Below are 57,671 nucleotides of genomic sequence, written 5' to 3' on the forward strand. Positions count from 1 at the left end.
TCCCGCCGCCGGGACCGGAGCGCACACCGCCGAGAGTGAAAGCGAACTCAAAAACAGGGGGAGGAGGAACCTACGCAAATGCTCACCTCGCTCGAGGAGTTGCCCCGGAGGGGAGCAGCGAGGTTACAGGCCGCCGGCGGCGGTGAACATCGGCGGTTGACCACAACCGGCGCGCGATTACGAACCTACGGCCACCGGATACCGGCCCGAGGCGAGTTAAGGCCTTCCCCCGGACCGGGCCCGGCGATTCACCGCACCGTAAGCAGAACGGTCGTCTTGAACACCGCGCCGGTCGAGTCCCAGGCCTGCACCACCACCCGGTGCGAGCCCTTGCTCATCGTGACGGGCGTGTCGAGACTGGCGGCTTTCAGGGTGTAGACGCTCGCGTTGTCGAGATAAATGCGGATCGTGGTGATGGGATTCGCCGAGCAGGCGGTGGCGGCCACGCGGACCGGCGAGGTCACCGTCGCGCCCGAGAGCGGCGTGGCCACGCTGACGCCCGATGCGGTCACGACTTTGGTCGCCGAAGACGACCCGCCCGCGTTGTCTGTGACCGTGGCCTTCACTGTGTATTTGCCGGCGCCGCTGTAGGTGTGGCTGACCGCGGTGCCGCTCACAATTACGCCGTCGCCGAAGTCGATTTTCGATGCGACGATCTGCCCGTCACGATCGAGCGATGCGGCGGTCGAAGCCACCACCGGAAGTGGCGCGGGCCCCGATGCGGGCGTCACGCTTAGCGCTGCGGCCGGCGGCTGGTTGGGCGCGATCACCGAAACCGACGCGGTCGCCGTCGCGGTTGCGCCGAAGTTGTCCACCACCGTTGCCTTCACCGTGTAAACACCGGGAACGGCGTACGTGTGTGCCGCGACCGGGCCGGCGGTGACTGTGCCATCGCCAAACTCGATGCTCGAAGACGCGATGCTCCCATCAGGATCGGCCGACGACGCCGTCGAGGCGGTCACCATTAGCGGCGAAAGGCCGGTCAACGGTGTGAGCGCCAGAGCGGCGACCGGAGGCTGGTTGATTGCACTCACTGCAGCGGTGGCGCTTGCCGTGGCGCCCAGATCATCGGTGACGGTCGCGCTCACCGTGTAGGCGCCAGGTTGCGTGTAGGTGTGCGTCGCCACCGGGCCGGGCAGCACCGTGCCGTCGCCAAAATCAATGCTCGATGAAGCGATGGCGCCGTCCGCATCGCTCGAGGTTGTCGTTGAGGCGGTCACGGCCAGCGGCGCCGATCCGGAAGCGGGCGTCACGGTCAGCGCCGCCAGAGGTGGCTGGTTAGGAACGCTGTAGCTCACGCCGCCGGACATTTTGTTCACGATGCTCGGCTTGCCCACAGCTTTCACATAGAGCGTGTAGCTGCCGGGCGCCAGCGCGAATGAGCTCAGCTCCAGCGACGCGTTGCCGGTGGCGACGTCGGCGAGCGGCATCAGGTTTTGGCCGTCGCGCGACACAAAGACGGTGTAGTGGTCGAGCGTGTTCTCGTTCCCAGTGATGGTCCAGCCGAGGCTCGTTCCGCTCAGCGAGGCCGAGATGGCGACGCAGTTGTCGACGCCGGTTTCAATTTCGCTGCCCTCTTCGTAGTCGTTCCAGGTGACGAGCTGGAACATGGGGAGCTGCCGCGAGGCGCTGTAGTACTTCCCTGCCTCGGCGATGCTGGCGAGCCAGGTCTGGCCGCAATTCTGGTTCATGATGCGCCTGGAACCCCATGCGGCCAATGTGTCATTGAACCCCTTGTAGGAGGCCCCAAAGGGCGTCTCGCCCGGATTCTTCAGCGCGGTGGCGTAGAAATTGTCGAGATAGCCGAGGCCGATGTCGTTCGGATTGCCAGTATTGAGGTTGACCCAGGCGAAACCACCGTCGCTTTGCGCTTTGGAGAAGGCGCCGGAGTTGCGGAAAATGAACATCGGGTTGCCGTTTACGCCTGCCCGCGCGCGGTTCCAGTCAATGGCGTACTTCTCCACGCCGAAAAAGAAGACCACCGGGCGTCCGTTGACGCGCATGTACGCTGGCGAGCCTTCGAAATTCACCCAGGCGTAGTTGAGGTCGTCGATGAGCCGCTGCGTGACGTCGCAGCCGGCGGTGGCGGCACAGGCGTTCAGCGCGCCCACGTCTTCGGTGACGGCGAACTCGAAGGCGCCGCCGCGGGTCTCGGCCTCGCGCATCACCAGGAATGTGGTGGCATTGGGGCGCGTGTTGTTCGGCCCGTACCAGTCGATGATCGCGCCCGCCAGGCCGCGGCTCATCATGTCGTCCACCTGCCGCCGCACCTGCACGGCATCGTCGGAGCGATAGCCGACGTTCATGTGGTTCGTCCCGCCGAACCACGGCATGAAGTGGGCGTAGATCTTCGTCGTCGCTCCCAGGTACAGCAGCGACGACGTGGGCGCCTTGCTTACGTTGGCGGCCGCGATGTTGCCGTTGGTTTGCGCTACGAAAGAAGAAGCGGCGCTGGTGTTGTTGCCGGTTTCGGCGGCCAGGGTCGTCGTCGGATGGAAGTCCAGGTTGGCGGCGAACGCCACGCTTCCGGCGAAAACAATCGTTGTCGCAAGGGTGAATGCAGTGATCGCGCGCACCGATCTCCTCCGGGCGTTCTCGTGAAACGGGGGAAACGCTCCGGCGTTACAAAATGTGGCGTGGATTCTAAGAACAGTGGAACGCCCTAGTACTCAGGCGAATGACGTAATCCCTTCAGGGAATTGCCTTAGTGAAAGCAGTCAGCAGTCAGCAGTCAGCAGTCAGCACTCAGCAGTCAGCACTCATCCGCAAACGGTTGATTGGTCCGAGCGGCCCGGGTGCTCATGGGGCTACCGCGTGTTCGTTTGCTGAAGCGATGCCGTGCAAGGGCTGAGTGCTGACTGCCGCTTCACTGCACCGTCAGCCTCACCGCCGTCGTGCGTTGCAACGAGCCCGCAGTCGCGGTCACGGTGATCGTGTACGTTCCCGGCGGCGTTGTGCTGGCGCTCACCGTGCCTCCGCCGGTGGTTTGCGTCGTCTGCATGGCGCCCCCGCATCCGGCAAGACAAAGCAGCGCGACCATAGCCAGCACGATCCAGAGCATGCGGCGGCGCCGGCGCTTTCCGCCTGCGAACACCAATCCGGCCAAGCCGAACCCAGGCGATGCGCTCAACCAGATCGCAAGTACCGGGTCGCGGCGCTCATGAAGAGGGTGATCGCGCAATTCGGAATGGGCGCCGGCGGAAGTCACGGCGGTGGTGATCACCAGCGCCGAGGTCGCGGCAACAGCTGCGGGCGTCACCGACGCGGGAGAGAACGAGCAGGCCGCCATCGGCGGAAGGTTCAAGCACGTGAGCGTGACCGCGCTGCTGAAGCCGCCCGATGGCGCCACGCTCACATTGACGCTGGCCGGCTGGCCGGACGCCACGACCACCGCCGCGGGCGAAGCAGCAACGCTCACATCAGGCGGCGGCTGAACCACAGGCGGAGGAGGCGGTGGTGGCGGCGGAGGCGGTGGCGGGGCCACGGTGTACGTCACCTGGCCTGACATCTGGTTCATCATCGTGGGGCGGCCAATCGCCTTCACGAAGAACGTGTACGTGCCCGGATCGAGCGCTAGCGTGCTCAGGTCCATCGAGCGCGCGCCGGCCGGCAGGTCGGGGAGCGGCATCAGATTCGTGCCGTCGGTGGAAATGAAAACGCCGAAGTGGTCAACGGTGCTGGGATCGCCGGTGAGCGTCCAGGTGAGCTGGCCATTGCTCACCGCGGCGGTGATGGACACGCAGTTGTCGATGCCGCTCTCGATCTCGGTTCCCTCTTCGTAGTCGTTCCAGGTGACCAGTTGCAGCGACTCCAGCGGCGAGCTCGCGTTGTAGTGGTTGCCGACTTCGGCGAACGTCGAAAGCCACACCTTGCCGCATTGCTGGCTCATGATGCGCGGCGGCGTGGGCGCCCACGACGCGAGCGAGTCGTTGAAGCCCTTGTAGGTGGAGCCGAAGGTCTTCAGCGCCGGCTGCTTGAGCGCAGCGTTGTAAAAGTTCGCCAGGTATCCCAGACCCATGTCGAGCTGATTGGAGCTGGGCGCGACCCAGGAGAATCCTCCGTTGGTCTGCGGCCGGGTGAACGCCCCCGAATTGCGAAAGATGAACAGCGGGTTGCCGGGGACACCGCCGCGTATGACCGTCCAGTCAAGCGTGTAAGCCTCGAGCCCGAAGAAAAACACGACCGGCCGTCCGTCCATGCGCATGTAGCTGGGCGAACTCTGGTAGGTGTTGAAGACGTAAGTCAGGTCACTGATCACCTTCTGATTGAGGTCGCAACCAATGGTGGCCGCGCAGGACCGCAGCGAACCGGCGTCTTCCATGATCGCCAGTTCGAAGTTCCCCCGCGCCTCGGCCTCGGCCTTCATGAGCAGCGACGTGCGGTCTTCGCGATTGCCCGGGCCGTACCAGTCGATGATCACGCCCTGGATGCCGCGGCTGATCATGTCGTCAACCTGGCGCTTCACCTGGGCAGCGTCGTCGGAGCGGTAGCCTACATTCATGTGGTTCGTGCCGCCGAACCAGGCCATGAAGTGGGCGTAGATGCGCGTCTGCGCGCCCGGATACAGCAGCGAGCCGAGGGGCGCCTTGCTGATGTTGCCGGCGCCGGCATTGCCGTTGGTCTGCGCCACAAAGACGTCGGCGGCGCTGGTGTTGTTGCCGGTCTCCGCCGCAAGCGTCGTGGTGGGCGTGATGGCCAGGTTGGCGGCGCGGGCTGTCCCGCTCAGCCATGTGACGACCAGCAGCGCGACGGCAAAGCGCGCAACGGCACGGCGCACGTCTCCTCCAGCGTCTTGGGGGAAACGCGTGTGGGGGCCGGCGCAAAACACCTGCCGGCGCTGCTTTTTTTAGTGGCGCGATTGCCCCGAGTTTAGGGCGAGAGGGTTAAGTGTGGATTAAGCAAGAAGTTCTAGGCCGCCGGGCGATTTTGCCTTAGTACGGCACACGCGGTCCCACCCTGGGTTGAGGCCGCAAAGCGCTGAACAGAAACCGTTTCGGCCGCACAACGTTCTCAAGCGAATACGCGTCGAATGCGTTGTTAGCCTTTGTCCCCTCGATCTGCACTTGACCCGGCCCCGCGGTAGGCTTTAGAGAAGCTTGGCAGGAGCTCGAGCGAATGGCTCAACCAGGAATGGAACCGGCCTCCAAGATCGCCCCGGAGTTGAACACCAAACTCCGTTCACTCGCCCACGACCTGAGCAACTCGCTGGAAACCATCATGCAGGCCTCTTACCTGCTTGGCCAGGCGCAGCTCGACGACAACGCGCGCAAGTGGGCTTCCCTGATCGACAATGCCGTGCGCGACGCCGCCAAGATCAACCGCGAGATTCGCGACATATTGAGAAGTCAGAGCTGACTGTCATTGCCCAATTGCGCAATTGCCGAACTGCCGAAGTGAAAACCAACGCAGCGCGGCGAATTTGCAGTTCGGCGATTCCGCACTTTGGCAGTTCGGCAATTTTCTACGCTGCCTCGTCCATCCTGGTACCCGCTGCATTCCGCAAAAAGTCCTGTGCAGCGCGGTATCCCGCCAGCGTGCCCACGTCCATGTAGATTTCCCCGGAATGTACGGCCTGCACGGCGTTGCCGGCGGCGATGTACGCGTTCAGCAGGTGGCCGAGGTATTCATCCTTGCGATGCCGCGCCTCCCATAGCAGCTTGAGCGCGTGAAAAGCGGCGCCGCTGGCGGTGACCGCGCCCCAGACCCAGCAGGAATGCGCGTCCGCCTGCTTTACCTCGACGCGCCGCACGCTGCCGGTTTCCTCGGTCAGGACGGCGTCGAATACCTCCGGATTCGTGACCGGAAACAGCACTAGGTTGACGCCGGCGCCGCGCTCGATGGCGGGACGGTAGGCGTTCTCGGGAAACCAGATGGTGTCGGGCAGCCCGATGAGCACGTGATCGTGGCCGCGCGTGAACGGCTCGGCGCGGAAAAGCGCGTCACACAGCCCCTGCGGCTGGCGCTGCACCACGTAGAAAATGTCGGCCGCGTAATCGCGCCCGGCGAAGTAGCGCACAATGTCGCTCTTCTCGGCCGAGATCACCATGCAGATCTGCTCCGCCCCGGCGGCGATCATGCGCTCCACCAGGTACTCGGCCACCGCCTTGGGCCGCTCGCCGCCGCGCTCGCCGCGTGACCCGACGGGCAGCAATTCCTTGGAACAGCCCAGCGGCTGGATGCGCTGTCCGGCGCCGGCGGCCGGCACAATGCCGATCACGGGGCCTCCATTGAATATCGGGTCATCGGATCATGGATCATTGGGCCCCTTGGTTCACGGCAATCGGTTCAATGGCACGATGGCCCGACGACCCGATATTCACTTCCTCGCAGTACGCCACCAACTGCTGGGCACGACGCGCTCCGGTGTGCTCATCGAGCGTGCGCTGGCGGGCGCGAGCGGCCATGGGCGCCAGGTCCTCATCGTTGCGGCACAACACGCTCACCACGTCGGCGGTCCCTTCGGCAACCATGATTTCCTCCCCCGGTTCGAAAAAAGTCTCAAGTCCCGGAAACGCGTCGCTCACAATCGGCGTTCCGCAGGCCGCCGCTTCGAAGAAGCGCCCCGAGGGGCACCAGCCGCTGCGCGCCATCCCGCCCCGCGTGATGTTCAGCGTGATGCGCGAGGATGAATACAGCGCCGCGTGGTCCTGTGGCGCCACGTGCTCTATGCGGCGCACGTTCCCGGGCCACGCCCACTGCCGCGGATAGAGCGGGCCGGCGAGCAGGAATTGGAGCTGGGGCAGGCGCCGCGCCGGCTCGAGGAAAAGCGATTCGAGCTTCTGCTGCCGGTCGGCGGCGTATGTGCCCATGTAGCTGAGCTCGGAGTCGAACTCATGGCGCGGCGCTGTGCGCGCGTGCACGTCAGGATCGACGCAGCCGTAGAGCGGGCGCGCGTGCCGCGCTCCCCAGCGCGTCTCCAGTTCGCGCAGCACATCGCCGCCGGTGAACGACAGGTAGAGATCGAAACCGGGGATCTGCCCTGCGCGCAGATAGCCGGGGCCGTCGCCGTCGAGTTGCGACAGCGTGATGGGCGTGTCCAGGTCGTAGAAGACGCGGAGCGGACCTTCGACGGTCGCGGCGTCGTCCACGATGTGGGCGCCGCAGGGACAGTAGCTGGTGTGGATCACCACGTCGGAGTCGCGCACGTCGGCGAGAGCGCGATCGCGCACGTCGTCCCACTCCCCGTAGAGCTCCAGCCGGCAGTACTCGGGACGCCGCAGGTCGCGGCGCTGGGCGTAGAAGGGCGCGTCCTTTTCGTAAAAGACCGCCGTGTGCCCCATCGCGTGGAGCGCCCGAACGATGGCGCGGCAAGGGGTGGCGTGTCCATTGCCCCACGATGAGGAAAGAGTCAGGCCAAAAAACGTGATCTTCACCGCGACAGCGCTCCACGCGGAAAAATGCGTGCTCACCATGAGGATGAATCGGCGTACACGCGAGTTGTCCTCGGGAGCTGGGCCGCGGCGCGTGGCGCGTGACCGCTGCCGCAGGTACACTGATGGTTCGGTCGCTATGGTCCTGGTTCTCGACAACTACGATTCCTTCACCTACAACCTCGTCCAGTACCTGGGCGAGTTGGGGCGCCAGGTCGAGGTGCGGCGCAACGACCAGATCACCGCGGCCGAGGTGGAGCGCATGCGCCCGGAGCGGATCGTGATCTCACCCGGACCGTGCACACCGCACGAGGCGGGCATCAGCGTCGAGCTCATACGCCGCATGGCCGGCAAAGCGCCCATCCTGGGCGTCTGCCTGGGACACCAGGCGATCGGCGCGGCCTTCGGCGGCGAGATTGTTCGCGCGAAGCACGTCATGCACGGCAAGACCAGCAGCGTGGAGCATGACGGCAAGACCGTGTTTCGCGGGCTTTCCAGCCCGATGACCGCCACGCGCTATCACTCCCTGATCGTCGAGGAAGAAACCCTGCCCAAAGAGCTCCAGGTCTCCGCCTGGACGACCGAGCCCGACGGCGCCCGCGTCATCATGGGCCTGCGCCACAGGAACTTTGCGGTCGAGGGCGTGCAGTTCCATCCCGAGAGCGTGCTCACCGAAGACGGCAAGGGCCTCATCCGCAATTTCCTGGGGCTCTAGAACCGCTTGTTGACTGGCCGGCGCGCGGCTATCCTGCATCTGAATTTGTTAAGGACGGGCGGTGGAGCAGGTTTTTGCCGTTTCCCTGCCTGGCGTCGGCCGAAGCGCAACGGCAGACAGGCCGCGCACGCTGCCCGCCCAATCTTCCACGTGGAGCAGCAGCCACCACCTCCGAAGCAGAACGAGCGCCGCGCCGCAGCGGTGGACGCCTCGCAGGTCTGTCCCAATTGCTCCACCCGCCTTCAGGACAAGGGCTGCAAAATGAACTGTCCCAAGTGCGGCTTCTTCCTGAGCTGTTCGGATTTCTACTGAGAAAGTGGTTAGTGGCTCGTGGTTAAGGAAAGGCCTTTGTGGCCTCGTAAACCATTGCGACGAGATCAATGGACTTCTGCCATGCGATCAAATCTTGGCAGGACTTCACTGGTTTACTGCTCACGCCTCACCCCCACACTGCGAATCTCGGGCCCCTGGGGCTTTGCTAGCCGCTCACCACTGGCCACCAGCCCCTGATCCTAGCCACCACGTGCGATTGCTACCGCCCGCACGAGCGCCTGCGCCTTGTTCGCACACTCCTGATGCTCGCTGGCGGGATCGGAGTCGGCCACGATTCCCGCGCCCGCTTGCAGGTAAGCGTGGGTTGCGCCGCTGCCCGGTTTCTTCCGCATGGCCTTGTCTGCTGAAACGCCTTTGGGCAGCGTCAGCATGGTGCGGATCGCGATGCACGAATCCAGGTTCCCCGCGAAATCGGCGTAGAGCACCGATCCGCCATAAACGCCGCGGCGCACCGGCTCCAGCTCCTCAATGATCTCCATGGCGCGCACTTTCGGCGCGCCGCTGAGAGTGCCGGCGGGAAAGCACGACGCGAGCGCGTCGAAGGCGTCCAGCTCTGGCCGCAGCCTGCCTTCGATGGCCGAGACCAGGTGCATTACGTGCGAGTAGCGTTCAACGTACATCAGGTCGCGCACCTTGACCGAGCCGTATTCGCTTACGCGGCCGATGTCGTTGCGGCCCAGGTCCACCAGCATCACGTGCTCGGCGCGCTCTTTCGCGTCGCAGCGCAAGTGCTGCTCGAGCTGCTGATCGTCGGCTTCATTGCGGCCGCGCGGCATCGTGCCGGCGATGGGCCGGTATTCGAGGTGGCGGCCGTTGACCTTCACCAGCATCTCGGGCGAGGAGCCCAGCACGTGCATGCCGCCCATGCGCAGCAGATACATGTAGGGCGAAGGGTTCACCCGGCGCAGCGCGCGGTAAATGGCCAGCGGCTCGGCCTTGGGCTCCAGGTCGAAGCGCTGCGAGAGCACGACCTGGAAGGCGTCCCCGGCGGCGATGTACTCCTTCGCGCGCTTCACGGCGGCGATGAAGTCGTCGCGCCGCGTGCGCGAGTTCAGCTTCACCGGGCCGCGCACCGGCTTGGGCGGACGCAGGTCGCGCGCCGGCGGCCCGGCCAGCAGCTTGCGCTCGATGGCCGCGATGTCGCGCAGCGCGCGCGCATGGGCCCGCCGCGGCGGTTCGCGCTTCACGTTGGCTGCGGCCATGATGTGCAACTCGTGGCGCAGATGGTCGAACGCCAGCAGCCGGTCGAAAAACATGAAGACGCCGTCGGGGACGCCGAGGTCGTCTTTGGCTCTTTCCGGGATGCGCTCCAGCTGGCGCACGGCGTCGTAGGAGAGGAAGCCGACAGCGCCGGCCGTGAACGGCGGCAGGCCTTCGACCTGGGCCGGCTTGTGCTGTCGCAGCAAATCGCGCAGAACACGGAAGACGTGGGCATCGCTGGGGCGCTGGAGCGGACCCGCGCGCGCCGCGTCCGCGGAAATCACTTCCGCCTGGCGCCGGTTGCCGGGATACTCGATCCGCACCTCCTCCCCGCGCGCCGTCACGATCATGTAAGGCCGCGCGCCCAGGAAGGTGTATCGCCCGATCTTTTCGCCGCCCTCCACCGACTCCAGCAGAAAAGCATGCGGCTCGCCCGCCGCAAGGGCAAGAAAGGCCGAGACCGGCGTCAGCAGATCGGCGCTGATGCTCTTGCTCACCGGCACCAGCGTGGCGTCACCGGCGAGCGCGAGAAACTCTTTGGCGTCAGGTCGCAACATGCAAAATGGGGGTCGAATCGGGGATTATAGATGGCGGCGATTCCGTCCCGGCCATGGCCGGGGAGCCTCTCTCATCACCCGCCCTAATTGACGTATTTTGTGAAGATTGGCTTATACTCAAGCCGATTATCAGCACTTTTGGGCAGATTCGCCTCCGCACTCGGGCCCCGGCGTTCTGACCCGTGCGCGCGGCGGCGCGCAGAGGCGGCTCGATGCTAGTGAAGTTCTGGGGTGTCCGCGGTTCCACCCCAACCCCACAACTGGAGAACCTCCGTTACGGGGGCAACACCTCCTGCGTCGAAGTTCGCGTCAACGGGCAGATCTACGTGTTCGACTGCGGCACCGGCTTCCGCAACCTGGGCAAACAGCTCCTCGCCGAATCCAATGGCAGCCCGCTGATGGCCCACATTTTCATCTCCCACTTCCACTGGGACCACATCCAGGGCATCCCGTTCTTCACGCCGCTTTACAACAACCCGGAGAACTACTTCTTCTTCCATTCCTCGAGCCGCACGCGCGGATTGCAGCGCGCCATCGAAGAGCAGATGGCCGACCCGTACTTCCCCGTCGACATGACGGAGATGGCCGCGCACCGCAACTTTTACGACATCGAAGAAGACCGCATCGCCTTCGACAATTGCACCGTGCAGTCCATGTGGCTGAACCATCCGCAGGGTTGCCTCGGCTTCCGCGTCGAGACCGACGACGGCGTGCTGGTTTATGCAACCGACAACGAGCCCGGCCACCCGGTGTTTGACAAAAACGTGCGCAAGCTCGCCGAAGGCGCCGACGTGCTCATCTACGACGCCCAGTACCTGCCCGAAGAGTACGAATCGGCCAAGAAGGGCTGGGGACACAGCACCTGGCGCGAGGGCATCAACATCATCATGGAAAGCGGCGCCAAGGAGCTGGTGCTCTTCCACCACGATCCCGACCACACCGACACCTGCATCGATGGCGTCGTGCAGAAAGCGCGCGAGTACTACCCCAGGGTGCGCGCCGCGTCGGAAGGCATGGAAATCGAGATTTAGCGACCAACCCCGATCTGTGCTGCTCGGCCAGCTGGAACGAGACCCTCGCAGCCACTCAGGCGTCGCAGGAGCAGGGGCGTCCCTAAGGGCGCTCCAATGGAAGACAAAAGCGGCAAAGCAGCAGCCTGGAAGAGGTCGGCCCGGAAGCTTCAGGTCCAGCGCTCGGGCCGCTCATCCGCCGGGCCGAATCCGGTCTAGAATGGGGGCATGCGCCGGCCCGATCTGTTCGGACTCAGCAAGCTTCCCCTCGACAGCTTCCCGGGAATGGTTTCTGTCCTTGGATTCCTGACTCTGCTCGTCATCGCCCTGCCGCCGATCCGCGCATTTTTCATTCTCAGCGCCGGCCTCGGACTGGTGATCGGGTTCTTCTTCTGGCTGGCGCGCAAGATGGACATCTGGCACTGACCGGCTGGCGCTGACCGGTTCGGCTTGTCTCCTTGCCTCGCCGCCAGGCCGCTTCTATACTCTCCGCTTGCCCACGAACACCGCCCCCAGCCTCTATCCGCGCCTGGGCGCCGCAGGAGACCTATGAGCACCATCTCGCTCGAACAGGAAATCAATCCCTGGGAATCCCAGGCAGCGCGCTTTGACCTGGCCGCCCAGAAGCTGAACCTCGACGAAGGCATCTGGAAGATCATGCGCTATCCCAGCCGCGAGATCATCGTGCACATCCCGGTGGGCATGGACAACGGCCAGATCGAGGTCTTCACCGGCTTCCGCGTGCAGCACTCCATTGCCCGCGGTCCCGCCAAGGGCGGCGTGCGCTACTCGCCCGACGTTACGCTCGACGAAGTCCGCGCCCTGGCCAGTTGGATGACCTGGAAGTGCGCCGTGGTGAACATTCCCTTCGGCGGCGCCAAGGGCGGCGTGATCTGCGATCCCAAGAAACTTTCGCTCGGTGAACTGGAGCGCATTACGCGGCGCTACACGGCCGAGCTGATCGAATTCATCGGCCCCGAGAAAGACGTCCCCGCGCCCGACATGAACACCAACGAGCAGGTGATGGCGTGGATGATGGACACCTACTCCATGCACATGCGCCAGACCGTGACCGCCGTCGTCACCGGCAAGCCCATCAACATTGGCGGATCGCGCGGACGCCGCGAGGCCACCGGCCGCGGCGTGATGGTTGTCTGCGACGAGGCGCTCAAAAAGCTCGAGATGACCCGCGAGCAGACGCGCGTCATCGTGCAGGGCTTCGGCAACGTGGGTTCCAACGCCGCGCAGCTCATGTCCCAGGCCGGCTACAAGATCATCGGCGTCATCGAGGTGGATGGCGCGCTCTACAACCCCACCGGCCTCGACATCAACGCCCTCATCCAGTACCGCGACCGCAACAAGACCATCCAGGGCTTCTCCAACGCTGAATGGGTAGCGCGCGGCGCCGACCTGCTGGTGGCCGATTGCGACATCCTCATCCCGGCCGCCACCGAGAACGTCATCACCAGCCAGAACGCCTCGCGGATCAAGGCCAGGGTGCTGTGCGAGGGCGCCAACGGCCCCACCACCGCCGCAGCCGACGAAATCCTGGCGGAGAAAAAAGTCTTTGTCATTCCCGACATTCTGGCCAACGCGGGCGGCGTTACTGCCAGCTATTTCGAGTGGGTGCAGGACCGCCAGGGCTACTTCTGGAAGGAATCGGTCGTGAACGAGCAGCTGGAGCACATCATGCGCTCCTCGTTCCAGGACGTGGTGCGCTACGCCGAGACCCACAACGTGAACAACCGCATCGCCGCCTACATGCTGGCGATCGACCGCGTCGCGTACACCATCCGGCAGCGCGGGATCTACGCATAAGGCATCCGGCGGCCTGGCGAGCTGGCCATCTGGTCATCTGCCGATCGGAAGCGCGCTCCGGAGGGGAACCCGATCGCCAGATGATCAGGTCATCAGACCGCCAGATTGATTGCCCCACCCAGCGGCCCGGCCTGATAATCAAAGCATGCCCCGCGGGTGTACCCTTCCCTTCGGCAACTGGTGAACCTGCCTAACTACATCACGCTCAGCCGCATTGCCGCTATTCCGGTGCTGCTGTGGGTGTTGCGTACCCATCTGCTGGCCGGCGGCGACGGCCGGCGGGAGCTGGTGGCGGCCGCCATCTTCATTGCCGCCTCGGCCACCGACGGCCTTGACGGCTGGCTCGCCCGCAAACGCAACCAGATCACCCCGCTCGGCATGCTCCTCGATCCGCTGGCTGACAAGTTGTGGATTGCCGCCGCCTTCATCTCGCTGGTGCAGTTCAACCCGGCGATGGTGCCGGCCTGGATCGCGGTGCTGATCATCGCGCGCGAGTTCCTGGTCAGCGGCCTGCGCTCCATCGCGGCGCAGCAGGGCTTCACCATCGAAGCCAGCGACCTGGGCAAGTTCAAGATGCTGGTCCAGATCGTCACGGTCGTGGGCGCGCTGCTCGACCGCCGCTGGTTCCAGTGGGAGTTTGGGCCGGTGATCGTGCCGATCCACTGGATCGCCAAGGTCACCATCTGGATCATGGTGGTGCTCTCGCTGTGGTCCGCCGCCGATTACTTCTACGCCTTCTGGTCGCGGATTTCGCAGAGCGTGGAAAAGCGCCGGCGCCGCCGGGCGTTTGTCCTGAGCCGCCGCCGGAAAACCGACGATGTCGCTGCCACCTGAAGCATGAGCGCCGGCGCGGAGTTCTCGTCCCCGCGGTCCTCGCCTGCGGGGTTTTCGCCTGAAGAGCGCGCCTTCCTGCTCACCGTCGCGCGCCGCGCCATCCAGGCGCGGCTCGAAGAACGCGATTACGATCCTGAACCGCTGACGCCGCGCCTGGGCGAGCCGCGCGCCGTCTTTACCACGCTGCGCATCAACGGCGCGCTGCGCGGCTGCGTGGGACACGTGGTCGCTGCCGAACCGCTGGCGCGCGCCGTGGCCTCGACCGCCGTTTCCGCCGCCTTCGCCGACCCGCGCTTCCCGCCTGTGAGCCGCGAAGAGTTCCTTGCGCTGCAAGTCCACTTGAGCGTGCTTTCGCCGCTCATGCCCGCCGAAGCACATCAGATCGAGCTCGGCAAACACGGCCTGCTGGTCATGCAGGGCCGGTCGCGCGGACTGCTGCTGCCCGAGGTCCCGCTCGACCTGAAGTGGGACTTGCCGACCTTCCTCGCCCAGACCTGCCTGAAGGCCGGGCTGCCGCCGGACGCCTGGCAGCGCGGCGCGCAGTTGTTCGTGTTTACGACCGAATCGTTCGGTGAGTGACCGCCGTCATGCTGAGCGGAGCTGACGGAGCGCAGAGCGCCGCGTCAGCCGAGTCGAAGCATCCCTACTCGCGTTAAACATTCGGGTGCGAGCAGGGATCCTTCGACTCGGCCGTTCCCGCCGCTCAGGATGACGTTGGCAAAGCTACTTTTTTCCCATCAGCTCCCGCAGCACCGCCACCTCTGCCGCGATGCTGGTCTTCAGCGTGGGCTCGCGATCGGGTAGAAACAACGCTGAGTGCAGCGAGGGCAGCTTCGTCTTGTCGCCCTTCACCTCGGCGAACTTCGCCGGGTTGACCGCGCCGGCGTTCATCATGAAACCCGGCACGCCCGCGCGAACGAACTCAGAGAAATCTTCCGACGCCATCTTGGGCGGCGCCGGGTCCACCACGTTTTGCTGCCCGAGCGCTTTCACCAGTGCGGCAGCGGCCCGCCTGGTCAGCGCCGGGTCGTTGTAGGTGGCGTGCGTGCTCTCAATCAGCTCCACCAGCGGCGGCTTGGGCGCGCCCGCGGCGGCCGCTTCGGCCTTCACGATGCGTTCGATGCCGCTCAGCAGCAGGTTGCGCGTCTCATCGGTGAACGACCGCACCGAAAGCTGCATCTTCACTTCGTCGGGAATGATGTTGTTCTTCGTCCCGCCATGGATGGCGCCCACCGTGACTACGCCCGGGTCCTGCGGGTCTTTTTCGCGCGCGATCAGCGCCTGGAAGCCCACGATGCTTTTGGCGGCGATCACGATCGGGTCGATCGCGGCCTGTGGCGCCGAGCCGTGCGCCCCGCGGCCGTAGATGGTGATGTTGACCGCATCGGAATTGGAGAGCAGATAACCCGGCGTGACGCCGACCTTGCCCGCAGGCAGCCACGCATCGTCATGCAGGGCGATGGCGAAATCGGGCCTGGGAAAGCGCGTGTACAGGCCGTCCGCCAGCATGGCCGACGCGCCCTTGACGCGCTCTTCGGCGGGCTGCGCCAGCATGATGAGGGTGCCGCTCCAGCGGTCGCGCGTTGCCGCCATGATGCGCGCCGTCCCGACCCACGACGACATGTGCACGTCGTGCCCGCACGCGTGCATCACCGCCACATCGTCGCCGGTGATGTCGCGCATGCGGACCTTGCTGGCGTAAGCCGCGCCCGTCTTCTCTTCCACCGGCAGCGCGTCGAGTTCGGTCCGCAGCATCACCGTCGGGCCGGCCCCGTTGCGCAGAATGCCGACCACCCCGTTGCCGCCCACTCCCGCCGTCACTTCGTAGCCGGCCGAACGCAGGAAGTCGGCCATCTTCGCCGACGTCTTCACCTCTAGCGTTGACAGCTCCGGCGTCTGGTGCAGGTCGAGGTAGATCTTGTCAATTTCCGGATAGATGCGTGCCACTTCGCCGGCCAGCGCGATATCGCCGGACTGGGCCGCCGCCATGCCGGTAAACGCGGCAACGCACAGCAGACACAACACGACTCTGGTTCGCATGAGGCCCTCGCGGATTTCGGTGTGCGGGAGTTGTATCAGAGAGCGTGCCGCGGCGCAAAACAGCATCGCCTTTCCCGCGAAGGACACCAGGGCGGCTCAAGGGCCTTTGGCAGAGCCCTTCGTGCGCCCTTCCGGTCCTTCGTGCGAAAGGTTTCTACTTCGGCGGCGGAGGCGATTGCGGTTGCGGCGCCTCGCCCGCCGGCTTGTCGGTCCCCTTCTTCACTTCTTCGCCTTCGTAGGTGATGCGGCTCGAGGAACCGAAGCGCCGGTAGTTGGTGTATTTCACGATGATGCGGATGTGCACGTCGCGGGCAAACTGGTTCTTGCCGCCGGAAAAGTGCAGCACGTCGTCGGCGCGGGTGTAGGTGGGAAACCAGTACTTGCCGTCAATCTGCTCGCGCCACGTGGTGAAGCGCGGGAACAGGTTTTCTTCCTTCTTCGTGCGCGTCTCGGGCACCGATTTTCCGCTGGCTTTCACGATCTGCAGGTCGCGCGTCTCCACCCAGATCCGTCCGTCGAAGTAGCGCCGGTCTTTCAGGATCTGCTTCGGCGCCACGTCGAACACGTATGTGTCAAGTTCGTCCACGTGCTGCTGGCCGACGTACGTAATGTTGTAATCGCCCAATTCGTCGATGGTGAGCACGAAGGGCAGCGTGTTGCGGATGTCTTCGAAATCCTCGCGCGACATGCTGATCCCGCCCTGCTCCAGCGTGCTCTGCGGCGCATAGACCACGTTTTCCAGCCGGCGGCCGCGCGAGTCGTAGTTCACGTCAAAGACGAGCTGATATTCGCCGCTCACCGTATCGCCATCGAGGGTCTGCACTTTGGTCGACTGCCGATAGGTGTAGTTGTCGCGCGCTTCCTTGAACTCTTTCTCCTTGCTGGCAAAGCGGCGAATGATATCGGGAACGCTGACGCCGGCCGGCGGATTTGGATTGATCGGCCCTTCCTCGTCCTGCGCCCGCAAAAGCGGCGCTCCCAGCGCAAGCGCCAGCAATGTGAGGGTTGCGGCCCGCCGGACGATCGCGTTCGGCGGATTGAATAGGGCGCCCATGTCTCGGCTCATCGAAACGTCCTTTCTAGTTTAGACGGTGGCGGTCCGTCCCGGTTGCGCGAAAACCGCCGGGCGCCGGCAAATTTGCCCCTCATCCGGTGCAGGTCAAGGTTGCCCGGGAAGCGAACTTCGGTAACCCCGCCCGGCTGCGCTTTCCGCGACCATTTCCGCTCCGGGCCGGTACAATGGAATGCGTTCTCCCCACCTATGGCGGAACTGCTTCCCGGCATACCAACCCTGCTCATCCTGGCGGTGCTGGTGGCGATCTTTTTGTGGATCGAGCGCCAGCGCAAGTCGGGCCGGACTGCCCTGTGGGTGGCCGGATGGGGGCTGTACTTCGTGCATGCGCTGCTCGAACTGTGGCGCCCGGCATCGCCGGCGGCAGCCACCCTCGTGGCGGCGATCAACTACTCCGCCTGGCAGTTCGCCGGCATCGCCTTCGTGGTGTCGGTTTCCACGGTCAGCGAAGTGCCGCGAATGCGCCAGCTGGTCGCCGCGACCCTGGGACTCCCGGCGCTGGCTTACGCCCTTGGCCTGGCGTTCCGCGTGACGTCGCCGTGGATTTTCGCGCTCGCCATCAGCGCGGCATTGCTCGGCGGCGCAGCCTGGGGCCTGGTGCTCCAGCGCCGCCTCGATGCTTTTTCCCTTCTCGCGACCGGCAGCCTGCTGGTGCTTTGGGCAACGTCGGTAACACGCGTCTTCCAGGGCGCGCTGCTTGACGGGTTCTACATCACCCTCACCACCATTTACGCCTTCGCCGGACTGATGTTTGGCCGGCGCTACCGGCGCGTGTCACCCGGCGTCGTCACGACGGTGGTCGGGTTCTTCTCCTGGGCGGCCCTCTACCCGATGTCGCGTTGGTGGCTGCAATGGACGTCGGACCCGCTCATCCAGCACGACGTTTGGCAATTCCCCAAGTACCTGGTTGCGACCGGCATGATCGTGATCCTGCTGGAGGATGAGTCGCGCGCCGCCCGCGATGCCGGCCTGCGCGAACGCAACTTCAGCCGCCAGATGCAACGCTTCGCCTCACTCACCACGCGCCTGCTGAGCGGCGCGGACGCACGCTCGCTGTGCCCGGAGATCGCCGCCGCCATCCGCGACGTCACCACCTTCGACCGCGTCGCCGTGCTGGCGGTGGAAGAAGACCGCCGCGTGACGCTCGCCGGGACCGCCAACGTCGCGCCCGACGCGCTGGAGCAGTTGCTGCCATTCGTCAGCCGGCTCACGCCCGCGGCAATGGAATCTCATTTTGCCAAGGCGCGGCTGCTGGGAAGCAACTCCTATCGCACCTATCGCGCCGAAGCCGACCGCTTCGGCGGCGCTCACGGCGTACGCCGCTATGAGGGCAGCGCATTCTGGGCGACGGGTGACGCGCTGCTGGTGCCGCTGCGCTCCCAGCGCGGCGCGTTTGTGGGCTGCATCGCGGCCGATGAGCCCCGCGAACCCGAGCGCGTGACCGCCCAGGAGCTTCACGCTTTGGAAATGCTGGCCGCCGACCTGGCAGCCGCGCTGGAGAACGCGCGCCTGCAGCGGCAGCTTCTGCAGTCGGAAAAGCTCGCCGGCCTCGGCCAACTCGTCGCCGGCGTGGCCCACGAGCTCAACAATCCCCTGACGGCGGTGCTGGGATACGCCGAAATCATCGCCGACCGCGCCACCGATGAAAACACGCGCCGCGAACTTGGCATTGTGGTGCGCGAGGCCGCGCGCATGAAGCGCACCATCCAGAACCTGGTGCGGTTCGCGCAGCAGGCCCGCAGCGAGACCCGCAACGTGGACCTGCGCCCCCTGCTCGACGAAGTCCTCAGCCTGCGCGCCTACGAAGGCAGTACCCGCAATGTGGAGATCGTGACCGAAATCGAGGGCGGACTGCCCCACGTCGCCGTCGACGCCGAAGAGCTCAAGCAGGTCCTGTTCAACGTCTTCAACAATGCGCTCGATGCCGTGCAAAGCTCGCTGCAGAAAAAGATCACCATCCAGGTCCGCCGCGCCGGCGATCGCGTGATGATGCGCGTGTTCGACACCGGTCCGGGCTTCGCCGACCTCGACCACGTCTTCGACCCGTTCTTCACCAGCAAGCGGCTGGGCGTGGGCAGCATGGGCCTGAGCATCTGCTACGGCATCGTGAAGCAGCACGGCGGCGACATCTACGCCTACAACGTCCACCCGCGCGGCGCATGCGTCGTGCTGGAGCTGCCCATGGCCGCCACCGCCGAAGCCACGGCCTTCACCGCCAAAGGAAGCACCGGAACGAACGGGTAAAGCAATTCAAAATCAAAATTGCAAAATGAAGGATGGACCGTGGATCGGCGTCCTGATGCCGTGCTTTTCATTTTGCATTTTTCATTTTTCATTTTGCATTGATTTACACTTCCCTGTTTGCCCGCGTCACCCAGGAGGCTCCATGCGTCGTCTCGCCATTGTCGTGGCCTTGTTCGCCGCCACGCTCGTCTCCGCGCAGTCCAGGCGCCCGTTCACCTTTGAAGACATGATGGCGCTCAAGCGCGTGGGCGGGCCTGTGCCCTCGCCCAACGGCAAGTGGGTGCTGTTCGCCGCGGTGGACGTAAGCCTGGAGGCGAACACGCGCATTCCGCACATCTGGGCGGTGCCGGTGGCGGGCGGCGACGCCAAACAGATCACCGCCGGACCGCGCGGCGAAGACCGCCCGCGCTGGTCGCCCGACGGCAAGCGCTTCTCGTTTACCTCAGCCCGCGACGGCAGCTCACAGATCTGGGTCTATGACTTCGACGATGCGGCCGGCACGGTGAGCGGTGAACCCCGCAAAGTCACCAGCATCTCGACCGAAGCCGGCGGCAACCTGTGGTCGCCCGACGGCAAGCACATCCTGTTCACCTCGGAAGTCTGGCCCGAGTGCAACGGCAAGCCGGATGAGGATGCTTGCAACAAGGAAAAAGACGAAGCCCGCGCCAAGTCGAAGGTGAAGGCGCTCATCTTCACGCGCTTGCTCTATCGCCACTGGAACCACTACAACGAAGGCAAGCGCTCGCACCTGTTCGCGCAGCCGGTGAATCCCGATGGCTCGCCCGCCGGCGTCGCGCGCGACCTCACGCCCGGCGACTACGAAACGCCGCCCTTCTCCCTCGGCGGGCCCGACGATTACGCCGTTTCGCCTGACGGGAAGGAAGTCGCCTACACCAGCAATCACGATCCGGTGGAGGCGATCAGCACAAACAACGACATCTGGCTCGTGCCCATCGCCGGCGGCGCGGCAAAAAAAATCAGCTCCAGTCCCGGCAGCGACAGCTCGCCCCAGTACTCGCCCGACGGAAAATTTATCGCCTGGCGCATGCAGGAGCGCGCCGGATACGAGAGCGACCGCTTTCGGCTGGTGAAGTACGACCGCGCCTCGGGCGCGATTACAAACCTCACACCTGACTTCGACGCCTGGGTGAACGGCTTCACCTGGTCGCCCGACTCGAAGAACTTTTTCTTTGTCGCCGAGGACAAGGGCGAGCAACCCATCTACATCCTGAGCGCGGGTGGAGGAAAGCCGGGCGAGCTGGCGCGCGGGCACAACGACGACGTCGCCGTCGCCGCCGACGGACGCACCCTGCTGTTCACGCGCATGTCGGTGCAGGCGCCGAATGAAATCTATCGCGCGAAGCTGGTCACGGTTTCCGGGCCCTCGTCAACGCTCACCGCCGAGCCCCTCACTCACCTCAACGATGCCGTGCTCTCGCAGGTCGCGATGCAGCCCCTCGAGCCCTTCTGGTTCACCGGTTCGGAGAAGGCCAGGGTGCAGGGCTTCATCGTGAAGCCGCCGAACTTCGACCCGGCAAGAAAGTATCCCGTGAAGTTCCTCATCCACGGCGGACCGCAGGGCGCGTGGGGCGATTCCTGGTCGTTCCGCTGGAATCCGGAGCTGATGGCCGCATCCGGCTACGTCGTCGTCATGGTCAATCCGCGCGGATCGACGGGCTACGGCCAGAAGTTCATTGACGACATCAACGGCGACTGGGGCGGCCGCGTCTACCAGGACCTGATGCTCGGCCTCGACTACGCCGAGAATACGTACAGCTACATCGCCAGGGACCGTGAGTGCGCGCTGGGCGCCAGCTACGGCGGCTACATGATCAACTGGATCGCCGGGCGCAACACGCGCTTCAGGTGCCTGGTCTCGCACGACGGCATGTTCAACACCGTCTCCGCCTACGGCGCCACCGAAGAGCTCTGGTTCAACGAGTGGGAGTTCAAAGGCGCCCCGTGGACGAACCCGGCAATGTACGAGAAGTGGTCGCCCAACCGCGCCGCGCCCAACTTCAAGACCCCGACGCTGGTCGTGCACGGCCAACTCGACTACCGGCTCGACGTGAGCGAGGGCTTCCAGTTCTACACCTGCCTCCAGCGCCTCAACGTCCCTTCCAAGATGCTCTACTTCCCCGACGAAGGCCACTGGGTTCTGAAGCCGCAGAACTCGCGGCTCTGGTACAAGACGGTGGGCGATTGGGTGGACCAGTGGACGAAATAGGGCCCTTGCGGAATTGCCGAAGCGCCGAATGGCGGAATTGCCGTGCGGAGTATTCTGCTCTAGCGGCGATGCGCTCAGATTGGGCCGTTCAATTCGGCAATTCCGCAGTTCCGCAATTTTGCAATGTGCTCAATGCCGTATCAGCCACATCACCCATCCCGCCAGGATGACGCCGCCCACGAACAGCGCGAAGCAATAGGCGCCGTAGCGCACCATCTCGCGCGTGGTGTTGCGCTGGGTGATGCCGAAGACGATGGAAGAAAAGAACGCAAAGATTACCGCGGCGCTGAAGTGCGAGAGCTGGATGGTCACTTTTTCTTTCCGACTCCGGTGTGGCCGCGCTTGCGCGGGCGTCTGGGCCCGCGGCGGCCATCCTGGGCCAAGCGAAGGGTCCCTTGGGTCATGAATCGGTTCCCGTTCGTCACTTCTTTTTCCCGACCCCGATATTGTAGGCATCCACGGCGGCGATGATGTTCAGCAGGCCGGCCACGATGATGTACTTCGTCCCGTAGTCGGCCACTGCAATCTGGATGGCGCCCTGTCCCCAGTCGTTGATCCGCGTCAGCAGGTAAAGGCCGCCCGCGCCCAGGTCGCCGACAAAGCCCAGCATGTCGAGGATGTCGCCGGTATTGAACTCGTAGACCTTCCCCTCCATCAGCACGCCCAGCGTGAACATGGCCACGACCGAGAGGAAGATGAGCCCGGCGCGCCCCCAGCGCCCGAGCAGCGCGTGGCCGCCCCCCGGAATCAGCCAGCCGAGGACCAGCGCGCCCACCGCGCGCGCATTGGGTGCGTGTTCGCCCGGCACAGCGGCGGCATTGGCGGTTTGCGTGTTACTCGGCATCTTCTCCGTCGTGCCTTCGTGGTCTTCGTGCGGCCTTGGTGTCCTTCGTGTGAAGGCCTTTGACTTTCAGATTTTCACCAGCTCCCGCTGGATCTTTCCCGTCACCTCGGCCGCGCCCTTGCGAACCAGCATGTTCACCTCGCTGCGCACGCCGAACTCCGGCAGATAAACGCCCGGCTCAATGGAAAACGCCACGCCGGGAATGATCTCGCGCTCGTCTTTGGTTTCCAGGTTGTCCATGTTCGGACCGTTGGCATGGACGGTGGTTCCGATGGAGTGTCCCGTACGGTGGACAAAGTACTCGCCGTATCCGGCTTGCGTGATGTGACTGCGCGCCGCGTCATCCACTTCCCAGCCGCACAATTTTTTTCCAGCCGCGATCGCGGACTTCACCTTCTCGATCGCCGCGTCGCGCCCGTCGCGCACAACCTCAAAGACCTTCTGGTGCTTCTCGGTGGGCGACCCGCCGACGACGCCGCACCAGGTGATGTCGTAGTACACCGCCTCCGGGCGATCGAGCTTGGCCCAGATGTCGAGCAGCACGAAGTCGCCCCTGCGAATCGGTGACGAGCGCTGCGCGTTGGGCTCGTAGTGCGGATTTCCGCTGTTGGCGTTCACGCCCACGATGGGCAGGTCTTCGCCGGGTGTCAGGCCTTCGCGGCGAAACCCTTCCCTGATGAACTGCTGAATGGCGTACTCGTCGGTGCCGCCGTTGGCCACGCGGCGTCCGATTTCGGCGAAAGCGGCTTGCGTGATCGCGTCCACCTTGTCGCGCGCCGCGAAGTGCGACGCGATCTGCTCCTCGCTCCAGGTCGCTTCGAAGCGCGACACCAGGTCGCCCGAGCTGACAATTTCCTTGCCGAAGCTGCGCACCAGCTCGACCGTGCCGGCGTCCACCATGCCGAGCAGAAAAATCAAATTGTTCGGCGAGTACTGCATGGCGATGCGCCTGTACGGCGCCAGCAGCTTCCTGAGCCCTTCAAACAGTTCCTGCCACGAGGAATATTTCGCTTTCGGGCCCGGCAGCGAATCCAGGTGTCCGGCCTCGATGCGATGCACCAGCTTTGCCGGCTCGCCCTGCGCCGGAATCACGTAGTACCAGCGCCGCGTGACCATCAGGTTCTCGGGAATGCCGAGCACTCGGTAGGAGATCGGGTCGCGATGGTGATGGTCGTAGAAGAGCCACGCGTCGAGCTGGCGCTCGCGCAGCGCAGTCTGGATAGCGGCAAGGTCCATGGTGAACTAGCTATTAAAACACAGCCTGGCGAGAGGCGCTCCCACTCGCGTGGCGCAAACGCCCTGGTCGGCGGCCTCGAGCAGCGCCGCCGGCCCGGGCTCGCGCAGGATTGCGCGCCTTCGCCGGACCGGTTGCGCCCGCCAAGCTACGCCGCCTTCGCTTCCGCCGCCGGCGGCGGCTGCGCCACGCGGTGGTAGATGAACAGCAGCAGAGCAGTGAGTACGCCAAGCCCCGTTGAGATCCACCACACCATTTCCGGCTGCTGACGCACCTCGCCGAACTCGTGCAGCAGCTTGCCCGAAAACCACCCGCCCACCAGCGAGCCGATGCCGATCGGCAGGAACGCGAACCCCATGTACGTTCCCTGCTGGCCCGGCGGCGCCAGCCGCGATATGTATTCGTAATACCGGGGCGACTGAATGATTTCGCCAAGGGCCACGAAAACCAGCGCGGCAACCGCCATCAGCACGCTCGAGTGCGCGGCAAGAAACACCCAGCCGAGCGCCGTGATCAGGGTTCCCAGGATGACGGCCCGGAACGCCTCGATCTTGCGGGTCGCGGCGCTGATCGCAACCGTGAATGCAATCACGATGATCGGGTCGGTGGCCAGGATGTAGCCGGTTTTCGCCTTCGCGTCCACGTACTTCACGATGTAGCTGGGCAAAGTTAGGTACTGCTGCCAGAAAACAATCCAATAACCCGAAAAGATGAGCAGGAAAAGAACGAAGCGGGCATTGCCCAGCACGGTCAGGAAATTTCGCCCTACGACTCCAAAACTCGGCGCCTTTTCTCCTTCCGAGGCACGTGGTTCGCGAAAGAAGATCAACACCGCCATGAACATGAGGAACACACTTCCCGCCGCGACGCGAAAGATGCTCTCCGGCCGCAGATGGTCCTGTCCCCAGCCGGCCAGCAGCGGCCCCAGCGTAGAGCCGATGTTCACCATCGTGTAGTAGATCGAATACCCAATCGAACGAACGCTCGGCTTTGACGCGCGCGCGACGGTACCGACAACGCTGGGCTTCACCAGCGCAACGCCCAGCGCCGGCAGGAACAGAATCATGCCCGCGAGTAGCCCGAGCGGGACCACGTTGCGCACTGGCGCTAACCATGGCGCCGCAATCGAGCCAACCAGGAAGTACGCGATGGTGAGGATGAAGTACGCCAGCGAGAGCGCGCGGCGAAAGCCGATGCGGTCGGCCAAAGCGCCGCCGAAAAGGGCCATGATCCACACCCCGGTGCCGAACCATCCGCCCAGCTGCGCCGCCGTTTCAATTGGAAACTGGAGCGCCTCGTTCAGGTAGCGCACCAGCATCGCGAAAACGGCGTAATACGACAGCCGCTCGAAAATCTCGGTGACGTTCGCCACCCAGAACGGTGTCTCAAAACCCTCGCGGATTTCGCGGAATCGCTGCGCGACGCTCAAATGAAAACCGCTCCTGGCTGCTGGCTACTCGCCACTGGCCAAGACCTGACGCACAAACTGCGCGCTCACGCCCGCCACGCGAACCACTTTGGCGCGTCCCCTCTGGCCGGCGGCTATCGTAACCGACGACTTCGGCACGCTCAACAAATCGGCAAGAAAGGCGGCCAGCGCCTGGTTCGCCCGGCCCTCGACGGGCGGCGCGGTGAGCGAAATCTTGAGCGCGCCCCCGACCGCGCCGGTGACCGCATCCTTCTTCGCGCGCGGATGAAGCTTCACGCTGAAAGTTGCGCCGGCGGATGTATCGCGGATGGAAATCATGTCCTGACCGCTGCGCGGGGCGACTTAGTTCAATCTGCGCTCGCTTGCTTTGTGCCCTTCGCGCAACCTTCGTGTCCTTTTGTGGTTGGCTTTGTTGGTTCTCCGCGCCTCCGCGGTTGATCACCGTTGTAGCCGCGCGCCGAAAATCGCCGTTCCCACGCGCACGCACGTCGCGCCTTCTTCGATGGCGACCTCGAAATCGTGCGACATGCCCATCGAAAGCTCGCGCAACTGCACGCCCGGCGGCACACGCGTTGCCATCGCGTCGCGCAATTCGCGCAGCCGCCGAAAGTGCGGACGCGCCTGCTCCGGGTCGGCAGTGAATGGCGGCACGGTCATCAGGCCGCTGAATCGCAGCGATTCGAGCCTTGCCGCCGCGCTCAGCAGCGCTTCAAGCTCCGCCGAATCAGGCGGCACGCCGCTCTTGGCGGCCTCGCCGCCCACGTTCACCTCGATCAGCACGTCGAGCCGGCGCTTCAGTTTGGCGCCCGCCTGGTTCAGTTTTTCGGCGAGGCGGAGTGAATCGAGAGAATCGACGGCGGAGAAAATCTCCGCCGCGCGCGCCGCCTTGTTGGTTTGCAGATGCCCGATCAGGTGGAAGCTCGAGCCCTCGAGGTCGCGCAGCAGGTTGATCTTCTCGCCAAACTCCTGCACCCGGTTTTCGCCGAACAGCCGGATGCCCGCGGCGTGCGCTTCGCGAATGCGGCGCGGCTCGACCGTCTTGGTGACGGCCATGAGCGCGATGGAGCCCGGATCGCGGCCGGCCCGCCGCGCGGCCGCCGCAATCCGCTCGCGGACGGCGGCCACGTTCTGCGCGATGTCAGCCACGGCTGGCCGGGCCCGCTCCTGCGCGCCCTTCGCTCAGGAAAACGTGAACATCGCGAAGGGCGCCGCCCAGGTCGCGAGTGGATTGCGCAGCGGTCAGCGCCGCCGCCTGCAAGGCGCGCTGGTTCGCCCAGCGGTCGTATTCGAACAGCAGATCAATGTCTTCCCGCGTCATGCACTACTTCTTCTCGCCGCTGTTGATCGGCCTGCGCGCGAAGTAATACAGCGACGCCCCCAGCGCGCCGAACGCGACCACCGCGATGAGGTTGCTGCCGCCGATTGCCGGAAAGCGCGGCCCCAGCAGCAGCACGCCCTCCTTCAGCGTGCCCTGGTTTTCCAGCAGCTTCACCACGATGCCCAGCAGCCCCATCACGCCGCCGGCCGCGATCAATCCAGACGCGTAGAGCGAGCCGGGGCTGACCTCGCTCTCGTCGGCCCTTTCACCGGCTCGCTGCGCCGCCCGGTCCACCAGCCAGCGCACCACGCCGCCGCAGAAGATGGCAAGCGTTGTCGCGATCGAAAGATAGAACCCGACGGCGAACGAGAGCGAGCGTATGCCGAGCAGTTCGACCGCGATCACAATGAACACCCCGATCAGCACCAGGTTCCACGGCAGCCGATGATCGATGATGCCGTTGACGACGGTCGCCATCAGGTTCGCCTGCGGGGCCGCCGCTTTGTCGCTGCCGATCCCCTGTATCCACTGGCGCTCGATGCTGCCGGTCTGCGGATTGTAGAGATACTGCCCGTTGGCCAGGTGCTGCGCGCCCAGCGCGGTAATGAGCTGGTACCTCTTCGGATCTTCCTGGCCGATGCTGTTGCCCTTGTCGTCGACAATGCGGATTTCGTTGCGCCCGAGCAGCGGGTTGTTGTTCGGCTCAACCACGCGCACGCCCTCTTCCAACTGGGTGGTATCAACTTTGATTGGCGGGATGGCGCGTATCTGCTCCAGCCCGCGGTTCATCGCGTTGAGCGTGAGCCCGATGGCGAAAACCGACACCAGCACGCCGATGAGCAGCGCCTGCTGCTGGCGCTTGGGCGTCGCGCCCACCAGAAAGCCGGTCTTCAGGTCCTGCGAGGTGTTGCCGGCGTTGGCCGAAGCGATGCAAACCACGCCGCCAATCGAAATCACCAGCGCCTTGTACGCGTTCGTCTTCCAGTCGGCGAGCAGGAACATGACCGACGTTGCCATCATGGTCGCGATGGCCATACCGGAGATCGGATTCGACGAGGTGCCGATCAGCCCTGCGATGCGCGAGGAAACCGTCACGAACAGGAATCCGAACACGACAACGAACACCGCGGCGAGCACGTCGGCGGTGAGCGACGTGTGCGTGCCCGGCACTGGCTTGAACATCAGCATCAGCACCATCATCACCAGCACCAGCGCCGTGCCGCCGAGCGCGATCTTCATGCTCATGTCGAGTTCGGTGCGCTTGGTGCCGGCAATCGCCGCCGCGCCCTTTTTCAGGTCACCCGCCCCGGCGCGCAGCGCGCCAACAATGGTGGGAACCGTCTTGAGCAGCGTGATCAGCCCGGCGGCGGCCACCGCGCCCGCGCCCATGGGGCGAATGTAGGCGCGGTAAATCTCATCCACCGACATCTGCGAAATCAGCTTCTGCGCCGGATACAGCGGCGCCGTCAGCGACGAGCCGAAGAACTTGATGGCCGGCATCACCACCAGCCACGCGAAGACGCCGCCGGCAAAAATCACCCCCGCGATGCGCGGCCCGATGATGTATCCCACGCCCAGATATTCGGTCGTGGTGTTGGCGCGAATGGCGCTGCCCGGATATCCCGAAGGCTGGAAGTCAGGCGTGCTCGGCCACAGGCCGAACAGGTTTTCGTTCTGGAAGGCGGTGTAGAGCCCGCCGAGCCCCAGTCCCATGAAGACCCTGCCGGCAAACGATCCGCCGCGGTCGCCGGCGATGAGCACGTCGCCGCAGGCCGTGCCTTCCGGATACAGCAGGTTGCCGTGCTCCTTCACGATCAGTTGCCGCCGCAGCGGGATCATGAAGAAGACGCCGAGCCATCCGCCGATCAGCGCGAGCAGGAAGATGCGCGAGTACTCCAGCGGAAATCCCAGGAAGATGAGCGCGGGCAGCGTGAAGATGACGCCGCCGGCCACCGACTCGCCCGCCGAACCGGTCGTCTGCACAATGTTGTTTTCCAGGATCGTGGCCTTGCCGAAGGCGCGCAGCAGCGAAATGGAAAGGACCGCGATGGGAATCGAGGCGGCCACGGTCAGGCCGGCGCGCAGGCCGACGTAAACCGTGACCGCGCCGAACACGATCCCGAAGAACGACCCCAGCAGGACCGCCCGCACCGTGAACTCGGCGGGCGCCATCTCGGGCGGAATGTAGGGCTGAAATCGGCTCTGCTGCGGCAATGGCGCTTCGGCCATGGGGCGCACTCCTCCTTCGGGGGCAAACCCGCGCAAGGTAGCACATGAGAGTGCCGAGTGGCGAGTTCCGAGGGGACGCGCCCCTTGCGCAACGCTGGTATACTTAGCAAAGCTCCCAGTCAGCTTTGCGCTTGCGGTATCGCGCTCGGCGATGGAGGGTCGTCTTCAGCAGTAGCACGGACCCAACCCGCTCCCTGCCAGGGCCCCGAAGACCCAGCGGCTTTGGTGCGGCCTTCAACACCGCCGCCAACGGCCTGTTCAGCGCGCTGTTCCCCTCCGATTGCCGCCTGTGCGGCGCCCCCCTGACGACCATTTCGCGGCTCCCGGTATGCGGCGCCTGCCTGGCGGGCATGCAGCGGCTGAATGTCCCGACTTGCGAGATCTGCGGCGAGCGCCTCTTCCACGCCCAGCTTCTCCATGGTGGCGATGGCGCCGGCCTGATTTGCGGCCTCTGCCGCCGCCTGGAGCCGCCCTTCGCGCGCGCCGCCGCCTACGCCGAGTACACCGGCGGACTGCGCGAGCTGATTCAGCTGCTCAAGTACGACGGCGTGCGTCCCGCCGCCGACGTGCTCGGCCGCATGCTGGCGGAAGTCATCCAGACGCTGGCCGCCGATTTCGGCAAGCAGCCGCCGCTACTCGTCGTGGTCCCCTTGCACGCCGGCAAACAGCGGCAGCGCGGATTCAACCAGGCGGAGTTGATCGCCCGCGCCGCATCCCGCATCCTCCGGACCGCCGGACGCGGCCTGGACTTCGCTCCCTGCACCCTGGCGCGCACGCGCGCCACCCAGTCGCAGACCGGCCTCACGCGGCATCAGCGGCGCGCCAACCTGCGCGGGGCTTTCGTTGTGAACAGCGGCGCCTCCGGCGCCATTCCGGGACGCGACGTCCTGCTGGTGGACGACGTCATGACCACCGGCGCGACCGCCGGCGAATGTGCCCGCGTGCTCCGCCGCGCCGGCGCCGGGCGCGTGCTGGTCGCTACCGTGGCGCGCGCCCTCAAGCCCGAGGTAACGCGCATGGCGCTTCCGCAGGAGATCGAGTCCGGCGAAATTTCATCGGAGGTTAAAGCTCGCGCCGCGCACGCGTAGCACCATCCAACCGTCATGTCGGGCCGCTCGGGCAATTCGGGTTCGCATCATCATCACGTCGCAGACGCCGTGCCGCTGGCTCCGCGTCCGCTCGGGGTAATGCACGCCCCGGTGCTGGTGCTGAACGCCAGCTATGAGCCCATCAATGTGTGCGCCGCGCGCCGCGCCATCGTGCTGGTGCTCAAAGGCGTGGCCATGACCGAGGAGGAGAACGGACACTACCTGCACGCGGCGCGCATCGCCATGCGCGTGCCCTCGGTGATCCGTCTGCTCGAATATCGCCGAATCCCCCACCAGACGCGCGCGCTCTCCCGCAAGAACATCCTGCTGCGCGACCGCAACACCTGCCAGTACTGCGGCGCCGTCATGCCCTCGAGCGAACTCACGCTCGACCACGTGATACCGCGCTCCCGCGGCGGCCTCTCCACCTGGGAGAACCTGGTGGCTTGCTGCCATCCCTGCAACCGGCAGAAGGGAAACCAGCTCGTCGCCGAAGCCGGCTTGAAGCTGTTGCGCGAGCCGCGCTCGTTCAACCTGCACACCAGCCGGCACATCATCCGAATGATGGGCCGCTCCGACTCGAAGTGGCGGAAGTATCTTTTCTACTAGCCGCCACGCTGCTCTCTACTCGCCTCTTTGTCCGCTTCTCCCGCTCGTCTCTCGGTGCTCGTCACTCGGTACCCGGTGCTCCTAATGTGGGCACCGTGGTTCTCAATCCCATCCCTGCCGGTTCGCGCAGGTTCTCCTTAGACTTGTTTTCTACGTGTTTTCAATCAGATAGCGCCTGCCCCCGCTCTCAATCGCTGGCAGGGAAACTGCTTGAATCCGTTTTGGACGCATTCCGCGTTCGCGCGTTCGCACCCTTTCCAGTCGGAGCCATGATGGCGGAGAACGTAGTCGACCAGATCATCGCGCAGTTGCGCGCTACAGCGGCGAGCAACTATCCCGGGCGCCCAGAGCTGCGCAACATTCGCGTGGTCGGGCACACGCCCAAAACCGACCACTACATTTACGACATCGTCGCGGACTTCGCCGACGGCGGTGAGCGCGTGGCCGCCAAGGTTTACCGTCCCTCGAAGTGCGGCGCCCAGGGCGCGCGCGCGCTGGCGCGCATCGAGGAGCAGAACCTGGAGCATGCCTACCGGGTCTTCCAGAAGCGCGGCTTGAGCGGCGTGCCCCGTCCGCTGGGCGATTTTGTGGACCTGGGCGCTGTGGTCGCAGAAAAGATCGCGGGCCTGCCGCTGCAATCGCTCATCATGAAGGCCGCGCTGTTGCCCGGGAACGGCAACCACGACGCGCTCCGCCTCGCCGCCCGCAAGGCCGGCGAGTGGCTGCGCTGTTTCCATAAGGCGACCGCCGAGTCGGCGGCGCCCTTCGACGGCAACCGCCTGATGAACGACCTGGAAGAGCTGTGCGCGAACTGCCGGTCCGAGGGACTCGACGATGCTGCCATCCGCACCATCCTCACCGGGGCGCGCAACATTCTGTCGCGCGCGCGCAAGTCGCTGCCCTGCTCGGCCGTGCTCAACGACTTCACGCCGCTGAACGTCCTGATCGGCGAAAACGGTATCGGCATGGCCGACTACGCACGCATGACCCAGCGCGGCGTGAGCTTCCACGACGTGGCGCAGTTCCTCGCGTCGGTGGAGGCGCTGGAGAAGTATCCCTTCTGCAACCGGAACATCACGTCGGGCGTGCTGGAAGAGTTCGCCGAAGGCTACGGCATAACCGCAGGCGAGCAGGGCGTCCTGCGCGTCCTGCGCATGAAAGCGCTGCTGGCCATGTTCGCCCAGGGACGCACCGTAAAGGAAAGCGCCGTGCGCAAGAAGGTGATGTGGGCCACCGTGATGAAGCGCTTCATCCAGCAGGCCGCGCACCGCTCGCTGGCCCCCGCGGCGTAAAGGCAGTTGGCGGTTGCCAGTTGTTTGCCAAGTCGAACGTTGGCAGCGTCACTCTGCCTGCGCAGCTTGGTGCGCGGCAACCAACGCCAGTACAGCGCGACCAAGGCCAGAACCGACCCAACCCAATTGCGCCAAACCGGCAACTGACAACTGCCGTTACGGCATTTGCGCGCCGGCGGGCACCAGCCAGACTTCAGCCTTGTCGCCGTTGTCGCCCGTCTTCGTCGTAATGCGCTGCGGGTCGATGCCCTTGTCGCGCGTCAGGTACGTCCGCACGTTCTCGGCGCGTGCCATCGCCACGCGGTTGCCCGCCGGCGAGGTAAGGTGGCCCATGCCCACCACGGTGGCACGCGAATCCGACTCGCGCTGCAGGCGCAGCGCGATGTCGTCGAGCACGGCCTTGGCGCGGTTATCGACGTAGGCCCCGTTGGGCTTGAACATCACGTCGGCCGCCTTGCTCGGGCTGGGCGGCGGCGGCGGCGCTTCCACGGAAACCATCGCGGTGGCGCTGGCGCTCATGTTGCGATCGTCAGTCGTGGTGGCGGTGATGGTCACCGGACCCGGTTCGATGCTCTGCGTGTTGAGCGTGGCGCGCGCGCCGGCGCCCGACACGCGCCCGCGGTCCGCGGCGTAGGCGATGGTCACCGGACGGTTGTCCGGGCTCATCGCTTCACAATTCACGGTAGCGCTGTCGCCCACCCGGACACTGGCGGGCGAGGCGCTGCACGCAATCTGCGGACCCTGCGGCGGCGGCGCGGCCGCCGCTGGCGCCGGCGGCGGCGGCTCTTCCATCTCCACCACGTCGCCCACGCGCATCTCTTCCAGCGCGAAGGTGATCATCGCCGTCGATGTTTTCGGCGTCGTGTTGAGCACGATCATTTCGCCGATCGACTTGCGCGGATAGTCGGCGGGGTTGATCTTCAGCGCGCCCCCGTAAGCGCCCATCGAGGCCGGGTTCTTTTGCGTGTCTTCGGCGATGCTCGCCTTGTGGGTCAGCGAATCCAATGTGTCGCGCGACTCGGCCGAGTAGGTGCGCACGGCGCGGAAGTAATCGCCCGCCTTCACGCCCTGCTCCGAGCCCGCGTTCAGATAGACCTTCTGTCCGGTGGCCACGATCCAGTCAAAATCCTTGGCCATCACGATGCGCGCCGTCAGCTTGCCGTTCGGCGCCGCGAAGCGATCGAAGGCCGCCGAACTCTTCAGCGTGAGTTTGGGGCGCTCGCTCCATGGCACCAGGATGTCCCCCGGGACCATGCTGTCGCAGCTGAATTCCACCACGCCCACGTGCACGTTGCCCGCCTGCCGCAACACGCGGACGCGACCCAGTTCGGCGTAAGCGGCGCCCAGACCTGAGATCATGCCGCGCTGTCCGCGATAGGCTTCGGAATGGTTCGGGTCCTTCAGTTCGCGCACCACGCTGTATTGCGCGCCGTCCTGCAGTCCGCCGCCCGCCAGGTACACCAGGTCGCGATCGGCAAAGCGTGACTGCTCAGGAGACCGCCATCCGCCGGCGATGTAGTTCGTCGTCGGCAGCGAGCTGGTTACGAACCCGGCGCAATAAATGTCGGAATAGGTGGGCGCCTGCACTTTCTCCACCAGGTTGGTGGTGGCCGCCTGCTTGGCGGGCGCTCCGGGCTGGTCAGGCGGGCGCTGCTCCTGCGCATAGCACGCCACCGCCCACAACAGCATCACTGCCAGCAACTTTTTCATAACGCCTCCAGGCGCCGGGGGCCTTCCCCGCGCCGCTTGCCGGGGCCCATTTGCCACGTTTGCGGACCAGCACCGGCAACTCACCTAGCATGTAAGATGCCGACTCGGAAGGCCAAATCTCTAAGGTGCTGCGCCTCCCGTGAGACCTTGCACACACCGCCCTGCCCTGGCGGCGCAAAGGGTGGGCTGAACGCTAGCAAACAGAGCACCCGGAATCAAGCTGCGGGCTGTTGTCCAGAAGGGTACGGGAGCCTCCTCTCGCCCCGCGTTGGCGAAGGACAGGCGAACCGCGGGGCCGCTATGACCGCCGGAAACTCCTGGGTCTGCTGTTGCATACAAAGTGGTGCAACCTGTAAGATGGCGCGCCCCGGGATTTTTTCCACAGAACATGGCAGCGAGCCCCACAAACCGAATCCTCCCCCTGCGTCTGCCGCGCGTCTGCATCGCCATTGTGGGCGCTAGCGCCGCCGAGATGGTCGAGAAGGCCGAGGCGGTGGCCCGCGAGAACCCCTTGCTGGAGTTCAGGTTAGACTACCTCAAGCAGCCCGCCTCCGGCTTGGCGACCATCCGCCGCTTGCTCCAGTCTCGCTCCGACGTGGTGGCCATCGGCACCTGCCGCCGGGCGGCCAATGGCGGCCGCTTCCGGGGATCGCTGGAAGCGCAGATTGACATCCTGGTAAAGGCCGGCGAATCCGGCTGCCAGTTGGTGGACCTCGAGCTGCAGAGCGCCTCGTCCATTAAACTTACTGATTTCAATCGTTTACGCTCAAAAGCGGCGGTCGTCCTCTCCTTCCACGACTTTAGGGCCACCCGGAAATTGGATGAGACCTTCCGCAAGATGCGCGCCTTCCCCGCCGACTTTTACAAGATAGTAACCACAGCGACGAACCTCCAGGACAACGTCACCATGATGAAGTTCCTCGAGGAGCAGAGCGCACACCACTCGATGGTCGGGCTGTGCATGGGCGAGCAGGGCACCATCAGCCGCGTGCTCGGCGTGCGCGCCGGCAGCGTGTTCACCTTCGCGGCGCTCGGCGAAGGCGAAGAAACGGCGCCGGGCCAGATCACCGCGCGCGCGCTGCGTGACGTTTTCCGCATCGACCAGGTGGACGCGGCCACCAAAGTTTACGGCGTCGCCGGCGATCCGGTGGAGCACTCCCTCTCGCCGCTCATGATGAACGCGGCGTTCCGTCGCGAAAACGTCAACGCCGTTTATCTCGCGCTGCATGCCAAAGAGCTCGACGACCTGGTGCAGTGCATCCGGCAAATTCCCATTCACGGCGTGAGCATTACCATGCCGTATAAGGAAGAGGTCCTCGAGTACCTCGACAACACCGACTCGCTCACCTCCAAGGTCGGCGCCTGCAACACCGTGGTGCGCGCCCACGACGGCAAGCTCTACGGCTTCAACACCGACATTGCCGGCGTGCTGCGCCCGCTGGAGCAGCGCATCAACATTCCCGGCGCCCGAGTGCTGGTTCTGGGCGCAGGCGGAGCGGCCCGCGCGGCCGTCTTCGGACTAAAGGAGCGCGGCGCCGAAGTCAGCATCCTGAACCGCACCACGTCTGTCGCGCGGAAGCTGGCCCGCAAGGCAAGAGCGAAGGTCATCAAGCGCAGCGATCTGAAGAAGCTCCAGTTCGACGTGATCATCAACGCCACGCCGGTCGGCATGGGCAGCCCGAAAACGTCGCCGCTGAAGGAAAACGAAATCCGCTGCCGCTACCTGCTCGACATGGTGTACGTGCCGATGGAAACCAGGCTGATGAAGCTGGCCCGCAGCAAGGGCGTGCAGGTCATCTCCGGCGCCGAGATGTTCACCCAGCAGGGCGCGCGGCAATTCGAAATCTGGACCGGCAAGCCGGCGCCGGTCGCCGACATGCAGTACGTGGTGCAGACCGCGCTCAGCGCCGCGGAAAAAGCAGAAGGCGGCGGCAAGAGCGGCAGGAAGAAGTCCAAGAAGTAGCTCCTCGCCCGAGGGACGTCTCCCGCTTCACACTTGAAGACCGAATGACCGTGGGATAGTGTCCGCGCACGGCATGGAATGTCCCAAGTGCCACTTCGATCATCCGCTGCAACCTGCCGACACCTGCCTGCGCTGCGGAATCGTCTTCTCCAGGTACGCTGCCACGGCGGCAGCAGCGGCTGCGGCGCCTTCGGGTGCCGGCGCGGCGCCGGCTGTGGCCCTGGAGCGACCGGAACCGCCGCTGAGCGCGGATGAACTTGCCGAGATCCAGAAAAAGGCCCGGCATGAACTGACCTGCCGCGTCTTCGCTTTGCCCGGCGCGCTGCTCCTCGGATGGCTCACCGCCAGCGCCATGCCGATGCTCGCCGGCTTCCTGCGCATGTGGACGCATGAAAGCGGCCACGCCATCACCGCCTGGCTGTGCGGCTACGTCGCGATTCCCACCGCGTGGTTCACCATCATTTTTCCCGGGCGCCAGCGCGGCCTCAGCCTGCTGCTGGCGGCCGGACTCGCTTTCGGCGGGTACGTTGCCTGGCAGCGCAAACGCTGGTTCTGGGTCGCGACGACCGCAGCCGCGCTCGTCCTGTTGCTGCTCGGCGGTACGCGCACCGACTATCGCGCCCAGGGCCTCATCACCTTCGGCGGCGACGCCGGATCGTTCTTCGTCTCCACCATCCTGATGGCAACCTTCTACGCGCGTCCGGAGAGCGCCATGGTCCGCCGCCAGTTGCGATGGGTCCTGCTGGTGTTCGGCGCCATCGCCTTCATGGACGCCTACGCCACCTGGTCCGGCGGCTTCGAAAAAATCGCCGAGTGGCTGGAAGACGCCGAGCGCGGCCCGAGCGACCTGATGCAGCTCACCCAGTACTACGGCTGGCCGATCGGCGAGATGCAGCGGCGCTTTCTCAGCGTCGCGCACTGGTGCTTCTTCGCGCTGGCGGCGATGTACGCGGCGGGCATCGTGCAGGCGCGGCAGCGGAAGTCGGCGGTTGCGCCCTGACGCACATATACCCCTCCCCCTCGCTTCTAATGGAATCTTCAGGTTAGCGAAGGGGATCCGTTGGTGATCCGTTCATCCAAAGGACTTACACGTAAGATCCGTTGCCTAAAGGAGTTAGCGGGGCGAGATTGTCAAAGAACAAGACCCGCACGTGTGCGCGGGCCTGCTTCCAGGGTAGCAGTTTGGGTGGGAAGAATGGGAAGGCGCGGTAAGAATTTAGTGTGAGTGTTTGGAGTGGGTTGCGGCAGAAGTGGCTTCAATGGGGGCTTGACAGCAGATTAGACGGGTTTGCGCTCGCCCGGGTATGCAAGGCGGAAGGAGCGGCGCCCACCCTTCGCGGAGCGAAGACGCTCCGCGAAGAGTGCGGCACCCGGCGCTCCAGCGCTCACCGAAACCCTACTCTCCCGCCCCGGCTCCCCTCGTCTCTTCCATCCCCGGCAGCGCCTTCTGCTTCACCGTGCGCGGCTCCTCGGTGATCTGCTCGATTTCCGGCAGCGGCTCCTGGGTGGCGGCGCCGAGCTCGTCGAAGCGCTCGGCCAGCGGCACAAGACGTGTTTGCAGCGAGGCGACGGAAGCGTTGTAGTGTTTCACCGTCTGGTGCAGGCTGTCACCTACCTTGTCCAGGTGCTTCAAGAAAATCACGATCCGTTCGTAAAGCTTGCGGCCGAGTTCCGACACCTTCTGGGCCGACTCGGCGATTTGCTCCTGCCGCCAGCCATACTCGACAGAGCGAAGGAACCCAACGAATGTGCTGGGCGTAGCAATGATCACGCGATTAGCCAGCGCGTACTCGATCACGTCGGGATCGCGCTGGACCGCCGCAGCGTAGAACGAGTCGTTGGGGATGAACAGCACGGCCAGGTCGGGCGCCTTCTCGAACTGCTCCCAGTATTGCTTGGACGCCAGCTTGTCCACGTGCGTGCGGAGCTGTTTGGCGTGTTTGGTGATGGCGGCCTCGCGCTCGGCGTCGGTTGCGGCTTCGAGCGCCTCAAGGAACCCCGAGAGCGGGACCTTGGAGTCCACCACCACCTCGCGGCCGGCAGGCAGCTTGACGATCATGTCGGGACGCAGGCGTCCGTCTTCGCTGGTCACCGTCACCTGCTCGATGAAGTCGCAGTGCGCCGCCATGCCGGCCAGTTCGGCGGCGCGGCGCAACTGCACTTCGCCCCAGCGCCCACGCACCTGCGGCGAGCGCAGCGCGTTGACCAGCCGCGATGTCTCCTGCTGCAGTGTGTTCTGCGCTTGCGCGACGGAGCGCAACTGCTCGCCCACGGCGCTCAGCTCGCGGACGCGCTGCTGCTCCAGCTCGCGCGCTTCTTTCTGGTAACTCGTAAGCGACTCAGCGATCGGCTTGACGAGCTGCTCGATGGCCAGTTGCCGCGCCTGCAAGTCCGTGACGGCCGACTGCTTGAGCGCGCCAAATTTCTGCTCGGCCAGGGTGAGGAAGTCGGCGTTGTTGCGCGAGAGCGCTTCCGACGCCAGCGACTTGAACGTCTCCGCCAGCCGCTCGCGCGCGGCCTCCAGCTGGGCGCGCTGCTCGGCGACGCTGCGCTCGATCTCGGCGGCGCGCGCTTCGGCGGCGGCGCGTCCGCGCTCGGACTCGACCTGGGCACGCCGCGCCTGCTCCGTCTCGGCCCTTGCGGCGGCGATCTGCGCGCGCAGCTCCAGGGCCACGGCGTCAGACGCGCCCCCCGCGGCGGGCGGCTTCGTCGTGGCGGCGCGCGCCAGCCAGCCGAGTACGGCGCCGGCCAGAAACCCCAACAGCGCAATCACCCAAACCGGTCCCAAAGTCACCCTTTCGCTTTTGCTTTGCCTGCCATCTTCTCTGTATCACATTGGGCGGCGACAAGCCAGAGATGGACGCGGTCGCCGGCGATCTCCGTTTCCTCACAGCCGGGAACTGTGCCGGCGCTGGCGCGGACGAGGGCGTTCGCCCCGCGTGGTTCGCGCCCACCCGTTACGCCGTGGTCGAGGGCGACGGGCCAGGGCGCCCGTCGCTACCGCCTGCAAATCCAGCGCGTGCCCAGCCCACAGGCACGCCGGAGTGCATCTTACAAAGCGCAGTCATGGCACAGAATCCCAGAGAGCAGCAGAAACCGGGGAGTGGCGGTTCGGCGTTCGGCGCGGTTTTCGCCCACTTTGCGCGCTGGGTAGCGCATGTGGCGGGGACGCCCTGGATGTTCGTGCTGGCCTCCGCCGTGGTGACGGTGTGGGCCTTCCTGGGGCCGCGCTTCCGCTACTCCGACACCTGGCAGCTGGTGATCAACACCGGCACGACGATCGTCACCTTCCTCATGGTTTTCGTCATTCAAAACACGCAGAACCGCGACTCGCGCGCGCTCCACCTCAAGCTGGACGAGGTCATACGCTCGATCCGCCACGCGCACAATGAATTGATCGATATCGAGAACCTGTCGGACGAAGAGTTAGGGCAGCTGGCGGAGCGCTACGAGAAGATCAGGGCCGAGTCGGAAGCGCGCAGGCAACGCCGCCGCCCGAAGCCGAGCGCGGCCTGAACTACCGCGGCTGACCGTCGCGCCGCGCAACCACCCCTTCGGTTGCCATGAGCCGCCGCGCCAGCAGCATGACCGTGCCCAGCAGGATTGCGGTAACGGTGGCGGCTATCGCCACTGGATGCGACGTGATCGCAAGCATCGAATACATCGGGCCCTCGCGTGTCCTGGGAGTCTGCCCTCACTTCGCGCATGCCCAATGCCATTGCGCCAAAAGGCAAAGCAGCTGAATTCAAAGCATTTGCCCGTTTTTGCACCGGGTGCGAGTGCAAGAAATTGCGCAATAAGGGTGAATGCCGTGCGTTAGGAAATCCGCGCGGCGCTCATGGCCGCTTGTACACCCGGCCGCCTTTCATCACGAACGCCGTTTTCTCCAGCAGGTTGACATCCGCTAGCGGATTGCCCGGCACGGCGATCACGTCGGCAAATTTCCCCGCTTCAAGCGTGCCAATGTCGCCCTGCATCTGCATCAGCTCGGCGGCGACGGTGGTTGCGGACCGCAGCGCCTGCAGCGGCGACATGCCGTACTTGACCATGAGCGGAAATTCGCGCGCGGGCGAGATGTCCCACTCGAACGCGCCCACGTCGGTGCCGAAGGCGATTTTGACCCCCGCCCGCAGCGCCCGGGAAAACGTATCGCCGTGCACGCGCTGGCCTTGCGTTTCCACCGGCGTGCCGCCCGGGCCGGCCTTGAGTTCCGCGTCGTACTGCGCGACGTAGAGCGTCGGGACCAGATAGATGCCCTTGGCCGCCATGGTCTGTAAGTCTTCCGGCGCGATGTAGTTGCCGTGCTCGATGGTGTCCACGCCGGCGGTGACGGCGTTGTGCACGCCGTTGATGCCGGTGGCGTGCGCCGCCACGCGATGCCGCTGCCGATGGGTTTCGTCCACGATGGCGCGGAGTTCGTCGAGCGTGAAGGTGGGAATGTCTTCGATCACGCCCTGGTCGTTGATTCTTCCCCCGCGGTCGGCGTACACCTTGATCCAGTCGGCGCCGTGCGAGAGCTGCTCGCGCACCGCGACGCGGCCGCCCTCGGGACCGTCGACCGTTTGCACGCCGATGGGCACGCGCACGTCCCACGCATACGCCGGCGCCAGCGGATAGGCGCCGGTCACGTCCATGGCGCGCGTGGCCACCTGCATGCGCGGGCCGGGAATGATGCCCTGGCGAATCGCGTCGCGCAGATCGGCGTCGGCGTAGCCCGCGCCCTCCGTTTCCAGGTCGCGGATGGTAGTGAATCCCCAGTCGAGCGACGCGCGCGCCGCGGCCGCCGCTTCCAGCGCGCGAAACGCCACCGACTGCTTCAGCAACTGCGCGTCGTACTGGCCGGGGATGCGGTCGCCCTGGAGAAATGTGTGCGTGTGCGTGTCAATCAGGCCGGGAAGGCAGGTTTGGTTCGCGAGTCTGATGACTTGCGCGCCGGCCGGCGCTGCCGCCGCGGCGCCCACTTCCTTGATCCGCTCTCCTTCAATGACGACGCGCACATTCTGCCGCACGCCGTCGCTCTCGCCGTCCCACAGCGCGCCGCATTCGAGCACCACCGTGCCGGCCGGCGCCGGCGCCAGCTTCACCGGACGCGGCACGCCCGCGCCCAGCCCGCCTTCGCGCTGCACGTTCTGGGCGAGCGCGACCGACGCCACCAGCAACAGAGAGGCGAGTATGCGCATCAGTCACCTCAGGTCAGTCGAGGAGTGTAGCAAAGTCAAAACCGTTCACACGAAGGACACGATGGTCACACGAAGGTCGGCGTGCGCGGAACCCCTGCTGGGCAACCGCGCCCTTTGAGCCTGCTTGTCTCCATTGTGTGAAAGCTCTTCGGTTTTCTCCGCGTCTCGGCGCGGTTCAATCACTCTTCGCGCACCACCGCAAACTCCCCCGGCTCATCCACGAACTTCCGGCCCTTGCGCTCGGCGCCGAAGGCGAGGATGAGCGCGATCATCGAGATGGTGACCAGCTCGAAGGTCGCCAGCGCCCCGCGGTAGCCGAGATGGTCGCGCAGGGCGTACTCGATCGTGTTCGTCGGCGCCGCGACCAGGATGCCCATCTGGTACGCGAGTCCCGGCGCCAGGCCGCGCGCGGCGTCGGGCGCCAGTTCGTTCAGGTGCGCCGGGATGATGCCCCAGGCGCCCTGCACGCCCGCCTGCATCAGAAACGAGCCGGCCGCAACCCGCGGCGTCGAGTTGCCGAATGCCCAGAGTGGCATGACCGCAAGGCAGAGGCAGAGCGCCAGCATCATGCTGCGGCGGCGGCCCACGATCTCTGAGAGGTGTCCGAAGATGATCGCGCCGACGACCGCGCCGATGGTGTAGAGGACGGCGATGTCGGAAACCGTTTTCGGCGCCACACGCACTTCGCTCTTGAGGAAGTCGGGATACAGGTCCTGCGTGCCGTGCGAGAGACACATCATGAAGGTCATCAGCAGCACCAGGTAGGCGAAGCTCTTCCAGTGCGCGCCCAGCGTTTTCACGATCGCGCTGGTTGACGGCGCGCGGTGCTGCTTCCACGCCTCGCTCTCCGGCACTTGCGAGCGGATGTAGAGCGCCAGCAGCGCCGGCAGTCCCCCGATCCAGAACATGGCGCGCCAGCCCAGCGCGGGCAGCACAAAGCGCGCCGCCACCGCCGCCAGCAGATTTCCGATTGAATACCCGCTCTGCAAAATGCCGCTGAGCACGCCGCGCCACTTGCGCGGCGCCATCTCCATCGCCAGCGACGCGCCCACGCCCCACTCGCCGCCCATGCCGATGCCGTAGAGCGTGCGCAGGATGAAAAACGTCGCATAGTTCGGCGCGAACCCGCAAAGCAGCTCGACCAGAGAGAAGAAGACCACGTTCGCCATCAGCGGCACGCGGCGTCCGTAGCGGTCGGCGAGCAGGCCGAAGATGAGCGCCCCCACGGGACGCGTTGCCAGCGTGGCGGTGAGCGTCCACACGATCGCCGCCTTGGTCACCTGGAACTGCGCGGCCAGAATGTCCACCAGGAAGACGACGACGAAGAAGTCGAAGGCGTCTAGCGTCCAGCCGAGAAAGCCGGCGGTCACGGCATGCCACTGCTGTTTCCTGGTGGGCGGGGAGGAAGGAACCGGCATCGGTGGCAGTGTAACTTGTGGCCCGATGTTTTTCTTAGATCCCGAGGAGCATAGCGACGAGGGACCCCTACCTGACCCGTGCTTACCGGGAGCAACAGGGGTCCCTCGCTTCGCTCGGAATCAAACTGCTTTACTCCGTGTTGTACACCCCCAGCAAGCGCGTCGCGCTCACCGCGTACTCGGCGCGCGTAACGTTGTTGAGCGGCTTGAAGGTGGCGTGCACCACCGGTTGCAGGTCGAACGGCCCCTGCGTCACGGTGAAGTACGCGTTCATCAGGTTGAGGTCGAGCGCCAGTTGCACGTATCCGGCGAGGCCGGCAGGGATGCTGCCCGCGTCCTCGATCGGAATGCGCTGCGCCTGGTAGACGACCGTCACCTGCTGCCCGTTGAGCTGCAGCGCCTGGCCCTCCAGGCCCAGGCTCTGCACCAGCGAGTAGGCGAGCTGCGCGCGGCTCACGTTGCCCTTGGGCGAGAACACGCCGGGGCTGGTTGCCGGCTCCACGCCGCGCGCGCTGAAGAACATGTCGCGCAGGGCCGCGCCCTTCACCGCCGCCGACTCGGCGAATTCGGTCTGCGCCGCGGTCACGTCGGCGAACGTGCGCGTGCCGTCAACCGGCAGGAACTGCCGCGTCGCCGCGCCCATGGTGAGGTAGTTGGCCATGTCGATGCGGGCGAGGTTGCTGTTCGGCTGGAAGCTGCCGCCGCCCACGCCGTCCACCAGCCGCTCCGACACGGCAACCTTGATGGCGCTGGCCGCCGGGCTCTTGCCGATATCGTTCAGCCCGGTCACCGCGCCGGCGGTAATGGTGTAGATCGATCCGGTCACCGTTTCAGGAACCGTGGAGACGTCGTTGCCCTGCACGCCAACCAGCGCGCGCAGATAGACGGTCCAGGTCCCCGGCGCCGGCGCATCCACTACCACCGAACGTCCGGTAAAGACGGTGAATGCCACCGGGACGGCGGACTCATACTCGGCGCCGTCGGGCGCGATCAGGAACAGGTCAATGGGATTACCCGTGTCCTGCACGCCGTTCTGCACGCCGAGCGCCTGTATGTTCACCGCCAGCTGTTCGGTGTTGGCGCCCACCTGGAAGGTGTATTTGTTGCCGGTCGGCGCCTGGGAGATGACCGGGTTGTAGTCAACGGTGAAATTCGATTTGGTGGTGGTCGCTACTACGTTGCTGTTGAAGGTGCGCAGCGCGTTCACCGTCTTGCCGTATCCGCGGGTAGAGACCGCGGCGCGGTCCACGGCCGCATACGCGTTCACCATGCCCGCGCCTGCTTCCCACGCCGCCCGCCCGGGAATGTTGGTCGCGGTCTGCTGCAGAATGCTTTTCACGTCAAGCGGACCCAGCTTCGGATTTGCCTGCAGCATCAGCGCAATGACGCCTGCCACGTGCGGCGTGGCCTGCGAGGTGCCGGTGAGCACGGTGTAGAAGGGCAGGTACGCCGGTTCGATGCGGTTCGCGTCTTCCTGCGGCCCGGCGTCGCCGGCGATCAACGAATTCGTCTCCCCGCTGGCGCGCACCGAGATGATGAAGCGCCCGGGAGCGCCGATGGTGGGCTGGTTCAGCACGGTCCAGGTTTCACCGTCTTCGACGATGGTTTGTTTGTCGCCGTCAACGCCGCGCGAGGAGAAGTCGGTGAGGCGGCCCTGCTTGTCGGTCGCCGCCACGCCGATCACCCAGGGCAGCTTGGCGTAGGGGTTCAGCGTGTCGAGTCCCGGACCGTCATTGCCGGCGGCGAACACTACGGCGATGCCGCGCTTGTACGCCTTGTAAGTTGCGACCACCAGCGGATCGTCCGGATCAACCGTGGGATCGCTGGTCCCGAATGAGTTCGTGATGACGCGAATGTTGTAGGTCGCCTGGTTGGTGACGGCGTAGTCAAATCCGCCCACTCCGTCGAGCACGAAGATCACCAGTCCCGACCCGTAGCCCACGATCTTCGCGCCGGGCGCCGCGCCGGCGTATTTGCCCCCGGAGCGCGCGCCGTTTCCGCCCACCGTTCCCGCCACGTGCGTGCCGTGGCCGGCGGTGTCGGTGTCAGGCTGGTTCTCCAGATAGGTGATGGGCGCCATGTCGTTGACCGCGTGAAGATTGGTTGCGCCCTGGACGTTCTGCACAACGTGCGTCGGATACTGCAGGTCCGCGCTGGTCCCGTCGATGCCCGTGTCGTTCACCACCACTCCGACTCCGGTCCCCAGGTACGGCAAGCCGTTATTGCGCGCAATCATGACGGGGTCGGTTTGCAGCTTCTGCACACCGGTCACCGCCGTGGTTTCGTAGTTGAACCAGGTGAGCTTCTTGTTGGCCCACAGCGAGCGCACGCCAGCCATCCGGGCCAGCGCCTGGATTTGCGCCGGCGTGGCGAGCACGCCCGCGATGGGCAGCGAGCGCATGGCCACGCCGTTGCTGATGCCCAGCGACCTGAGCGCGGACATCTGCGAATCGCTGATCGTGTCGCCCTGGAAAGTGACGATGACTTCAAGCTTGTCGGTGGAGGACGCGGAGGCGAGTTGCTGGTCCAGTCCGCCGCCGAGTTTCGCGGTCTGGGCAAACGAACTGAATGCGAACAGAACAAGGAAAACGGCTGCCGCGGTCCTCCCTGTCCGTGCGGCGTTGCGGGGAAACGGGAATGTGCTCATCAGCGTTGCTTCTCCTTTGGCGCCAGGGCGCACAAGGGCCTCGGCGCCGGATGTGCGTTTTTCCGTGCCTCCGGCGCATCCGCTCAGCGGTGCGCCGGTGTGAAGTGTTGGTGGCAAAGCAAGGGGCCCAGACGAAACGGCGGAAGCGATGCAGCGCCGGGCGCTCAGGCGCCAGGACAAGTCGTATGACGACGACCTGCTGTGCCCGATGCCACCACCAGATGCATGCTTCTCCCCCGAGGGTTGCACATGGCGAGACAATCTCGTGCGACGGCACGGACGCCGGCCCGTCGCGGCGCCGCGCACTTGTCATTCAGCTTTTCGGAAATTGAACCGGGAATTTTGAAAAGTGACCTGCGCGTTCAGGCCGTGCGCCGCGCCAGCATCGTCGCCAGTCTCCTGTCCATGGCCACGGCCGCTTTGCGCGCTGCCGCCAGCGCCGTCACCACCAGGTCGGCGCCGCGCACGTCGTCACCGGCGGCGTAAATCTCTTCGCGCGAGGTCTGCCCCGTCTCCTCGCTCTGCACGATGACCGAGCCCCAGGGCGTGGTCCTCAGCTCGGGCGTGGTCTCCGGGATTTCCGTGTCCACGTTGTAGCCGATGGCCAGCGCCACCGTGTCGCACGGCAGGATGAAGTTCGATCCCTCGATCGGCACGGGCGACCGCCGGCCCTTGGCGTCGGGCTCGCCCAGTTGCATGCGCACGCACTCGGCCGCCTTCACCGCTCCCGCTTCGTCGCCGAGGAAGCGAATCGGGAGCGTGAGGTACTCGAAGATCACGCCCTCCTCGCGCGCGTGGATGCGCTCTTCCATGCGGCCCAGCATCTCGGCTTCGGTGCGGCGGTAGAGGCAGTACACCTTGCCGTCGGGATTCAGGCGGCGCGCGGTGCGCACGCAGTCCATCCCGGTATCGCCGCCGCCGACCACGATGGTCACGGCGCCGGTATGCGGGCGGAAATCCCCGCTGCCATTCGCGCTGGCGTTCCGCATCGACGGCGGCAGAAACTCGGGAGGCAGGTTCCCGCGCACCAGGTACTCGGTGGCCTGGTAAACGTGGCGCAGGTGCTCGCCCTCGATCTTCATCTCGCCGCCCTTCACCGCCCCGTAGCCGAGGAACATGAGGTCGAAGCCGCGCTCGGGTGCGCCCACGATTCCCGTCTGCGGGTGCAGCAGCGCTTCCACCGGATGGTCGCGCCCAACGTGGTAGTCGCAGATGAAGCGGATTCCCAGGCCCTCGAGGTAGCGCAGCTTTTCGAAGACCATCTCCTTGTCGAGCTTGAAATTCGGGATGCCGTAGAGCAGCAGTCCGCCCGGCACCGGCCAGGCGTCGTAAACCACCACGTCGTGCCCGCGCACGGCAAGCTCTTCGGCGACCGCCAGGCCGGCAGGCCCGGCGCCGACCACGGCAACGTACATCCCGCTGCGCGGCGCGCGCTGGCGCGGCGGATATCCGTAGTTTTGCCTGACGTGGTCCACAACAAACGCTTCCAGCTTCCCGATCGTCACCGGCGCTTTATGCGCCGCCACCACGCACGCGCCTTCGCAGAGTTTCTCCTGCGGACAGATGCGCCCGCACACGTCGGGCATGTTGGAAGTTTCCAGGAATTTTTCCGCGGCGCCGACCACGTCGCCTTCGCCCAGCAGGAAGAAGGCGCCGGGAATGTCGTTGTGCAGCGGGCAGGCCTGCATGCAGGGCGCGTGCTCGCAGAGCAGGCAGCGCTGCGCCTCGATCACCGCCATCTCGATGGTGTAGGGCTGGTAGACCTCGTTCCAGTTGTGTACGCGTTCGCCGGCGTCCTGCTTCTCCGGCTTGAGGACGTCGATGTCGTAGCGCTGGCGGCGGTTCAGCATCCGCTCAAGTCCGATGCAGCAACCGGGCCCCGGGACTGCCCGGCAGGCGTGCGCCCCACGCGCACGCGTCAGGATGGGAATAGGCTAGCTTGGTTGGATGCGGCCCGGCAAGGGCAGCCGAATTCGAGCCAATACCGGCAACGGCAGACGTCCGGGGCGCCAATCCTGCGCGCGAGGCCCTGGGGAAAAAAGAACGCCAACGGCGTCAGCGATCCTGCAGCAGTCCATGAAATGCGTCCCGGACGCCTGTCGCTGCCAAGTCGAACCTCGCACCATCAGCGGAGCTCGTCAATGCGTAGCCACTCCTAAGCACGGCAACAATGATCGGGCGATGTGGGTTGACACTATTACACTGACAAGTGTATGGGTCGCACTCAAGGCAACCTACAATGTCATAACAAGGATCGGCACCACACAAGTCCGCTGGATCGTGCTCTACTTTGCGATCACTTCGCCTTTTCTTGCGCGCTTACCTTCTCCTTAACCGATTTGGTAAGAGAAGTTGTGCCCGGACCACACGGCTGCCCACGAACTTTGCGGTTCGGCGTCATGCATGAGGCTACATCTCCGTCCACGCAGTAAACACCCGCCTCAAATCCCAGAATACCGAAGCGCCCGCGTACATCTTTATTGACTAGCCCCAAGAAAACTACATAACTCTTTTGGCGCTCCAGTGGAGGGAACCAGGGCGTCTCCAGTGCGATAGGCTTCCCCTTGTACTGGAGCGCGCCCCCCACCTTCGATATGGTGATTGGGGACTTCGTGTTACCAAGAAGCCCGCCTGGATCCTTAAGGACCTCCCCTATGCGAGCTTGGTAATCGGTTATGACGAAATGCTCATCTGGTGATAACTTACTTTCCTCGCTGAGAACCGTTACTCGAGCGATTACTTCCGAGTCCTGGATAATCTCGTCCCAGTCTTCAATAGAAAGGTTTTCCGGCAGCGCGATGTCGCGAACACGGCCATCGCGTTCGGCGCGTTCGGTTAGCGTGGGGGAATGGACCTGCCCCGTCGCGGCACTAGCCAGCATTATTGCGATTGATACTATGATGAGTTTTTGCACGACGCCTCCGCGCTAAGCACAACCTTGCGATGGACTACTATATTTAACTACTCGCGTTGCGCGAGCAAAAGTACTCCTGCTCGGTCGCCCGTCAAGCGCAGGCGAGTCTAGGACGGCCCGAGGTCAGCCTACCCTGTTGGAGGCGGCTCGGGCCCTCAGGGGAGCGGCCGTGTCCAGCGCGGGACCGGCTGAAGAGAGGCCTTGACTTTCTGTCCAAATTAGCTAAAATGTACAAAAAGCGCAGGATTGACATGGGACTCGGTGCCAAGCGAAATCGCCGGACACGCGGTCGCCAGCCGCATCGCGCCCTGACCGGGCGGGAGGGCGGCGCCTCGTACACGGCCACAGCCGCCAAGAACGAGTTTGGCCGCATGCTGGAGCAGGCCCTTCGGGGAGAGACCGTCGTGATCACCAAGCACCAGACACCCAAGGCGGTGCTCATGTCGATGGAGCAGTTCACCGCCCTCCGCCGTGCCCCTGAAGCGCAGCTCGAAGCGCTCAGCCGGGAATATGACGCGCTTCTGGCCCGCATGCAGTCGCCGCGCGCCGCCGCGCAATTGAGCGCCGCCTTCCATGCCACACCCGCGCAGCTGGGCAAAGCGGCCGTGGCCGCCGCGCGCAAGCGTGGCTGAGTCCGCTCCATCACCCTGCATCTACGTGCTCGCCGGGACCAACGGCGCGGGAAAGAGCAGCATCGCCGGCGCGATGTTCTCGCGGCGCGGGCCGGGATACTTCAATCCGGACGAGGCGGCCCGCAGAATTCGTGAGGAAAATCCCGCGTTCAGCCAGGAGGAAGCGAACAGCGCCGCGTGGAATCAGGGCAAGCGGCTACTAGAGCGCGCGATCGACGAGCGGCTGAATTTTGCATTTGAGACGACGCTTGGCGGCAACACCATCGTGGCGCTTCTCGAGCAGGCCCTGGCCACAGGGATCGAAGTGCGCATGTGGTACGCGGGCCTCAGCAGTCCCGACCTCCACATCGCGCGCGTGCGTGCCCGCGTTGCCCGCGGTGGTCACGACATTCCGGAAGATCGAATTCGCGAGCGCTATCACCGCAGCCGGCTGAATCTCATCCGTCTGTTGCCGCAGCTTACCGAACTGCTCGTCTATGACAACAGCTACGACGCCGATCCGGCGGCCGGCGCGGTCCCCCGGCCGATGCTGGTCCTGCATGTACAACGCGGCAAATTGATCGAGTCGTGCGAGCCTGCCGAGGCGCCCGAATGGACAAAGCCTGTCCTTCTCGCAGCGTTCAATCTGAAGTAGCGTTGGAACGCGCACGCGACGTTTACTGCGCAAGAGACGACCCACGTTATCGCCGCAAACAACGCGGCGCGACGTGGGGCGCCATCCCAACAAGATCGGCCGCTCCCCTCTCGAGAAGCGGCCGAGTACGGCCTCAGTGTCCCGGCGCGTTCTGCTTCGTCTTGTCGCAGACGCCGGTCGCCGGCTGCGCGGGCAGTGGCGGCGGCGTGAGCAAGGCCGGGTTGCTGAAGTCGAAGAACTCGGTCATGTCGTCGGCGCTGGCGTCACGCATGGTCAGCGGGCCGACTCCAAAACGGGTCTCGATCAGCTTCAGGATCGAGCCGACGTCGCGCACCCGGTGCGACACAAAGTGCGGCCGGATCCACGGCGAGACGATGATGAACGGCACGCGGAAGCCGGTCAGGTCGAAGTTCGCCGCGATGTCGGTCGAGTTCAGCTTGGGGGCGATGTTGTCGGGCTTGGGCATGGGCTGCGGCGGCACGTGGTCGTAGAGCCCGCCGCCTTCGTCGAACGCCAGGATGAACGCCGACGATCCCCAGGTGGGGCTGGCCATGAGCGCGTCCAGGATCTGCTTCACCTTGGCCGAGCCCTTCTGGATGTTGTTCAGCGGGTGCTCGTCGAGGCCCGTCTGGCTGCCGCGCTCGATGAAGATCACCGAAGGCAGCGTGCTCGGGTTCTGAATGTCGGTGAAGAACTTGGAGATGTTGTAGACCTTCCCCTGGTCCTTGCCCCAGATCGAGAACTGCGCCAGGAAAACGCTGCTGTCCAGGTAGTAGTAGCGCCAGGAAACACCGGCGTTGTCGAGCGCCTCGAAGATCGTCTTCTGCGTGAAGCCGCCGCTGGGCGGCGTCACCGGCCGCACGTTGCCGAACGACGTTCCGGTGAACATATACATGCGGTTCGGAATCGTGTTCGAGAGCAGCGGCGAGAAGAACCGGTCGCTGGTGGCGAACTGGAACGCCAGTTCGTAGTAGTACGGCAGGTCGGTCCAGTCGTAGTAACCCATGGCGCGCGTGCCGTCGGGATCGATCGAACTGGGCGCCGATCCGGTGGTCAGCATGAAGCGGTCCATCAGGAACTTCGTGCTCGAACTCATGTTCGTGTACGTCGTCCCGGTGATGTGCGCGTCGTAGTGGCTCTCATTCCAGCTCGGACTCAGATTGTCGGTGCACACCGTTTGGTAGTGGTACGGCGAGACGAGATGTCCGGCGCGGTCTTTGAACTGTACGTTCAGCGGCAGCTCGTCGAACTGGTCGTTGAAGCCGCGGTCGCGGCGGTATTGGCCCATGCGTCCGAAGTAGTTGTCGAACGAGCGGTTCTCCTGGAGCATGAAGAAAATGTGCTTGATGCTGGAAAGCCCGCCACCACCCGGCGGCGGGGGAGGCGGCGGAGGCGGCGGCGGTCCGGAGGTGACCGTCACATAGATCGTCTGCTTGAATACACGGCTGGCCGTATCCAGGCCCTGCACGGTGAGGCGGCGCGTGCCGGCGTTGGCGTTGATGCTGGTGTCGAGGCTGCTGGCCGCGATCTCGTACACCTTCACCCCGTCCAGATAAACCTGCAGCACGCGGATCGGCTTGGAGTCGTTGGCGCCGGCCACCACGTGGATGGGCGAACTCACCGTGGCGCCGTTCGCCGGCGTGCAGATAGTTACCGATGGGTCAATCGAGCTTTGCGGGCAGGGCGCGGCGAAAACGCGCGCCGATCCGGCCGGCAAAAGCGCGCAAAGAAGAACCAGGCCGCCCAAAAGCCGCGGCAGACAGCGTCTTTCCAGGGAGCAAGGGTGAGCAGTCATCTGGGTCCCGGGGGCCGCCCGAAGCGTCGGAGTGGCTCTGTTTCCGGCAGCACAATTGCGGCCATTCTCGCGGTATCTCTGAATATGTACTTAGTAGTTACTAGTCTCTCTGATTGCGCAACACAGCACTTGACCGCGTCCGCGGCCTTCTCTCGCCCCCACGCACTTTGAGGCGTTTCTCTGGCCACCACGCGACCCAGAGTGGGAACAGGCGTTCCACGGCGAAGCGAAGTGGAATAGAAGTGAAATAATGGGGCCGTGCAGGAGTTTTCCCAGTTTGTGCGCAATGCCGCGCTGGCCGCCGGTTTCGACCTGGCCGGCATTGCCGCAGTCGAGGACAGCAACTTCCCTGAGCTGGCCCGCTTTCCCGAGTGGATTGCCAGCGGCCACGCCGCCGAGATGGAATATTTGAAGTCGCGCGACGAGCACGGCCGGCTGCGCCGCGCCGCCCTGCGCAACGCCGTGCCGTGGGCCCGCTCGGTCATCGTCTGCGCCAGGAGCTACGACACCGCCCATCCCCTCTCGACCGAGTGCAACCACCCCGGCCGCGGCTGGATCTCACGCTACGCCTGGTCGAGCGACGATTATCACGATTCGATGCTGGCTCGCCTGCGTCAGGTCGAGGCACGGATACGCGAAGCACACGCCGCGCAACAGCCGCAACCGAACGCCCCGCTCCAGACGCGCTGCTACGTTGACACCGGGCCGCTGGTTGAGCGCGTCTACGCCCGCCACGCCGGCATCGGATGGATCGGCAAGAACACTTGCGTCATCAACCAGCGGCAAGGTTCATTCATCTTCCTGGGCGTGATTCTGACTTCGCTCGACCTCGAGCCCTCGCTGCCCGCCGCCGACCGCTGCGGAACCTGCACGCGCTGCATCGATGCCTGCCCGACGCAGGCGATTGTCGCGCCCGGCGAACTTGATTCGCGGCTCTGCATCGCCTATCTCACCATCGAAAAACGCGGCCCGATTCCCGAAGAACTCCGCCCCGGCATCGGGCGGCACGTCGTCGGCTGCGACATCTGCCAGGATGTTTGCCCATGGAACGTCAAGGCGCGCCGCGACAACCGCGCCGGGCTTCCAGCCGCCGCGCGGCCTGAGCTGGTGAATCCCGCCCTCGAATGGCTGGCGGCGCTCGACGATGAAGGGCTCCAGCGACTGCTACGTCGCTCGCCGCTGGCCCGCGCCAAGCGCAAGGGAATTCGCCGCAACCTCGCCGTCGCCATGGGCAACAGTCGGGACCGGCGCTTCGCACCGGCGCTGGAAAAGCTGGCCGAGGATGGCGATCCCGTGGTCGCCGAGCACGCCCGCTGGGCGCTGGCCAGACTTGGGTAAGTCGGTCAGTCGGTCAGCCAAGCCCACACGGCCGGCTGACTGACTGACTGACTGACTGACTGACTGACGAACTCCATCCTGACCGCTGGTCATTTTTCTCCCATGCCCGAGCACTTTCTACACACCTGATTCTTAATCAAGTCTAATGAAATCATCAGGTTAGCTTTGGAACGAGCCCTGCTTTTATACCCGGCTGTTGGGAGGAAACCATGAAACCCAGGTTGATGCGCACCGTAATCGCAACCTCTTTGCTGACCGCGCTGCTGGGAACGGCGCTGGCGATGTACGTGCCGCGTCTCTCCGACAATCTCACGGCCAGCAATGGGCCGGTCACTTTGCAGCCCACGCAGACGGCCGTGGCGCAGAATGCCGCCCCGGCGCAACCGGTCCGGCGCGCTCGCCGCACCTACGGCAACAACGCGTACAGCGACTCGAACTACTCGAACCAGGCTTACGCGAATGACGTGCAGCGCGACGCCTACGGCGAGCCGGTCCGCCGCAGCCGCTCCACGCGTGACTCAGTCCTGATCGTGGCCGGATCGGCCGGCGCCGGCGCGGCCATCGGCGCGCTCGCTGGCGGCGGCAAGGGCGCAGCCATCGGCGCACTCGCCGGCGGCGTGGGCGGCCTAGTCTATGACCGGATCACCGCACACAAGTAAGCGCGCTCTTCGAAACTCAGAGGCCCGGACCCCGGTCCGGGCCTTTTCTTCTTGCGACCATCCTTCGTAACCGCGGAGACACGGAGCCGCGGAGAAGACCAATCGCAAATTCCTTCTTTGTTTTTCTCCGCGCCTCAGCGTCTCCGCGGTTAGGCGTGTCGCCTTGGCGCTGTGGCGATTTACACTGAATCACGCATGCCCGAAGGCGTCGCGCATATCACCGACTTCCCTGCCGCCTGGCCGGGCCGCGCGGCCGGCGTGTGCCGCCAGCTCGAGGCCGGCGCCATCCTTTATCTCACCGGCATTCCCTTCGACTTCCCTCAGGCGGACATCGACTTCCTGCTCTCGCAGCGGCGCGGCGAGTCGCGCATTCACAAGAACGTCTCGTACCGCCCCGCCCAGGACGTGCTGCGCGGCGCCGGCGTTGAGGGTGATGACCTGGCCCGCCTGCACGCGGTGATGCGCGGCTACTCCAGGGCCGTGGCCGAGTTCACCGCGCGCCTGCTCGCGCCCTACGCCGGCCGCTGGACTCTGGACTACGCCAGCTTCCGTCCGCTGGAGGAAGAAGGACGCGGCCTGCCGCTGCACAAGCGCAACGACCTGCTGCACGTCGACGCCTTCCCCAGCCGCCCCACGCGCGGCGCCCGCATCCTGCGCGTGTTCACCAACATCGGTCCCAGGCCGCGCGTGTGGCTCACCGCCCAGCGTTTCCCGGAGCTGGCGCGCGAGTTCGCCGAGAGCGCCGGTCTGCGCCGCTTCGCCGACTCCGGCGCCGGGGCCCTGGCGCCGCTGCAACGCGCGCTGCGCGCCCTTGGCCTGCCGGTCACCGAGCGCAGCGCCTACGACCGCTTCATGCTGCGCTTCCACGACTGGCTGAAGGAGAACTCGGCCTTCCAGGCGCGGCCGTCGAAGATCAGGACTGAATTCCCTCCGCTCTCCACGTGGCTCGTAATGACCGACACCGTCCCCCACGCTGTCCTTTCCGGACAGTACGCGCTCGAGCAGACGTTCATCGTGCCCGTGGACGCGTTGCAGGCGCCCGAGTCGGCGCCCATCAGAGTGCTCGAGAAAATCGCCGGACGCGCGATGGCTTGACAGCGGCACTCAGCATTCAGCCCAGCAACCACTGCCGAATTGCGGAACTGCCGAATTTGAAAGGCGATGTGCGCGCGGCAGGTTTTTCAATTCGGCAATTCCGCGCTTCGGCAATTCGGCGATTGGTGGGGGCTGAATGCTAAGTGCTGACTGCTGAGTGCTGCTCTTCAACAAAAAACCCTCTCACTTCCGCGAGAGGGCTAAAGAATGGCTCGGCGTTACGTTCGTTCGGCTAGACGCGCACCACGTTCGCCGCCTGGAAACCTTTCGGTCCCTTCAGCAGGTCGAATTCCACGGTCTCGCCCTCGTTCAGGGAGCGATAACCGTTCTCCTGTATGGCGGAGAAGTGCACGAACACGTCTTCGCCGGAGGAACGCTGGATAAAGCCATAGCCTTTGGCCCCGTTAAACCACTTCACTGTTCCCTTCTCTCTCACGAAATGGCTCCTTTCGCTTCTGGTTGGAAGGGTCCGACAGCGCGTGGCCGGCCGCGATCTGTCTCGGCCTGCCTGCTGCGCGTCGGACTGGTTAAACCCCTGCGGCGGTGCAAAACCAATGTCCCCGAAAACACGAAGGCCGCTCCGGTGGCCGCTGCACGCGATGGTCGCGCGATCCGGCGGCTCGCCGGGCGGCGCCGTCCTCCAGGCACGCTCTAATTTCTGCTGATTCCGCCAACACTGAACCCTGTTCCGCTCCGCCGGTTCTTTCGGCGAAACTCGCGCCGCCAATGGGCCGCGAGCAGCGCATCATATTCAGGAACACTGCTGCGCGCAAGAGATTTTGGGACGTGATCAGTTTGAGACGGATTGCGCCAGAGCAAGCTCGCGATCTGAGTGTGTGCCAGGGCGCCCCACGCTCACGCCGCGTTCCGTGCGGCGTCAACGCGGGGAGCGACCGCACAAGCGGAGACACACTTGGCGGCATTCATTCTTCATTTGGCATTCTTCACTCTGCATTTGCCGTTACCATGATCTTAGTGCCTCCTGCCTCGCCGCAACCCGCTCCCAACCAGCGCCGGCCTTGGCCGGGACTGCTGCCGCTGCTGGCCGGCGCGTTGCGTCGTCGTGGCCCTGCTACCATCCGCTACCTCACCCAGATCGAGGTCCACACCTTCGCGTTCTCGGTGGCGGCCAACGCCATCCTGTCGTTTTTCCCGTTTGTGCTGCTGCTGCTCACGCTCACGCGCAACGTCTTTCACTCGCCGGCCATGACCAACGTGGTGCTCGACCTGATGCGCGACAACCTGCCCACCGGCCAGGAATTCGTGGTGCGCAACGTGCGCTACCTGGCCGGCGCGCGCCGCGGCATCGAGATCGCCTCGCTGGCCATCTTGCTGATCACCTCCACCGGCGTGTTTCTACCGCTCGAAGTGGCGCTCAACCGCGTGTGGGGATTTCCGAAAAACCGCAGCTACCTGCTCAACCAGCTCGTCTCGCTCGGACTGGCCTTCGTCGCTGGACTGCTGGCGCTGCTCTCGGTGGCGCTCACCGCCGGCAATCAGCGCGCGCTGGTCTTTCTCATGGGTGGATACGAGGGTTTTCTGTTCCGCGTCGTCGCCTACCTGGTGATGAAGTTCATCGCCATTGTGGCCAGCATTGCCATCTTCTTCCTCATTTACTGGTTGCTGCCCAACGGCAAAGTCCCGCCGCGCGCGGTGGTCCCGGCGGCGATCATCGCCGGAATGCTGTGGGAACTCTCCAAGCACGCCTACATCGGGGCTCTGCCCTGGCTGAATTTTCAGGAGGTGTACGGCCCGTTTTCGATCTCGGTCACGCTCATGTTCTGGGCGTTCATCTCGGGGCTGATCTTGCTGGGTGGCGCGCACCTCTCGGCCGAGGAAAAACAAAGCTAACTTCGTGGCCTTCGCGCGGCCTTTGTGGCCTTTGGGGTTGGCTTTTGCTGTTGCCTTTCGTTACCCGATGACCCGATCCCTTCATCCTTCCCACACGAACGCATCGAACACGCGCTTCACGTCAAACCCGATGCGGTTGTAAAGCTCCACCGCGCGCGTGTTGGCCTGCGTGACGGTGAGCGAGAGCGCGGCGAAGGTCCGCCGCCGCAGCGCCGCGCACGTCGCCCCGATCAGCGCTTCGCCGATCTTCCGCCCGCGATGCTCGGGCAGCACGCACACCTGCGTCACGTGCCCCACGTCGCTCTTCACCCGCGAGCACAAAATGAGCCCCGCCTGGGTGCGCGTGGGCTTGTGAATCGCCACGAACGACGCGTCAGGATCAAACGTGCCGCAGCCCGGAAAGCGCACGATGTTGTTGAGGAAGCGCAGCGAGCCGCTCACCGTGCGGTACTGGTCGTTGATGTCGGAATCCACGTGCCCGCGATACGCGGACGTGATCAGCGTGGCCGCCGCCTGGAAGTCCTGCTCCGACCACTTGCGGATCTCGAACTCCGCCGGGGCGGTCGGCGGCACGCGCGGCGGCGCGCCTTCTCCGCGCAGCGGCAGCGCCATGAACAGGCGAGGATGCCGCCGGAATCCTTCGTTCAGAAATGGCTGCGACACCGCGCCGGTATCGTGCACCAGCAGTTGCGCCTCGATGCGATGGATGCCCGGCGACTGCTGCAGCGTCTCGATCACGTGCGCCAGCAGCTTGTGCTCGGTGAGCGGCCGCCCGTTGCCCGACGGACCGAGCTTGCCGTCGGTCACGAACATGTCGCCGATCACGCCCTTGCTGCCCTCGTACACGAAGAACGCGTACCCGAACACGCGGCGGCTGTCCACGGCGGCGTATCCGGGCAGAATCTTCGCGTCCACGTAGCGGAGAATCATCTCCGCCGAGCTGCTGTAGTCCCACGAGAGCAGGCGCGACCACACCTGCGACTCCTGGTCCAGCAGCGGACGCAAATCTCCGGACGAAAAATGCCTTAGGTCGAGTATTTCCACCGCTTGCCCCCGCGGGCAGCGGCCGCGCGAAAATTTCGCGGCCGTTCCGGCGCGCCGTAAGGGCCGCTTGCGCCCGCCGCGCGCCACACCCGCATGGATGGCCCACGCGCGCGCTTTTCTCAGTCTATGTCTGTGGAAACACCGAAGCAATCGGCGGGATGCGGCAAGGCACGCATCCGGCGAGGCACTTCCATCGCGGGTAAACCGGCGCTTGGCGGTTGGCCGTTGGCATTTTGCCACTTGGGAATTTGCTCTGCCGGAAACCGGTTTAGCCAGGAGCTAAGCGCCAAGCGCCAATTGCTTCTTTTTCAGTGCTGGTGCGCCGCCGAGCCCGGCGGACCGATCCAGTAGAACTCCAGTCCCTGCGGCAGGTACTCGCCGACGTGCGACACGCGCCGCCCCGCAAGCAGAATGTCGAGCTCCGGCTGCGAGCCCTCGCGCGCCACCAGCAAATGCTCGCCGGGAGGAATCTCGGCCCGATCGTAGCTGGCGATTTTCGCGTTGCGATAGAAGTTCAACCCGTACTCCACCTGGCGGCGCACGTGCAGCACCGCAATGGATTTCGCGCCCTGATCAATGTTGGTCAGCTCGCGCGCGACCGGGCGCGCCGACTGCGTCGCGTCAATCGCCGGCCCCGCCCAGCGCACCACCACCGCCAGCGCCACGACCACCGCTGCCAGCGTCGCGAAGCGCAGCATGCGCAAACCCTGGGCGCGCAGCGTGAAGAACACGCCCGACCACACGATGATCGCGGCCACCACCATCAACGCCAGCATTGGCGGACGGACCACCACGTGTCCGCGGGTCACCGCAGCGTAGGGCGCGGCGATGGCCAGCACGACAAGCGCAGCGCACAGCGCCGCGTGCAACGCCAGCACGCCGGTACGGCCGCGGCCCGATTCGCGCCCCCAGCGCTCAACTCGCAGCGCCATGAACATCGTCCAGCCGGGCACGGCCGGCAGAATGTATCCGGGAAGCTTCGACTTCGACAGCGAAAAGAAGACGACGGGCACGAGCGCCCAAACAAACAGCAGCAGTTCTGGATCGCGCGCTGCTTCCGCTTGGGGAGCGGCGGGCGCCCCCGCCCGCCGGCGCTTCACGGCATCGACCATCGCGGCCACTGCGAACACCGTCCACGGCGCCAGGCACAGCAACAGCACAGGGACGTAATACCAAAAGGGCTGCGAGTGCCGGTAGAGGTCGGTCCCGAAGCGCTCCAGGTTGTGCTCGAGAAAGAAGACACGGAAGAACGTCCCGGTGCGCGCCTGCACGGCCGAGTACCAGGGCAGCGCCACCGCGCAGAACAGCGCGATGCCCGGCAGCCAAAG

Annotated in this window: 49 protein-coding genes (2 of these 49 running past the window's edge); 21 read left to right on the top strand and 28 right to left on the bottom strand. The window is 65.1% G+C overall.

The annotated features are described in order from the left end of the window. The 3 genes from VFA60_01970 to VFA60_01980 all read right to left on the bottom strand — a co-directional run. On the bottom strand, positions 1 to 78 hold the start of the coding sequence (locus VFA60_01970) for an alkaline phosphatase family protein (protein ID HZQ90540.1). It extends 1,086 nt beyond the left edge of the window; 78 of the gene's 1,164 nt are visible here — the first part of the coding sequence; the start codon lies at positions 76 to 78; its stop codon lies off the left edge, out of view. Positions 79 to 248: 170 nt separating this feature from the next. Further along, positions 249 to 2,576 carry a PKD domain-containing protein gene (locus tag VFA60_01975; protein HZQ90541.1) on the bottom strand — a complete coding sequence of 776 codons (2,328 nt, stop codon included), beginning with the start codon at positions 2,574 to 2,576 and terminating at the stop codon, positions 249 to 251. A 290-nt stretch (positions 2,577 to 2,866) separates the two neighbouring features. Continuing rightward, positions 2,867 to 4,777, bottom strand: a complete 1,911-nt coding sequence (locus tag VFA60_01980) for a hypothetical protein (GenBank protein ID HZQ90542.1) — start codon at positions 4,775 to 4,777, stop codon at positions 2,867 to 2,869. 338 nt (positions 4,778 to 5,115) lie between these two features. Between VFA60_01980 and VFA60_01985 the strand changes: the two genes are divergently transcribed. Beyond that, positions 5,116 to 5,355 (top strand): hypothetical protein, encoded by a 240-nt coding sequence (locus tag VFA60_01985; GenBank protein HZQ90543.1) that lies wholly within the window; start codon positions 5,116 to 5,118, stop codon positions 5,353 to 5,355. Positions 5,356 to 5,461: 106 nt separating this feature from the next. Here VFA60_01985 and VFA60_01990 read toward each other — a convergent pair whose 3' ends face one another. Both VFA60_01990 and VFA60_01995 read right to left on the bottom strand, forming a co-directional pair. Then, complete coding sequence (locus tag VFA60_01990; protein HZQ90544.1) at positions 5,462 to 6,217, bottom strand: sugar phosphate nucleotidyltransferase; 756 nt, start codon at positions 6,215 to 6,217, stop codon at positions 5,462 to 5,464. 37 nt (positions 6,218 to 6,254) lie between these two features. Further along, the gene (locus VFA60_01995; GenBank protein HZQ90545.1) at positions 6,255 to 7,412 is read right to left on the bottom strand and encodes a glycosyltransferase; all 1,158 of its coding nucleotides are present in this window, start codon (positions 7,410 to 7,412) and stop codon (positions 6,255 to 6,257) included. A 97-nt stretch (positions 7,413 to 7,509) separates the two neighbouring features. Here VFA60_01995 and VFA60_02000 point away from each other — a divergent pair, with 97 nt between their 5' ends. Next, positions 7,510 to 8,085 (top strand): aminodeoxychorismate/anthranilate synthase component II, encoded by a 576-nt coding sequence (locus VFA60_02000; protein ID HZQ90546.1) that lies wholly within the window; start codon positions 7,510 to 7,512, stop codon positions 8,083 to 8,085. Positions 8,086 to 8,597: 512 nt separating this feature from the next. Here VFA60_02000 and trpE read toward each other — a convergent pair. Continuing rightward, positions 8,598 to 10,175: an anthranilate synthase component I gene (gene trpE / locus VFA60_02005; protein ID HZQ90547.1), complete on the bottom strand. Its 1,578-nt coding sequence runs from the start codon at positions 10,173 to 10,175 to the stop codon at positions 8,598 to 8,600. 212 nt (positions 10,176 to 10,387) lie between these two features. Between trpE and VFA60_02010 the strand changes: the two genes are divergently transcribed. The 5 genes from VFA60_02010 to amrA all read left to right on the top strand — a co-directional run bounded on the left by VFA60_02010 (position 10,388) and on the right by amrA (position 14,416). After that, positions 10,388 to 11,206, top strand: coding sequence for an MBL fold metallo-hydrolase (locus tag VFA60_02010; protein ID HZQ90548.1), 819 nt, complete (start codon positions 10,388 to 10,390; stop codon positions 11,204 to 11,206). Between the two features lie 207 nt (positions 11,207 to 11,413). Further along, complete coding sequence (locus VFA60_02015) at positions 11,414 to 11,611, top strand: hypothetical protein (GenBank protein HZQ90549.1); 198 nt, start codon at positions 11,414 to 11,416, stop codon at positions 11,609 to 11,611. 123 nt (positions 11,612 to 11,734) lie between these two features. Continuing rightward, positions 11,735 to 13,003 (top strand): Glu/Leu/Phe/Val dehydrogenase, encoded by a 1,269-nt coding sequence (locus VFA60_02020; GenBank protein ID HZQ90550.1) that lies wholly within the window; start codon positions 11,735 to 11,737, stop codon positions 13,001 to 13,003. Between the two features lie 180 nt (positions 13,004 to 13,183). Beyond that, complete coding sequence (gene pgsA, locus VFA60_02025) at positions 13,184 to 13,837, top strand: CDP-diacylglycerol--glycerol-3-phosphate 3-phosphatidyltransferase (protein ID HZQ90551.1); 654 nt, start codon at positions 13,184 to 13,186, stop codon at positions 13,835 to 13,837. Between the two features lie 3 nt (positions 13,838 to 13,840). Next, a complete protein-coding gene (gene amrA, locus VFA60_02030) occupies positions 13,841 to 14,416 on the top strand; it encodes an AmmeMemoRadiSam system protein A (protein HZQ90552.1) in 576 nt (191 codons plus the stop codon). 144 nt (positions 14,417 to 14,560) lie between these two features. Here the strand turns inward: amrA and VFA60_02035 are convergent, their stop codons facing one another. Together VFA60_02035 and VFA60_02040 are read right to left on the bottom strand one after the other, a co-directional pair. After that, entirely contained in the window at positions 14,561 to 15,877 is a 1,317-nt protein-coding gene (locus VFA60_02035; protein ID HZQ90553.1) for an amidohydrolase, read from the bottom strand. 154 nt (positions 15,878 to 16,031) lie between these two features. Continuing rightward, complete coding sequence (locus tag VFA60_02040; GenBank protein HZQ90554.1) at positions 16,032 to 16,943, bottom strand: hypothetical protein; 912 nt, start codon at positions 16,941 to 16,943, stop codon at positions 16,032 to 16,034. A gap of 195 nt (positions 16,944 to 17,138) precedes the next feature. Here VFA60_02040 and VFA60_02045 point away from each other — a divergent pair, with 195 nt between their 5' ends. Continuing rightward, on the top strand, positions 17,139 to 19,193 hold the full coding sequence (locus tag VFA60_02045; protein ID HZQ90555.1) for an ATP-binding protein: 2,055 nt from the start codon (positions 17,139 to 17,141) through the stop codon (positions 19,191 to 19,193). 142 nt (positions 19,194 to 19,335) lie between these two features. Next, positions 19,336 to 21,420: a S9 family peptidase gene (locus tag VFA60_02050; protein HZQ90556.1), complete on the top strand. Its 2,085-nt coding sequence runs from the start codon at positions 19,336 to 19,338 to the stop codon at positions 21,418 to 21,420. A 129-nt stretch (positions 21,421 to 21,549) separates the two neighbouring features. On the opposite strand, the gene VFA60_02055 is transcribed toward VFA60_02050, so the two are convergent. The 8 genes from VFA60_02055 to VFA60_02090 all read right to left on the bottom strand — a co-directional run bounded on the left by VFA60_02055 (position 21,550) and on the right by VFA60_02090 (position 28,474). Then, positions 21,550 to 21,732 carry a hypothetical protein gene (locus tag VFA60_02055; GenBank protein HZQ90557.1) on the bottom strand — a complete coding sequence of 61 codons (183 nt, stop codon included), beginning with the start codon at positions 21,730 to 21,732 and terminating at the stop codon, positions 21,550 to 21,552. Between the two features lie 109 nt (positions 21,733 to 21,841). After that, positions 21,842 to 22,264 carry a DUF6677 family protein gene (locus tag VFA60_02060; GenBank protein HZQ90558.1) on the bottom strand — a complete coding sequence of 141 codons (423 nt, stop codon included), beginning with the start codon at positions 22,262 to 22,264 and terminating at the stop codon, positions 21,842 to 21,844. 66 nt (positions 22,265 to 22,330) lie between these two features. Beyond that, a complete protein-coding gene (locus VFA60_02065) occupies positions 22,331 to 23,500 on the bottom strand; it encodes a Xaa-Pro peptidase family protein (GenBank protein ID HZQ90559.1) in 1,170 nt (389 codons plus the stop codon). A gap of 146 nt (positions 23,501 to 23,646) precedes the next feature. Next, entirely contained in the window at positions 23,647 to 24,927 is a 1,281-nt protein-coding gene (locus VFA60_02070) for an MFS transporter (protein ID HZQ90560.1), read from the bottom strand. 24 nt (positions 24,928 to 24,951) lie between these two features. After that, the gene (locus tag VFA60_02075) at positions 24,952 to 25,245 is read right to left on the bottom strand and encodes a DUF167 domain-containing protein (protein ID HZQ90561.1); all 294 of its coding nucleotides are present in this window, start codon (positions 25,243 to 25,245) and stop codon (positions 24,952 to 24,954) included. A gap of 120 nt (positions 25,246 to 25,365) precedes the next feature. Next, positions 25,366 to 26,073, bottom strand: coding sequence for a YggS family pyridoxal phosphate-dependent enzyme (locus VFA60_02080; protein ID HZQ90562.1), 708 nt, complete (start codon positions 26,071 to 26,073; stop codon positions 25,366 to 25,368). Continuing rightward, positions 26,066 to 26,245 (bottom strand): hypothetical protein, encoded by a 180-nt coding sequence (locus VFA60_02085; GenBank protein ID HZQ90563.1) that lies wholly within the window; start codon positions 26,243 to 26,245, stop codon positions 26,066 to 26,068. The genes VFA60_02080 and VFA60_02085 overlap by 8 nt, the downstream gene beginning before the upstream one ends. 3 nt (positions 26,246 to 26,248) lie before the next feature. After that, positions 26,249 to 28,474, bottom strand: coding sequence for an oligopeptide transporter, OPT family (locus tag VFA60_02090; GenBank protein HZQ90564.1), 2,226 nt, complete (start codon positions 28,472 to 28,474; stop codon positions 26,249 to 26,251). A 131-nt stretch (positions 28,475 to 28,605) separates the two neighbouring features. Between VFA60_02090 and VFA60_02095 the strand changes: the two genes are divergently transcribed. The 3 genes from VFA60_02095 to VFA60_02105 all read left to right on the top strand — a co-directional run bounded on the left by VFA60_02095 (position 28,606) and on the right by VFA60_02105 (position 31,463). Next, complete coding sequence (locus VFA60_02095; GenBank protein ID HZQ90565.1) at positions 28,606 to 29,562, top strand: ComF family protein; 957 nt, start codon at positions 28,606 to 28,608, stop codon at positions 29,560 to 29,562. Positions 29,563 to 29,577: 15 nt separating this feature from the next. Beyond that, positions 29,578 to 30,171: an HNH endonuclease gene (locus tag VFA60_02100; protein ID HZQ90566.1), complete on the top strand. Its 594-nt coding sequence runs from the start codon at positions 29,578 to 29,580 to the stop codon at positions 30,169 to 30,171. A gap of 269 nt (positions 30,172 to 30,440) precedes the next feature. Further along, positions 30,441 to 31,463, top strand: a complete 1,023-nt coding sequence (locus VFA60_02105; GenBank protein HZQ90567.1) for a hypothetical protein — start codon at positions 30,441 to 30,443, stop codon at positions 31,461 to 31,463. A 156-nt stretch (positions 31,464 to 31,619) separates the two neighbouring features. Here the strand turns inward: VFA60_02105 and VFA60_02110 are convergent, their stop codons facing one another. After that, positions 31,620 to 33,173 carry an OmpA family protein gene (locus VFA60_02110; protein ID HZQ90568.1) on the bottom strand — a complete coding sequence of 518 codons (1,554 nt, stop codon included), beginning with the start codon at positions 33,171 to 33,173 and terminating at the stop codon, positions 31,620 to 31,622. Between the two features lie 388 nt (positions 33,174 to 33,561). Here VFA60_02110 and aroE point away from each other — a divergent pair, with 388 nt between their 5' ends. After that, the gene (gene aroE / locus VFA60_02115) at positions 33,562 to 35,136 is read left to right on the top strand and encodes a shikimate dehydrogenase (GenBank protein ID HZQ90569.1); all 1,575 of its coding nucleotides are present in this window, start codon (positions 33,562 to 33,564) and stop codon (positions 35,134 to 35,136) included. Positions 35,137 to 35,209: 73 nt separating this feature from the next. After that, positions 35,210 to 36,136, top strand: coding sequence for a hypothetical protein (locus tag VFA60_02120; GenBank protein ID HZQ90570.1), 927 nt, complete (start codon positions 35,210 to 35,212; stop codon positions 36,134 to 36,136). A 396-nt stretch (positions 36,137 to 36,532) separates the two neighbouring features. Here VFA60_02120 and VFA60_02125 read toward each other — a convergent pair whose 3' ends face one another. After that, positions 36,533 to 37,930, bottom strand: a complete 1,398-nt coding sequence (locus tag VFA60_02125) for a DNA recombination protein RmuC (protein ID HZQ90571.1) — start codon at positions 37,928 to 37,930, stop codon at positions 36,533 to 36,535. A 272-nt stretch (positions 37,931 to 38,202) separates the two neighbouring features. Between VFA60_02125 and VFA60_02130 the strand changes: the two genes are divergently transcribed. Beyond that, complete coding sequence (locus VFA60_02130) at positions 38,203 to 38,652, top strand: low affinity iron permease family protein (protein HZQ90572.1); 450 nt, start codon at positions 38,203 to 38,205, stop codon at positions 38,650 to 38,652. Between the two features lies 1 nt (position 38,653). Here VFA60_02130 and VFA60_02135 read toward each other — a convergent pair whose 3' ends face one another. The 6 genes from VFA60_02135 to VFA60_02160 all read right to left on the bottom strand — a co-directional run bounded on the left by VFA60_02135 (position 38,654) and on the right by VFA60_02160 (position 47,295). Then, on the bottom strand, positions 38,654 to 38,800 hold the full coding sequence (locus tag VFA60_02135) for a hypothetical protein (protein HZQ90573.1): 147 nt from the start codon (positions 38,798 to 38,800) through the stop codon (positions 38,654 to 38,656). 172 nt (positions 38,801 to 38,972) lie between these two features. Next, positions 38,973 to 40,316 carry an amidohydrolase family protein gene (locus VFA60_02140; GenBank protein HZQ90574.1) on the bottom strand — a complete coding sequence of 448 codons (1,344 nt, stop codon included), beginning with the start codon at positions 40,314 to 40,316 and terminating at the stop codon, positions 38,973 to 38,975. A gap of 179 nt (positions 40,317 to 40,495) precedes the next feature. Next, the gene (locus tag VFA60_02145) at positions 40,496 to 41,734 is read right to left on the bottom strand and encodes an MFS transporter (GenBank protein ID HZQ90575.1); all 1,239 of its coding nucleotides are present in this window, start codon (positions 41,732 to 41,734) and stop codon (positions 40,496 to 40,498) included. Positions 41,735 to 41,864: 130 nt separating this feature from the next. Continuing rightward, a complete protein-coding gene (locus VFA60_02150; protein HZQ90576.1) occupies positions 41,865 to 44,381 on the bottom strand; it encodes a S8 family serine peptidase in 2,517 nt (838 codons plus the stop codon). A 362-nt stretch (positions 44,382 to 44,743) separates the two neighbouring features. After that, the gene (locus tag VFA60_02155; GenBank protein HZQ90577.1) at positions 44,744 to 46,231 is read right to left on the bottom strand and encodes an NAD(P)-dependent oxidoreductase; all 1,488 of its coding nucleotides are present in this window, start codon (positions 46,229 to 46,231) and stop codon (positions 44,744 to 44,746) included. A gap of 446 nt (positions 46,232 to 46,677) precedes the next feature. After that, entirely contained in the window at positions 46,678 to 47,295 is a 618-nt protein-coding gene (locus VFA60_02160) for a hypothetical protein (GenBank protein HZQ90578.1), read from the bottom strand. Between the two features lie 251 nt (positions 47,296 to 47,546). On the opposite strand from VFA60_02160, the gene VFA60_02165 reads away from it, so the two are divergent. Beyond that, positions 47,547 to 47,927, top strand: a complete 381-nt coding sequence (locus tag VFA60_02165; GenBank protein HZQ90579.1) for a type II toxin-antitoxin system prevent-host-death family antitoxin — start codon at positions 47,547 to 47,549, stop codon at positions 47,925 to 47,927. After that, positions 47,920 to 48,561 (top strand): zeta toxin family protein, encoded by a 642-nt coding sequence (locus VFA60_02170; GenBank protein HZQ90580.1) that lies wholly within the window; start codon positions 47,920 to 47,922, stop codon positions 48,559 to 48,561. Before VFA60_02165 ends, VFA60_02170 begins: the two co-directional genes overlap by 8 nt. 133 nt (positions 48,562 to 48,694) lie before the next feature. Here VFA60_02170 and VFA60_02175 read toward each other — a convergent pair whose 3' ends face one another. Beyond that, positions 48,695 to 50,278, bottom strand: a complete 1,584-nt coding sequence (locus tag VFA60_02175; GenBank protein ID HZQ90581.1) for an alkaline phosphatase family protein — start codon at positions 50,276 to 50,278, stop codon at positions 48,695 to 48,697. 336 nt (positions 50,279 to 50,614) lie between these two features. On the opposite strand from VFA60_02175, the gene queG reads away from it, so the two are divergent. The 3 genes from queG (at position 50,615) to VFA60_02190 (ending at position 53,448) form a co-directional block, all read left to right on the top strand. Continuing rightward, the gene (queG, locus tag VFA60_02180; GenBank protein ID HZQ90582.1) at positions 50,615 to 51,694 is read left to right on the top strand and encodes a tRNA epoxyqueuosine(34) reductase QueG; all 1,080 of its coding nucleotides are present in this window, start codon (positions 50,615 to 50,617) and stop codon (positions 51,692 to 51,694) included. A 209-nt stretch (positions 51,695 to 51,903) separates the two neighbouring features. After that, the gene (locus tag VFA60_02185; GenBank protein ID HZQ90583.1) at positions 51,904 to 52,353 is read left to right on the top strand and encodes a hypothetical protein; all 450 of its coding nucleotides are present in this window, start codon (positions 51,904 to 51,906) and stop codon (positions 52,351 to 52,353) included. A gap of 195 nt (positions 52,354 to 52,548) precedes the next feature. Beyond that, complete coding sequence (locus VFA60_02190) at positions 52,549 to 53,448, top strand: Kdo hydroxylase family protein (protein ID HZQ90584.1); 900 nt, start codon at positions 52,549 to 52,551, stop codon at positions 53,446 to 53,448. Positions 53,449 to 53,680: 232 nt separating this feature from the next. Here VFA60_02190 and VFA60_02195 read toward each other — a convergent pair whose 3' ends face one another. After that, complete coding sequence (locus tag VFA60_02195; GenBank protein ID HZQ90585.1) at positions 53,681 to 53,884, bottom strand: cold shock domain-containing protein; 204 nt, start codon at positions 53,882 to 53,884, stop codon at positions 53,681 to 53,683. 530 nt (positions 53,885 to 54,414) lie between these two features. On the opposite strand from VFA60_02195, the gene VFA60_02200 reads away from it, so the two are divergent. Next, the gene (locus VFA60_02200) at positions 54,415 to 55,299 is read left to right on the top strand and encodes a YihY/virulence factor BrkB family protein (protein HZQ90586.1); all 885 of its coding nucleotides are present in this window, start codon (positions 54,415 to 54,417) and stop codon (positions 55,297 to 55,299) included. Between the two features lie 81 nt (positions 55,300 to 55,380). Here VFA60_02200 and VFA60_02205 read toward each other — a convergent pair whose 3' ends face one another. Both VFA60_02205 and VFA60_02210 read right to left on the bottom strand, forming a co-directional pair. Next, positions 55,381 to 56,304: an N-acetyltransferase gene (locus VFA60_02205; GenBank protein ID HZQ90587.1), complete on the bottom strand. Its 924-nt coding sequence runs from the start codon at positions 56,302 to 56,304 to the stop codon at positions 55,381 to 55,383. Positions 56,305 to 56,651: 347 nt separating this feature from the next. Beyond that, positions 56,652 to 57,671 carry the 3' portion of a glycosyltransferase family 39 protein gene (locus VFA60_02210; protein HZQ90588.1) on the bottom strand. The gene runs 648 nt beyond the window's last position, so the window shows 1,020 of its 1,668 coding nt (coding positions 649–1,668); its start codon lies beyond the right edge, outside the window; the stop codon is at positions 56,652 to 56,654.

The organism is Terriglobales bacterium, assembly GCA_035651995.1.
Classification (GTDB): Bacteria; Acidobacteriota; Terriglobia; order Terriglobales; family Acidobacteriaceae; genus DASRER01.

Excerpts from the sequence above, each read along its gene's own strand:
- VFA60_01985 (HZQ90543.1), top strand. The coding sequence starts at position 5,116 with ATGGCTCAACCAGGAATGGAACCGGCCTCCAAGATCGCCCCGGAGTTG.
- VFA60_01995 (HZQ90545.1), bottom strand. The coding sequence starts at position 7,412 with ATGGTGAGCACGCATTTTTCCGCGTGGAGCGCTGTCGCGGTGAAGATC.
- VFA60_02000 (HZQ90546.1), top strand. The coding sequence starts at position 7,510 with ATGGTCCTGGTTCTCGACAACTACGATTCCTTCACCTACAACCTCGTC.
- trpE (HZQ90547.1), bottom strand. The coding sequence starts at position 10,175 with ATGTTGCGACCTGACGCCAAAGAGTTTCTCGCGCTCGCCGGTGACGCC.
- VFA60_02010 (HZQ90548.1), top strand. The coding sequence starts at position 10,388 with ATGCTAGTGAAGTTCTGGGGTGTCCGCGGTTCCACCCCAACCCCACAA.
- VFA60_02015 (HZQ90549.1), top strand. The coding sequence starts at position 11,414 with ATGCGCCGGCCCGATCTGTTCGGACTCAGCAAGCTTCCCCTCGACAGC.
- VFA60_02020 (HZQ90550.1), top strand. The coding sequence starts at position 11,735 with ATGAGCACCATCTCGCTCGAACAGGAAATCAATCCCTGGGAATCCCAG.
- amrA (HZQ90552.1), top strand. The coding sequence starts at position 13,841 with ATGAGCGCCGGCGCGGAGTTCTCGTCCCCGCGGTCCTCGCCTGCGGGG.
- VFA60_02035 (HZQ90553.1), bottom strand. The coding sequence starts at position 15,877 with ATGCGAACCAGAGTCGTGTTGTGTCTGCTGTGCGTTGCCGCGTTTACC.
- VFA60_02040 (HZQ90554.1), bottom strand. The coding sequence starts at position 16,943 with ATGAGCCGAGACATGGGCGCCCTATTCAATCCGCCGAACGCGATCGTC.
- VFA60_02045 (HZQ90555.1), top strand. The coding sequence starts at position 17,139 with ATGGCGGAACTGCTTCCCGGCATACCAACCCTGCTCATCCTGGCGGTG.
- VFA60_02050 (HZQ90556.1), top strand. The coding sequence starts at position 19,336 with ATGCGTCGTCTCGCCATTGTCGTGGCCTTGTTCGCCGCCACGCTCGTC.
- VFA60_02060 (HZQ90558.1), bottom strand. The coding sequence starts at position 22,264 with ATGCCGAGTAACACGCAAACCGCCAATGCCGCCGCTGTGCCGGGCGAA.
- VFA60_02065 (HZQ90559.1), bottom strand. The coding sequence starts at position 23,500 with ATGGACCTTGCCGCTATCCAGACTGCGCTGCGCGAGCGCCAGCTCGAC.
- VFA60_02075 (HZQ90561.1), bottom strand. The coding sequence starts at position 25,245 with ATGATTTCCATCCGCGATACATCCGCCGGCGCAACTTTCAGCGTGAAG.
- VFA60_02085 (HZQ90563.1), bottom strand. The coding sequence starts at position 26,245 with ATGACGCGGGAAGACATTGATCTGCTGTTCGAATACGACCGCTGGGCG.
- VFA60_02090 (HZQ90564.1), bottom strand. The coding sequence starts at position 28,474 with ATGGCCGAAGCGCCATTGCCGCAGCAGAGCCGATTTCAGCCCTACATT.
- VFA60_02100 (HZQ90566.1), top strand. The coding sequence starts at position 29,578 with ATGTCGGGCCGCTCGGGCAATTCGGGTTCGCATCATCATCACGTCGCA.
- VFA60_02105 (HZQ90567.1), top strand. The coding sequence starts at position 30,441 with ATGATGGCGGAGAACGTAGTCGACCAGATCATCGCGCAGTTGCGCGCT.
- VFA60_02110 (HZQ90568.1), bottom strand. The coding sequence starts at position 33,173 with ATGAAAAAGTTGCTGGCAGTGATGCTGTTGTGGGCGGTGGCGTGCTAT.
- aroE (HZQ90569.1), top strand. The coding sequence starts at position 33,562 with ATGGCAGCGAGCCCCACAAACCGAATCCTCCCCCTGCGTCTGCCGCGC.
- VFA60_02120 (HZQ90570.1), top strand. The coding sequence starts at position 35,210 with ATGGAATGTCCCAAGTGCCACTTCGATCATCCGCTGCAACCTGCCGAC.
- VFA60_02130 (HZQ90572.1), top strand. The coding sequence starts at position 38,203 with ATGGCACAGAATCCCAGAGAGCAGCAGAAACCGGGGAGTGGCGGTTCG.
- VFA60_02135 (HZQ90573.1), bottom strand. The coding sequence starts at position 38,800 with ATGTATTCGATGCTTGCGATCACGTCGCATCCAGTGGCGATAGCCGCC.
- VFA60_02140 (HZQ90574.1), bottom strand. The coding sequence starts at position 40,316 with ATGCGCATACTCGCCTCTCTGTTGCTGGTGGCGTCGGTCGCGCTCGCC.
- VFA60_02145 (HZQ90575.1), bottom strand. The coding sequence starts at position 41,734 with ATGCCGGTTCCTTCCTCCCCGCCCACCAGGAAACAGCAGTGGCATGCC.
- VFA60_02150 (HZQ90576.1), bottom strand. The coding sequence starts at position 44,381 with ATGAGCACATTCCCGTTTCCCCGCAACGCCGCACGGACAGGGAGGACC.
- VFA60_02155 (HZQ90577.1), bottom strand. The coding sequence starts at position 46,231 with ATGCTGAACCGCCGCCAGCGCTACGACATCGACGTCCTCAAGCCGGAG.
- VFA60_02165 (HZQ90579.1), top strand. The coding sequence starts at position 47,547 with ATGGGACTCGGTGCCAAGCGAAATCGCCGGACACGCGGTCGCCAGCCG.
- VFA60_02185 (HZQ90583.1), top strand. The coding sequence starts at position 51,904 with ATGAAACCCAGGTTGATGCGCACCGTAATCGCAACCTCTTTGCTGACC.
- VFA60_02190 (HZQ90584.1), top strand. The coding sequence starts at position 52,549 with ATGCCCGAAGGCGTCGCGCATATCACCGACTTCCCTGCCGCCTGGCCG.
- VFA60_02200 (HZQ90586.1), top strand. The coding sequence starts at position 54,415 with ATGATCTTAGTGCCTCCTGCCTCGCCGCAACCCGCTCCCAACCAGCGC.